The 55895-nt window shown below is 62.5% G+C and carries 54 protein-coding genes and 1 pseudogene (1 of these 55 running past the window's edge); 32 read left to right on the top strand and 23 right to left on the bottom strand.

Annotation, left to right across the window (positions count from 1 at the left end; all coding sequences use genetic code 11):
- A protein-coding gene (locus NKH03_RS19760) for an ABC transporter transmembrane domain-containing protein (RefSeq protein WP_352878836.1) crosses the window boundary here: on the bottom strand, positions 1 to 2583 show its 5' portion. It extends 132 nt beyond the left edge of the window; the window shows 2583 of its 2715 coding nt (coding positions 1-2583); the start codon lies at positions 2581 to 2583; its stop codon lies off the left edge, out of view.
- A 268-nt stretch (positions 2584 to 2851) separates the two neighbouring features.
- Between NKH03_RS19760 and NKH03_RS19755 the strand changes: the two genes are divergently transcribed.
- Positions 2852 to 3526, top strand: a complete 675-nt coding sequence (locus NKH03_RS19755) for a class I SAM-dependent methyltransferase (RefSeq protein WP_502913533.1) — start codon at positions 2852 to 2854, stop codon at positions 3524 to 3526.
- 1 nt (position 3527) lies between these two features.
- On the opposite strand, the gene NKH03_RS19750 is transcribed toward NKH03_RS19755, so the two are convergent.
- From NKH03_RS19750 to NKH03_RS19735, 4 genes are read right to left on the bottom strand one after another with little or no spacing between them, the layout of a single operon-like run.
- A complete protein-coding gene (locus NKH03_RS19750; protein ID WP_352969997.1) occupies positions 3528 to 4724 on the bottom strand; it encodes a glycosyltransferase family protein in 1197 nt (398 codons plus the stop codon).
- Positions 4721 to 5965: a glycosyltransferase gene (locus NKH03_RS19745; protein WP_352969954.1), complete on the bottom strand. Its 1245-nt coding sequence runs from the start codon at positions 5963 to 5965 to the stop codon at positions 4721 to 4723. The genes NKH03_RS19750 and NKH03_RS19745 overlap by 4 nt, the downstream gene beginning before the upstream one ends.
- 1 nt (position 5966) lies before the next feature.
- Positions 5967 to 7181 carry a glycosyltransferase family protein gene (locus NKH03_RS19740; protein ID WP_352969952.1) on the bottom strand — a complete coding sequence of 405 codons (1215 nt, stop codon included), beginning with the start codon at positions 7179 to 7181 and terminating at the stop codon, positions 5967 to 5969.
- Positions 7178 to 7687 (bottom strand): hypothetical protein, encoded by a 510-nt coding sequence (locus NKH03_RS19735; protein WP_352969949.1) that lies wholly within the window; start codon positions 7685 to 7687, stop codon positions 7178 to 7180. Before NKH03_RS19735 ends, NKH03_RS19740 begins: the two co-directional genes overlap by 4 nt.
- Before the next feature lie 213 nt (positions 7688 to 7900).
- Between NKH03_RS19735 and NKH03_RS19730 the strand changes: the two are divergent.
- Positions 7901 to 8071, top strand: a pseudogene (locus tag NKH03_RS19730) (helix-turn-helix domain-containing protein); the annotation flags it as partial.
- Positions 8072 to 8132: 61 nt separating this feature from the next.
- Positions 8133 to 9302 (top strand): RelA/SpoT domain-containing protein, encoded by a 1170-nt coding sequence (locus NKH03_RS19725; RefSeq protein WP_352969947.1) that lies wholly within the window; start codon positions 8133 to 8135, stop codon positions 9300 to 9302.
- A 226-nt stretch (positions 9303 to 9528) separates the two neighbouring features.
- Here the strand turns inward: NKH03_RS19725 and NKH03_RS19720 are convergent, their stop codons facing one another.
- The 5 genes from NKH03_RS19720 to NKH03_RS19700 form a co-directional block, all read right to left on the bottom strand.
- Positions 9529 to 9924: an MAPEG family protein gene (locus tag NKH03_RS19720; protein WP_352969945.1), complete on the bottom strand. Its 396-nt coding sequence runs from the start codon at positions 9922 to 9924 to the stop codon at positions 9529 to 9531.
- Positions 9921 to 10778, bottom strand: a complete 858-nt coding sequence (locus NKH03_RS19715) for a DUF4118 domain-containing protein (RefSeq protein WP_352969944.1) — start codon at positions 10776 to 10778, stop codon at positions 9921 to 9923. Before NKH03_RS19715 ends, NKH03_RS19720 begins: the two co-directional genes overlap by 4 nt.
- Before the next feature lie 4 nt (positions 10779 to 10782).
- A complete protein-coding gene (locus tag NKH03_RS19710; RefSeq protein WP_352863190.1) occupies positions 10783 to 11055 on the bottom strand; it encodes a hypothetical protein in 273 nt (90 codons plus the stop codon).
- Positions 11056 to 11207: 152 nt separating this feature from the next.
- Positions 11208 to 11594 carry an SET domain-containing protein gene (locus NKH03_RS19705; protein WP_352969942.1) on the bottom strand — a complete coding sequence of 129 codons (387 nt, stop codon included), beginning with the start codon at positions 11592 to 11594 and terminating at the stop codon, positions 11208 to 11210.
- 196 nt (positions 11595 to 11790) lie between these two features.
- Positions 11791 to 12159: a YrdB family protein gene (locus NKH03_RS19700; RefSeq protein WP_352863192.1), complete on the bottom strand. Its 369-nt coding sequence runs from the start codon at positions 12157 to 12159 to the stop codon at positions 11791 to 11793.
- 218 nt (positions 12160 to 12377) lie between these two features.
- On the opposite strand from NKH03_RS19700, the gene NKH03_RS19695 reads away from it, so the two are divergent.
- From NKH03_RS19695 to NKH03_RS19660, 8 genes are all read left to right on the top strand, one after another.
- On the top strand, positions 12378 to 13631 hold the full coding sequence (locus NKH03_RS19695; protein WP_352878861.1) for a sarcosine oxidase subunit beta: 1254 nt from the start codon (positions 12378 to 12380) through the stop codon (positions 13629 to 13631).
- The gene (locus NKH03_RS19690) at positions 13631 to 14053 is read left to right on the top strand and encodes a hypothetical protein (protein WP_352969940.1); all 423 of its coding nucleotides are present in this window, start codon (positions 13631 to 13633) and stop codon (positions 14051 to 14053) included. The genes NKH03_RS19695 and NKH03_RS19690 overlap by 1 nt, the downstream gene beginning before the upstream one ends.
- An 11-nt stretch (positions 14054 to 14064) precedes the next feature.
- Positions 14065 to 14376, top strand: a complete 312-nt coding sequence (locus tag NKH03_RS19685) for a sarcosine oxidase subunit delta (protein ID WP_352863197.1) — start codon at positions 14065 to 14067, stop codon at positions 14374 to 14376.
- Positions 14373 to 17366, top strand: coding sequence for a sarcosine oxidase subunit alpha (locus NKH03_RS19680; RefSeq protein ID WP_352969938.1), 2994 nt, complete (start codon positions 14373 to 14375; stop codon positions 17364 to 17366). Before NKH03_RS19685 ends, NKH03_RS19680 begins: the two co-directional genes overlap by 4 nt.
- Positions 17359 to 17943, top strand: a complete 585-nt coding sequence (locus tag NKH03_RS19675) for a sarcosine oxidase subunit gamma (protein WP_352969936.1) — start codon at positions 17359 to 17361, stop codon at positions 17941 to 17943. Before NKH03_RS19680 ends, NKH03_RS19675 begins: the two co-directional genes overlap by 8 nt.
- Positions 17944 to 18002: 59 nt before the next feature.
- Entirely contained in the window at positions 18003 to 18230 is a 228-nt protein-coding gene (locus tag NKH03_RS19670; RefSeq protein WP_352969934.1) for a hypothetical protein, read from the top strand.
- Between the two features lie 76 nt (positions 18231 to 18306).
- The gene (locus tag NKH03_RS19665) at positions 18307 to 19092 is read left to right on the top strand and encodes a ThuA domain-containing protein (protein WP_352863203.1); all 786 of its coding nucleotides are present in this window, start codon (positions 18307 to 18309) and stop codon (positions 19090 to 19092) included.
- A gap of 44 nt (positions 19093 to 19136) precedes the next feature.
- Entirely contained in the window at positions 19137 to 20186 is a 1050-nt protein-coding gene (locus NKH03_RS19660; RefSeq protein ID WP_352863204.1) for a Gfo/Idh/MocA family protein, read from the top strand.
- 43 nt (positions 20187 to 20229) lie between these two features.
- On the opposite strand, the gene NKH03_RS19655 is transcribed toward NKH03_RS19660, so the two are convergent.
- From NKH03_RS19655 to NKH03_RS19635, 5 genes are all read right to left on the bottom strand, one after another.
- Complete coding sequence (locus NKH03_RS19655) at positions 20230 to 20472, bottom strand: DUF680 domain-containing protein (protein WP_352969931.1); 243 nt, start codon at positions 20470 to 20472, stop codon at positions 20230 to 20232.
- Positions 20473 to 20677: 205 nt separating this feature from the next.
- Positions 20678 to 21322 carry a TetR/AcrR family transcriptional regulator gene (locus NKH03_RS19650; protein ID WP_352863207.1) on the bottom strand — a complete coding sequence of 215 codons (645 nt, stop codon included), beginning with the start codon at positions 21320 to 21322 and terminating at the stop codon, positions 20678 to 20680.
- 219 nt (positions 21323 to 21541) lie between these two features.
- Positions 21542 to 22576 carry a phosphotransferase family protein gene (locus tag NKH03_RS19645; protein ID WP_352969930.1) on the bottom strand — a complete coding sequence of 345 codons (1035 nt, stop codon included), beginning with the start codon at positions 22574 to 22576 and terminating at the stop codon, positions 21542 to 21544.
- Positions 22573 to 23058, bottom strand: a complete 486-nt coding sequence (locus tag NKH03_RS19640; RefSeq protein ID WP_352969927.1) for a MaoC family dehydratase — start codon at positions 23056 to 23058, stop codon at positions 22573 to 22575. The genes NKH03_RS19645 and NKH03_RS19640 overlap by 4 nt, the downstream gene beginning before the upstream one ends.
- Before the next feature lie 39 nt (positions 23059 to 23097).
- Positions 23098 to 23913, bottom strand: a complete 816-nt coding sequence (locus NKH03_RS19635; RefSeq protein WP_352969925.1) for an SDR family oxidoreductase — start codon at positions 23911 to 23913, stop codon at positions 23098 to 23100.
- A 114-nt stretch (positions 23914 to 24027) separates the two neighbouring features.
- Here NKH03_RS19635 and NKH03_RS19630 point away from each other — a divergent pair, with 114 nt between their 5' ends.
- The 6 genes from NKH03_RS19630 to NKH03_RS19605 all read left to right on the top strand — a co-directional run bounded on the left by NKH03_RS19630 (position 24028) and on the right by NKH03_RS19605 (position 29943).
- On the top strand, positions 24028 to 25269 hold the full coding sequence (locus NKH03_RS19630; RefSeq protein WP_352969923.1) for an acyl-CoA dehydrogenase family protein: 1242 nt from the start codon (positions 24028 to 24030) through the stop codon (positions 25267 to 25269).
- Between the two features lie 47 nt (positions 25270 to 25316).
- Complete coding sequence (locus NKH03_RS19625) at positions 25317 to 26354, top strand: zinc-binding dehydrogenase (RefSeq protein WP_352969921.1); 1038 nt, start codon at positions 25317 to 25319, stop codon at positions 26352 to 26354.
- 218 nt (positions 26355 to 26572) lie between these two features.
- A complete protein-coding gene (locus NKH03_RS19620; RefSeq protein ID WP_352969919.1) occupies positions 26573 to 27736 on the top strand; it encodes a glycosyltransferase family 87 protein in 1164 nt (387 codons plus the stop codon).
- Positions 27729 to 28718 carry a glycosyltransferase family 2 protein gene (locus NKH03_RS19615; protein ID WP_352969917.1) on the top strand — a complete coding sequence of 330 codons (990 nt, stop codon included), beginning with the start codon at positions 27729 to 27731 and terminating at the stop codon, positions 28716 to 28718. The genes NKH03_RS19620 and NKH03_RS19615 overlap by 8 nt, the downstream gene beginning before the upstream one ends.
- A complete protein-coding gene (locus tag NKH03_RS19610; protein ID WP_352969915.1) occupies positions 28715 to 29536 on the top strand; it encodes a ChbG/HpnK family deacetylase in 822 nt (273 codons plus the stop codon). The genes NKH03_RS19615 and NKH03_RS19610 overlap by 4 nt, the downstream gene beginning before the upstream one ends.
- Positions 29533 to 29943, top strand: a complete 411-nt coding sequence (locus NKH03_RS19605; RefSeq protein WP_352863220.1) for a GtrA family protein — start codon at positions 29533 to 29535, stop codon at positions 29941 to 29943. The genes NKH03_RS19610 and NKH03_RS19605 overlap by 4 nt, the downstream gene beginning before the upstream one ends.
- Positions 29944 to 29977: 34 nt before the next feature.
- Here NKH03_RS19605 and NKH03_RS19600 read toward each other — a convergent pair whose 3' ends face one another.
- From NKH03_RS19600 to NKH03_RS19590, 3 genes are all read right to left on the bottom strand, one after another.
- Entirely contained in the window at positions 29978 to 33109 is a 3132-nt protein-coding gene (locus tag NKH03_RS19600) for an efflux RND transporter permease subunit (protein WP_352969913.1), read from the bottom strand.
- A complete protein-coding gene (locus NKH03_RS19595) occupies positions 33106 to 34269 on the bottom strand; it encodes an efflux RND transporter periplasmic adaptor subunit (protein ID WP_352969911.1) in 1164 nt (387 codons plus the stop codon). The genes NKH03_RS19600 and NKH03_RS19595 overlap by 4 nt, the downstream gene beginning before the upstream one ends.
- A gap of 192 nt (positions 34270 to 34461) precedes the next feature.
- Positions 34462 to 35289 carry a MurR/RpiR family transcriptional regulator gene (locus NKH03_RS19590; RefSeq protein ID WP_352969909.1) on the bottom strand — a complete coding sequence of 276 codons (828 nt, stop codon included), beginning with the start codon at positions 35287 to 35289 and terminating at the stop codon, positions 34462 to 34464.
- Between the two features lie 234 nt (positions 35290 to 35523).
- On the opposite strand from NKH03_RS19590, the gene NKH03_RS19585 reads away from it, so the two are divergent.
- The 12 genes from NKH03_RS19585 to NKH03_RS19530 all read left to right on the top strand — a co-directional run bounded on the left by NKH03_RS19585 (position 35524) and on the right by NKH03_RS19530 (position 47621).
- Positions 35524 to 36342 (top strand): N-formylglutamate amidohydrolase, encoded by an 819-nt coding sequence (locus NKH03_RS19585; protein ID WP_352969907.1) that lies wholly within the window; start codon positions 35524 to 35526, stop codon positions 36340 to 36342.
- A 21-nt stretch (positions 36343 to 36363) separates the two neighbouring features.
- Positions 36364 to 37926 carry an amino acid permease gene (locus NKH03_RS19580; RefSeq protein WP_352969905.1) on the top strand — a complete coding sequence of 521 codons (1563 nt, stop codon included), beginning with the start codon at positions 36364 to 36366 and terminating at the stop codon, positions 37924 to 37926.
- Positions 37927 to 38012: 86 nt separating this feature from the next.
- Positions 38013 to 39383: a glutamine synthetase family protein gene (locus tag NKH03_RS19575; protein ID WP_352878880.1), complete on the top strand. Its 1371-nt coding sequence runs from the start codon at positions 38013 to 38015 to the stop codon at positions 39381 to 39383.
- Between the two features lie 60 nt (positions 39384 to 39443).
- Positions 39444 to 39881, top strand: coding sequence for a helix-turn-helix domain-containing protein (locus tag NKH03_RS19570; protein ID WP_352969903.1), 438 nt, complete (start codon positions 39444 to 39446; stop codon positions 39879 to 39881).
- Positions 39871 to 40290: a type II toxin-antitoxin system VapC family toxin gene (locus NKH03_RS19565; RefSeq protein WP_352969900.1), complete on the top strand. Its 420-nt coding sequence runs from the start codon at positions 39871 to 39873 to the stop codon at positions 40288 to 40290. The genes NKH03_RS19570 and NKH03_RS19565 overlap by 11 nt, the downstream gene beginning before the upstream one ends.
- Positions 40291 to 40305: 15 nt before the next feature.
- Positions 40306 to 41691 (top strand): aldehyde dehydrogenase family protein, encoded by a 1386-nt coding sequence (locus tag NKH03_RS19560; RefSeq protein ID WP_352969898.1) that lies wholly within the window; start codon positions 40306 to 40308, stop codon positions 41689 to 41691.
- A 41-nt stretch (positions 41692 to 41732) separates the two neighbouring features.
- Positions 41733 to 42221, top strand: a complete 489-nt coding sequence (locus NKH03_RS19555; protein WP_352969896.1) for a DUF2569 domain-containing protein — start codon at positions 41733 to 41735, stop codon at positions 42219 to 42221.
- 33 nt (positions 42222 to 42254) lie between these two features.
- Positions 42255 to 43427, top strand: coding sequence for an iron-containing alcohol dehydrogenase (locus NKH03_RS19550; protein ID WP_352863235.1), 1173 nt, complete (start codon positions 42255 to 42257; stop codon positions 43425 to 43427).
- 242 nt (positions 43428 to 43669) lie between these two features.
- Positions 43670 to 44776 (top strand): ABC transporter substrate-binding protein, encoded by a 1107-nt coding sequence (locus NKH03_RS19545; RefSeq protein WP_352969894.1) that lies wholly within the window; start codon positions 43670 to 43672, stop codon positions 44774 to 44776.
- A gap of 66 nt (positions 44777 to 44842) precedes the next feature.
- Positions 44843 to 45757 carry an ABC transporter permease gene (locus NKH03_RS19540; protein ID WP_352863237.1) on the top strand — a complete coding sequence of 305 codons (915 nt, stop codon included), beginning with the start codon at positions 44843 to 44845 and terminating at the stop codon, positions 45755 to 45757.
- Positions 45754 to 46545, top strand: a complete 792-nt coding sequence (locus tag NKH03_RS19535) for an ABC transporter permease (protein ID WP_352969892.1) — start codon at positions 45754 to 45756, stop codon at positions 46543 to 46545. The genes NKH03_RS19540 and NKH03_RS19535 overlap by 4 nt, the downstream gene beginning before the upstream one ends.
- An 11-nt stretch (positions 46546 to 46556) precedes the next feature.
- Positions 46557 to 47621: an ABC transporter ATP-binding protein gene (locus NKH03_RS19530; RefSeq protein WP_352878898.1), complete on the top strand. Its 1065-nt coding sequence runs from the start codon at positions 46557 to 46559 to the stop codon at positions 47619 to 47621.
- 16 nt (positions 47622 to 47637) lie between these two features.
- Here NKH03_RS19530 and NKH03_RS19525 read toward each other — a convergent pair whose 3' ends face one another.
- Positions 47638 to 47799, bottom strand: coding sequence for a hypothetical protein (locus tag NKH03_RS19525; protein WP_352863240.1), 162 nt, complete (start codon positions 47797 to 47799; stop codon positions 47638 to 47640).
- 87 nt (positions 47800 to 47886) lie between these two features.
- Between NKH03_RS19525 and NKH03_RS19520 the strand changes: the two genes are divergently transcribed.
- The 3 genes from NKH03_RS19520 (at position 47887) to NKH03_RS19510 (ending at position 51385) form a co-directional block, all read left to right on the top strand.
- Complete coding sequence (locus tag NKH03_RS19520) at positions 47887 to 49437, top strand: cation:proton antiporter (protein ID WP_352863241.1); 1551 nt, start codon at positions 47887 to 47889, stop codon at positions 49435 to 49437.
- 192 nt (positions 49438 to 49629) lie between these two features.
- The gene (locus NKH03_RS19515) at positions 49630 to 50532 is read left to right on the top strand and encodes an endonuclease/exonuclease/phosphatase family protein (protein WP_352969890.1); all 903 of its coding nucleotides are present in this window, start codon (positions 49630 to 49632) and stop codon (positions 50530 to 50532) included.
- 7 nt (positions 50533 to 50539) lie between these two features.
- Complete coding sequence (locus NKH03_RS19510; RefSeq protein WP_352969888.1) at positions 50540 to 51385, top strand: EamA family transporter; 846 nt, start codon at positions 50540 to 50542, stop codon at positions 51383 to 51385.
- A gap of 99 nt (positions 51386 to 51484) precedes the next feature.
- Here NKH03_RS19510 and NKH03_RS19505 read toward each other — a convergent pair whose 3' ends face one another.
- The 4 genes from NKH03_RS19505 to NKH03_RS19490 form a co-directional block, all read right to left on the bottom strand.
- Positions 51485 to 51793, bottom strand: coding sequence for a Dabb family protein (locus NKH03_RS19505; protein WP_352969886.1), 309 nt, complete (start codon positions 51791 to 51793; stop codon positions 51485 to 51487).
- Positions 51794 to 51802: 9 nt separating this feature from the next.
- Positions 51803 to 53431, bottom strand: a complete 1629-nt coding sequence (locus tag NKH03_RS19500) for a GMC family oxidoreductase (protein WP_352969884.1) — start codon at positions 53429 to 53431, stop codon at positions 51803 to 51805.
- 12 nt (positions 53432 to 53443) lie between these two features.
- Complete coding sequence (locus NKH03_RS19495; protein WP_352969882.1) at positions 53444 to 54202, bottom strand: 3-ketoacyl-ACP reductase; 759 nt, start codon at positions 54200 to 54202, stop codon at positions 53444 to 53446.
- A gap of 199 nt (positions 54203 to 54401) precedes the next feature.
- Entirely contained in the window at positions 54402 to 55880 is a 1479-nt protein-coding gene (locus tag NKH03_RS19490) for a GMC oxidoreductase (RefSeq protein WP_502913536.1), read from the bottom strand.
- Positions 55881 to 55895: the final 15 nt, after the last annotated feature.

The following is a 55895-nucleotide window of genomic DNA, read 5'->3' as shown; positions in this document are numbered from 1 at the left end:
CCACACAATTGCCGGCGAATGGCCGTCGCTCCTGGCTTCCTCGAGCACGTTTCGCAGCACCCTATCCTGCATGCGTTGGTCGAGCGCCGATAGCGGCCGGTTGAGAATGAGAAAATCGGGACGCTTGAGCAGGGCTCGGGCAACATCGAGCTTCTGTCGCTGTCCACCGGTCAGCCGCCTGCCGCCGGCGCCGACGTTGAAATCCAGGCCGACATCGAGAAGTTCGCCATAAAGCCCCAGCTCGTCAAGAATGTCATAGAGGATGGAGCGTATGCGGTCCGGCGCATCGGGATGGTTGTTGCCCACACGCCCGAACAGGACATTATCCATGACGGTAGCCGCGGCAATGTATTTGGCAGGATCATACCGTTCGATCGCGTTATGCAGCTCGGGCGGCAGGTTCTCATAGAACCGGTTGCGGGCAGCGACGATCTTGCTCATCAGCTCATCGCTCAGCAGGCCGAAGCGGTGCCGGGGCTCGATATAGGCAAAGCTCAAGCTAACGATCATGGCGCGGTCGTTCTCCGAAACCGCCTCGTAGGGACGGTTCTTGAGCCGTTGCAGCAAGGTTTCGTAGGCCGGTATCTCCTCGGCGCTCATGAAGGCGAGCTGCTGGAAGAACTGGTGATCGGGTGGCAAGTCGGCAAACAGCTCGATCGCCTGTTGGGCGATTTCCATGCCCATTTCGTAGAGCGTGCGGTCGAGGCCGGCTTGCTTCAGCACAGAAGCAAAATAGGGGTTGGCCGCCAGGGCCCTGTCGGCCAGTTCGGGGCCGGCGGCAGCGCCGAAGAGCAGGTTCTGGCCGATCGTCGCTTCCTTGTTGTAGGCGCCCGGTTCGAAAGGAACCACCAGTCCGCTCAGCCCTTCCTGTTCCAGCCGGGTTCGCAGCGCCGCACGCAGTTCGACGATCCGCCTGGCAAGTTCCGTGTGACGCTTGAGGTCGGCCGAAGAGCGCAAGCCAAGATCCAGAATGTCGCGCGACAGAACAACCGCGTCGAGCACCCGGCGCACGGCTTCAAAGAGGTCGTGCGGGCCGGTGGCGCCGGCGGAAGCATAGTTGATCCAGTCGCTGTGAATATCAAGATCCGGATTGCCCGACCGGCGCGCCTCGTCGATGTTCCAGCGGTGCTGGTCTGCCGCGGCACCGTCATAAGTCACCGGTGTCAGCGGCGCATGCTTCAACCCGTAGAGCAGGTTATCGCGGAGGCTTGCCTGGAACAGGAAAACATCCGACGAGGCATAGGACATGCGCCGTCCGGTCACTGCTTCGGGGAGTTCAAGCAGGTCGTCGGTGCCCGAAGCGATCCTTCCGCTGTCGGGCCAGCTCAGCCGCGCGAAGGCTTCTGCAAGCGCTTCGGCTCCACCTGTCGCGGTACTGACCAGCGCCACCGTCTCACCCGGCTTGACCTGGAGGGAGACACGGTTGAGAAGCATCGCACCGCCATCGTCTGCTATGGACAGACCGATCGCCGACAGGGGGTTGGTCATCGGATCGGGATCGTCGATCGCCAACGCCCCGATTCTAGGCGCAATGAGACCCTCCACGGTGAACTGTTCAACGACCTGCTGATATTTGACCTGGACATCCTGCCGATCCTGATCCCAGTCGATAAGTTCCTTCATCGGTCCGGGCAGGTCCTTGTAGGCGCCGATCACGGCCACGAGCTGGCCGACGTCCAGCCGGCCCTGAATGACCAGGTACCCGCCGATCATGTAGAACAGAAAGGGCGTGAGCTGCGCGAGAAAATTGTTGAGGAACTTTACCATGAATTTCCATTGGTAAAGATCGAAGCGGATCTTGAAGATGAGCCCGAGCCGGGCAGCTATGTCGGCGCGCTCATAGTTTGATGTATCGTGGACGTGAACCGCGCCGATGCCGTCGACGATTTCGCCAACCCGCCCCGAAAGTGCGCGCGCCGTCAATTGCCGTTGGCGCCCGAGCACGATCAGCCGCCGCCGCATTCGCGGGATGAGGACGATCTGGATCACCACGATCACGACCGCTATCATTCCGAGCCAGACGTTCTGGACCATGATGAAGAGCATGGCCGTCAGCGCCTGGCCGCCGAGCAGTACCGGCTGCAGGAACGCATCGCCGATAAAGCCGCCCAGCGGCTCCACCTCGTCCTTCACCATGGTCGCCACTTCGGCGGATTTCACCCGCTTGAAATAAACCGGCGGGAACCGCAGCACACGATCGACCAGATCGAAGCGGAGACGCCGCAGCATGCGTTCACCAAGACGGCCCTTGTAGGTGTTGATGTAGAGTTTAAACAGGCCGTTGATGACAACCAGCAAGAGAAACACAAGGCTCAGAGCAAACAGCGTCGCCTTGCGGCCTAGCTGAAAACCGGAGAAGAACAGGACCTCGCCAATGAACGGCAGGTTATAGTGTAGCCTCATGAATGGCAGGGTCGCGCCCGGTTGCTCGAAGCCCTTGCCTTGAATCGGGCCGTTGACGATCAGCTTCGGCAGGTCGAAGGACATGAAATACGGGATCATCGAAAGCACGACGATCATCAATATCCAAAGCTGCTGCTTCTTGGTGTGGGTCCAGATATAGCGGGCTAGGCTGGGTTCCATATGCGACTGTGGATCCTTCAGTTGGAAGGATGCGGGATAAAAAAGCGGCTGCTGGCGCATGGCGTATAGGCAATTTCTTCGTCGCCAATGACAAGCTCGAAGCTGCGGTGCACGAAGGACACCGATGGTCCCCATAGATGCAACCGGCTCTCTCCGGCACCGGGCAATGGCGAAGCGGCTAACAGCATAATCAAATCCGCGGATCAAACGGCCTTGCGGGGGGCAAGATTGCGTTGTGTCGCCCGACATCCCACCATACAAGACGAATATGATGGATGTCACGCAACCACGCAATGCCGGCATGGACTGGCACGATCAAGCCTTGGACCTCACGCGGGGAATTGCTGTCTATGTCGACCGCCCTCTCGTGGCGGGGCTGGCGCGCGTCATCGCCAAGCATCCGAACGCCGATATGGGCAACGCTTTCAACCACAAACAGGTCGCCTGCAAGGTGTGGGCGCTCGACAGGCTGTTCGAAAGCTGCGGCGGCCGGTTCGGGCGCATATGGGTTCTGGGTGGTTGGTACGGCGTATTGCCGGCAATGCTTTTCAACGACGCCCGCTTCGATATCGCGGCGGTGGATAGCATCGACATCGATCCCGAAGTCGCGCCGGTCGCCGTGACCCTCAACCGGGAAGCCGGCGACCGGTTCCGGGCGCTGACGGCGGATATGTACGCACTAGACTATGCGGCCGGGCGGCCCGACCTGACGGTCAATACGAGCTGCGAACACATAGCCGATCTGCGCGCCTGGCTTGCTCTGCTTCCGCGGGGCATGAATGTACTGCTGCAATCGAACGATTATTTCAGCGAGCCGACGCACATCAACTGCGTGGCTTCACTGGCAGCCTTCGAAGCAATGGCGGCGCTACGGGAGGTGCGGTTCTCCGGCGAACTGCCGACAAAAAATTATACGCGCTTCATGCTGATTGGAGCTGTTTAGACTAGGATTCGTCGTCTGTTTGATCAGGAGCTTTTCCGAAACCGGGCTCCATTTTTAGGGACCATGTTCGATACCGCTCGCGCAGGATTTGCGCCGACTGACGCGCGCCTTCCAGATCGAGACGATGCGCGGATGGTGTCGGTGCCACAAGCGCCTCTTCGATGGCTTGCGCCAACCCTTCAGGCGTTATGTCCTTTTCCATCAGCACCGTTGCAAGACCTAGTTCTTCGAGCATCAGGGCGCGAACCGTTTGTTCTGTTTCCCCGCCAGCTGCAAATGGGACGAGCAGGGAGCGACAACCCGCGCGCAGGACATCGCAGACGGTGTTGTAACCCGCCTGCGACACTGACAGGCGGGCGCCGGTCAGCAGGCTGGCGAAATCCTCGCGGAACCGGAAGATGGACAGGCCCGGCGTGGCATAGCCGGCGATCGCGTCAAACTCGTCCTTGGGCAGGTTTGGGCCGGTGATCAAACACCATTTCAAACCGTTGTCGGCATTGCGTGCCGCTGCGACGGTGGAACTGACAAGGCTCTTTCCGGCAGCTCCGCCGCCAACCGACACCAGAATGTCGAAGCGCTCGGACGCCGCGGGCGATGGCGGCGCGGCAACGAGCCCTGTGTAGACGACCTCGGCCCTGATCGCCCCGGCCAGTGGAAATGTCTTGTCGATGGTTGCGAAAGCCGGGTCGCCGTGGACCATAACAAGGTCGAAATGCCTGTTGATCAAATCGACCGTTTCCTGGTTTCGGCCCGGCTTGACGCGCTCCTGAAGGATATCACGGACGGACGTCGCCAGCAGCGGTCTGGGCGACGCCGCGTCGATGGCCTCGATGAGCGGCAAGAGTTCGAAACGCATCTGCCGGCGTCCAAATGGAAACGCCTCGACAATGACGATATCAGGCCTGCAGTCCCGGAATGCCTGCAGCAGCATCTCTGAACGCCGTTTCTTGAAATCATCGTCGATCGGTTTGCCCAGCAGGTCGACAAGTCCCGAAAATCCTTCATCACCGGAGGTGACAGGCGGCAGGGTTACAGATTTTACCCCCGGTCCCGGAAATCCCGCGACCGGCGCTCCGCCGGTCACGACGGTTACGTCAAACCCGTCATCGACCAGAGCCGCCGCGACCCGGCTGGAGCGCGCGAGATGGCCGATGCCGAGCAGGTGCTGGACATAGAGGAAGGCGCGCAGCCGCTTCAATCGGCGGCCCGCCACTCGCGCTCGAACAGTTCCTTGAGCTGTCCAATGCTCGCAATATGATCGAAATTGCCGCGCACGTGCCGCTCCGCGGCGTCGCCGAGGCGGGCGCGCAGCACGGGATCACGGATCAGGCGCTCCAGCGCCTGTGCCAGGGCAATTGGGCTATCCGTCGGAACCAGCAGCCCGGTTTCATCCGGCGATATAAGCTCCGGCACGCCAGAAATATCGGTCGACACGCAGGCAAGCCGCTGGCTAGCCGCCTCCACCAGAACATTTGGCAGACCGTCCCGATCGCCATTTGCCGTGATCCTGCAGGCCAGGGCGAAGATGTCGGCGCAGCGGTAGTGCTCAAGCACCTCCTCCTGCGCAAGCGCGCCTTTCCAAGAGACGCGACCATCCAGTCCGAGCTTTTGCGCCAGCGCCTTGAGCCGTTCCAGTTCCTCGCCGCCGCCGATATGCTCGAAACGCCAGGCCAAATCACCAGGCAAGAGGGCAAGGGCCTCCAGCAAGGTATCGTAACCTTTCTTTTCGATGGCGCGCCCGACACTCAGAACGATAACCGGTTCGTCCGGCGCCGAGCCGTCATGCTGTTTTCGCGCTTCGCCGGAAATGCCGAAGCGATGAAGGTCGAGCCCATGATAGCTCAGATACACGGACGAGTTGCCGTTAGCGAGTTTTTTCAGACGGTCGAAGCCGGTTTTCGTGCACGTGACCGTCCAGCGCGCCGAGGCAAGCTTGCCAGCCAAATCCCAGTCCGCCGAAGTCCAGATGTCCTTGGCATGGGCCGAGCAGCTCCAGGGCAGGCCACGAAGCTGGCTGGCATAGCGCGTCACCGATGCCGGCGTGTGCGCGAAATGTGCATGCAGCCAGCCCGCGTCTTCCGGCCATTCGGCCGCCAGCACGAGCGCTTGCCCGAAGCGGCGCACACGATTGCGCGTAAAGTCGCGGGGGAGATCGGTCGCCAGCGATCCGAGAGCGCGCCAGAAGCCCGGCCGCGGCAGATAAGCAAACAGCGAGCGAAGCACGCGCAGCGGCTCTTCATGCAGATATTCCGGCAGATAATGGACGGGCGCTTTGATCTCGTCATGCACGGGGTGGCGTTTTGCGTCGGTCGGCCGCCTGAGCGCGAAGAGTATCAGGTCGAACCCCGCACGCTCCAGACCGAGCAGTTCCTGTGCGATAAAGGTTTCCGACAGCCGCGGATAGCCCTTCAGAACCACGACGATCTTGCGATTTTGCAAGTCAGTTGATTCCTTCAATAACCGACAGGTGATGGCCGGCCCGCCGGTCGAGCAGTTCCGCGACGATTTCGGAAATATGAGGCAACCCTTCCAGCGTCAGATGCGGATTGCTCTGCGATGGGCGGGCGCGGTCCGGCAGCACCTTCAGTGCATCGGCAAACCGCTGGGAATTCTCGGCTTCTTCCGGCAAAAGCATCTCGATGAGGCCGAGTTCGGCTGCGCGCCGTGCTCGGATCAGTTGTTCCTCGCGGGGCTTGACGCGCGGCACGATCAGCGCCGGCTTGTCGAAAGACAGTATCTCGCAATAGGTGTTGTAACCGCCCATCGCCACCACCGCCTTGGCGCCGGCAATCAGGTCCTCCATGCGGTTGTCGAACTCGATGATCTTGATGTAGGGGATCTTGGACCCCTTTTTGAGCAGTTTGTTGCGCTTGCGCGCCGGCATGTAAGGTCCAAGCACGATCAGCGCCCTATGCTGCAATTGCGGGTCCTGCTGGTAGGCATCGATGACGTCGTGGATCAGTTCGGCGCCATCACCGCCGCCACCGGTGGTAACGAGGATATAGTCGCCCTCGGGCCGGTGGCCGGGCAACTCGTTCTTTTGCAGGCTCCGTTGCAGGAAGCCGACGAACTTCATCTTTGCCCTGACAGCCGGCGGCACATCCAAGCCGGTCAACGGATCATAGAAATCCGGCGGGCCATAGACCCAGACCTTGTCGTAGAACAGGCCTATCTTGCGCATCACATCCCTGCGTGCCCATTCTGCTTCGAGCAGGTGCGGCGCATCCATCACCTCGCGCAGGCCGAGCACCAGCGTTGTGCCCCGCGTCTTGAGGTAAGACAGCGTGTCCTCGATCTCACCGCGCAGGCCTAGCGGTTCCTTGTCGACGATGAAGATATCCGGCCGGAAGGTCTCGGCTGTGTGGCGGATGATCGACTGGCGCATCCTTAGCGTCTCATGCAGATCGATGTCCTTTTCCAGCGAGGTGTACTCGCCGTTGCGCAACTTGATGACGCTGGGGATCTTCACGAAGTCGACACGGGCGCGGTAGTCGAAGGCGCCAGCGATTGTCGCACCCGAAATGATAAGCACCTGAAGTCCGCGGAAATCCTCGACCAGCGAATGCGCGATAGTCCGGCAGCGCTGCAAGTGGCCGAGCCCGAACGTGTCGTGGCTGTACATGAGAATTCGAGCGTTTTCTGCGTGCTGGGTCATTGTTGAACGTCTCTTAGAATTCTCGCCTTGAGGACCGTGAGCGACGCTCCGGCTTCGAAACCATCCTGGTTTTGAAAAATGAGGCCGCGATTTTCAATCTGTATTACTTCTGTGGAATGCCTGTCGGATAGGCTTTCTGATTGCCTGAGTCCGAAACTTGATGGATTGGCGAATATCGCCTCGGCGGGAGCGGGCCGAGACTCGCTGTTCTTATTTTGGGATGGATCGAAGGGCAAAGTGGTATCCAAAAGATCGGCAGAAATCATCCCTCTTGATTCCAATAAGTTCCGGTGTCTCCGAACTCCATTGGTTTCGGAGCGGTGAAGGCGATTTCCGCTATCCCGGCCCATATAGCCAATTGATCGGTCGCCGGGCGTCGCATGGCCCATCTTGTTGTAGAACTCATTTCGCGCGCCATTGCTCTCGGTCTTGGGGGACCAAAGGTGCTGCCCATCAATCTCTTGACGGGCGGTCTGATTGTGATTCACCGACCAGAACTGAGCCATCTTTCCCCAAGCTAGCTGGAATTTCAGCAAGAATCGAGTGGATGCCAGCGCTTACAACGCACCGCCCGCGGGAGGGCGTATGCAAGACCAGTTGCTTGGCGATCGCTATGGCCTCTGGCTGTGCTCTAGATGTGAGCTTTCAGAGGGTTGTCCATTCGGATCGGACCGAGGAGACTGGAGTTACCAAGCTGCAGCACTCACCGGAGGATCCGAATGAACATCCACAAGAATGCCCGTCTCACGCCTTTGCGTCGAGAGGAGATGGCGCTTTCGGTGATAGAAGGCGCTTTTTGCCAAGCCCATGCGGCGCGCGTCTACGGCGTGTCGGCCAAGATCGTGGCGCGTTGGGTCGAGCGCTATAAGGCCGAAGGGCGCGCCGGCATGGTCGCCGCAACCCAGGAATATACCGTATGTTGTACTTCGCTTACCCAAAGGGATACGACCCATGAGATTTGATTCCCTTGCGGTAGTCCCGCCAGTACAGAATGAGGCGGATTACCTTGACTTCATGGGTCCAATGACTGAGTACCCGCGCCTTGCCTACAGCATGAGAGCCGTTCGCAAGGCAGGCGACCGGCTGGCAAAACCTATTCAGTTCGGACGAGACATCACCGCCGGCCAGTACGTGGACGCACTTGAAATCTTCTCGATCGCCAATAGCTGGCGCGACTCGCACTTTCTGCCCATGCGGAGCGTTCGGTTCTCTGTCGGTCACCACATGAGAGCCCTGCGACTGAAGGGCGACATGGCATCCCGTCCGAAGCGTATGGCATCCATTCGTCGGAAGCTTCGAGAGTCCACCACCAAATTGGACACCATGAACGACATCGGCGGTTGCCGAGCGATCATGGCCGACATCAAAGGTGTTCGCTCGCTTCTCGCATCGATGCGAGACAAGTTCCCTCATGAGATCTACTCGCGGGAATTCAACTATATCGATGAGCCGAAGCCGGACGGCTATCGAAGTCACCATATTGTTTTCCAGTACCGACCTAGGGATGCCGACACTGAGGCTTTCGAGGGACGACGCATCGAATTGCAAGTTCGGACCAAACTTCAGCACTCATGGGCGACCGCAGTTGAGGCTGTCGGGCTATTCCTGGGCCAGGATTTGAAGCACGGAAAGGGCGAGCAGGATTGGCTACGCCTTTTCCAGCTTATGTCCGCGGAATTCGCGCACGTTGAGCAGTGTCCCGATCATATCGGTGTTCCGGATCACAATGACAGGGTGCGAGAATTGCGGGATATCAACAAGCGTATAGGTGCGACCAGCATACTAGAAGACATTAAGAATCTTACCCGTTACTCAGAATATCCCGGACAGCCAGCGGAAAAATATCGATACTATTTGATCCAATATAACAAAGGTCACAGCGTGACCATACAACCATTTTTGACGCTTATGTTGGGTGCGCGGACATTGGAAGAGATAGAGCAGAAAATCGAGCTAAGGGGCATTGGTGCAAAGGCTGTCTTGGTCGAGGTTGATAAGGTCGAAAAGCTTGTTGAAATGTATCCGAATTACTTCGGAGATGTTTCCTTATTTGTTCGTGATCTGAAATCCATCTGCACGGGAAAGGTGCTATCGAATAAGTCTAGCCCCGCAACAGGGTAGCTCCGAAGCCCTACGAAAAGCCCGCTATGGTTGGCTTAAGCGTCGCTTCCCTCTGGCCCGCCCTTGTCGTGTTGGACGAGCCGAATTCCAGCCTCGATGCTGCCGGAGAGGAGACGCTGAACCGGGCGATCGTTGCGGTCAAAGGGGCCGGGTCGACGGTCGTGATCGTTGCACACAGGCCCCTTATGCCTCGGACCAGTAGGCATCGACAAATCGCCTGATTGGGTCAAGGCAACGCCGCCGCCCAGATCAGCAGCGCGATGCCTGCGACGGCGATGTTCCACACCAGCGAGCGCACCAGACAGATGCCTGCTGCATAGAGCGGCAGATAGACGATTCGGGCACCGAGATAGAGCGCGCTGCCCCAGATCGTTCGACCGTCGTGGGCATTCGCGAGGTGCGCCAGCACCACCGCCGCGATGAACAGGGGGAAGGTCTCGCCGAAATTGGCGGAAGCGCGAGAGAGACGACCGGCAACGCCCGTGAGCGGTGACTGCGGCGCGTCTCGCGCGCTAGCGGTCCAGCGGTAGCTGCGCTGGAGGCTAGCCGAATGCGATGCCAGGACAATGTGGAACAGCCCGAGAGCGCAACCCCCGGCCAGCATTGCGAGTTCGAACGTCATCGAATATCGCTGCTGGCCCGCAGCAGCTGACGGTCAAGGGCCAGGGCCAGAAAACGCCCTACGATGTCGACGACCGCGGCAGGTGCCGACGGACGTTCATCGGGGTCGAATGCGAGTCCAATGGCGGCACCCTGGCCTTCAGCTGTCACCACAGGCCAGAAGTCAAAGCGCGAGGCTAAGGCCGGGTAAACGCCAGCGGGCGAGAACAGCCCCGTGGCCAACGACGATCGCGCCGCCTCGATTTCCGCGTCCAGGGGCTCTAGGTTGCCGACTCTCTCGACGGAAATCACCTTGCTCTCCATCACGAGAACGACGACGACAGGGACTTGAAAAAGCGCTGCAAGAGCACGGGCGGTGATCGAGACGATCGCCTGCGCATTGTCAGCGGCCGCGACTTCGCGGCCGTAGCCCTGCAGCACCGTTGCCTGCCTTCTCAGGAGCGACGCATCGGCTGCACTGCGCTGGGAAGTGAATGCAACGGCACTCACGATTAGTCCGACTACAAAAAGCAGCCCGATCGCCCAGACGTTTGCCGGGTCGTCGACGATCAGTGTGTAGCGAGGCTCTGTGAGAAAGAAATTGTAGGCGAGAGCACCAAGTATTGCCGAAAAGAGGGAGGGGCCTAAGCCTAAGCTAATGGCCGCTACGATCACCGGCACCACAAACACGAGGGAGATGTTCGGGATCGCCACGCGACTGTCGACACCAACTGCCACGACCGTGGCGACGGCGGTCATTGCCAAGGAGGCAAGGTAACGCACCAGAGCCGCAGACTCTGGTGCCGAGGCCAAAAGCGAATCGGCATCCGGCAACGGCGGGATTTTCCCTCGCAGCTTCGATGTAGCACCGGCCATTGGCTCAACTCCTCCAGTTATCTGATCTGTAGATCAATCCTGGCTCGACAATCCATTCACCTGGCGAGAGCGCTTCGACATCGAACCGGCCATCTGCAAGCCGTGGCGCAAGTCCAACGTAGTGATAGTGGTCGCCGAAGGTATCTATGACCTCGGAAAAAATTGGCCGTTCAGCAAAGTGGCCGACGACCTTGCTTTCGCTGGGTCGGCCGGCGGCGGGTGCGGCGATCCTGAGAACATAGTACTCGATCGGAACGCTTCTTGCCCCGAGACGCATCGGCATATTCCTCATCAAAGGAACACAGGGAGCAGTATGCTCGCTCTGCCTCAATATTTCCACCCCATGAGCCAGGGCGGCAAGGCAGTCGCTTCAGACGATTGATGGCGGCCAAGCCGAGGCCGGCTTGCCTCGCACTCTCCAGCAGATCTCTATGCCGTCGCCAAATGCAGCCGCTCGAAATCCTCGAAGAACTCGCCGTAGTCGCAGGTGATCTCCTCGCCCTCGGCGATATCGCGGGTCGCGGTTGCCCCGCCATATTTCGAAAAATCCGTGTTTGGGTTGCCGGAATGGTTCATGAAGCGCCCATTGTCGACTTCATAGACCATGAAACCCGGCCGGTCCGGGCTCGGATAGGCATAGCGGTCCAGCAGTTCCCGGAGATGCGAGGGTGCCGCCTCGTATTTGTCCATTGGGATCAGCCGGTCGAAATCCGGATCGAGCCGCCAGATCGAAGCGCCTTTCCCGATCGGCTCGGCGGCGAACACACCGACACCCTCGATCGCGCTCGCAGCCACATAGGTTCTGATCAGCATCATGTTTGCAGGACCGATTTGGCAAGAAGACCCGTTTCGACAGGAAACGGCATCGCCAAATCGAGCGGAAAAAGCAAGACCGGCCGCCCGCCTTGCGGCTATGAACATGCGTCTTGGCCGCAAAAAGACTTCACGTGCGGTTGATCGATACGCCGTGCCTTCCTCGTCACTCGCCAAACAGGGAGGCCAGTGGGGCGAATTATCGCCGCAACAACCACGCCAGGCGATCGAGCGAGAATGCGTAGCTGATGACGATCAGCAGGGCCATGACGATGCCCGTGGTCGTTTGGCCGGCCAGGTAGAACCCAGCCGCGCCGCCGAACAGGATGACGAGTTCCAGCACCAGCCGCACCGCCCCCGGAACCGGCACAGGGGCGCGGCCCGACCGACTCGGATCATTGAGCACGGCGAAGGTTCCCCACAGCGCAGCAGCAACGAGCGGTATGGCCAACGCAGCGACCCAGCGCCACCAATCGTGTGAGAGGCGCCAGCTGGCGATACCGAGCCCGAGCAAGGCGGCAAGCTCCAGCAGGAAGCGCAACGTCAGATTCCACCAGGCATTGCCCATAATGATCCTCCAGAGCCTCGCGACAGGCAGTGTGACCGAACGGGGCCTTAGCTGCCAGAGTGCATGCGGCTTTTTCACCACGGCGCAAAACGGCAAGCGCCGTCGCAAACAGCGCAAGGGTGGAAGCGCCGTTTCGCTAGTGATACACCTCGCGCGCCGGGATCGAATGAACGCCCGGCCGTTATTCGCGAGGCCTTTTCTGGGGCGAGGTTGGGACGTTGAAGAAATATTCGGTATTCGCCATCGCCCGCGAGGCCATGCGCGGCCACAAGGGCTGGGAGGAGCAGTGGTCCTCGCCTGAACCCAAGAAGGAATACGACGTCATCATCGTCGGCGCCGGCGGTCATGGCCTGGCCACCGCCTACTATCTCGCCACGGTGCACGGCATCACCAATGTCGCGGTGCTGGAAAAGGGCTGGCTCGGCGGCGGCAACACCGGCCGCAACACCACCATCATCCGCTCCAACTATCTCTATGACGAGAGCGCCGGCATTTACGACCACGCGCTGAAGCTGTGGGATGGGCTGAGCCAGGAGCTCAACTACAACGTCATGTATTCGGCCCGCGGCGTCATGATGCTCGCCCACAACGTGCACGACGTCCAGGTGCTGAAGCGCCACGTCCACGCCAACCGGCTGAACGGCATCGACAATGAATGGATGACGCCGGAGCAGGCGAAGGAATTCTGTCCACCGCTCAACACCTCCAAGGATGCACGCTATCCGGTCGTCGGTGCGGCCTTGCAGCGGCGCGGCGGCACGGCGCGGCACGATGCGGTTGCCTGGGGCTATGCGCGCGGCGCCTCGGCGCGGGGCGTCCACATCATCCAGAATTGCGAAGTCACCGGCGTCAAGCGCGCCGCCAATGGCGCGGTCATGGGCGTCGACACGACGCGCGGCTTCATCGGCGCCAAGAAGGTCGGCGTCGTTGCCGCCGGCCATTCCTCGGTGATCATGAACATGGCCGGCGTGCGCATGCCGCTGGAGAGCTATCCGTTGCAAGCGCTGGTGTCGGAGCCGGTCAAGCCGGTGGTGCCTTGCGTCGTGATGTCGAACACGGTGCACGCCTATATCTCGCAGTCCGACAAGGGCGAGCTGGTGATCGGCGCCGGCACCGACCAGTATGTGTCCTATTCGCAGACCGGCGGCCTGCACATATTGCAGCATACGCTGGACGCCATCTGCGAGATGTTCCCGATCTTCACGCGCATGAAGATGCTGCGCTCCTGGGGCGGCATCGTCGATGTGACGCCGGACCGCTCGCCGATCCTGGCCAAGACGCCGGTGCCCGGCCTTTACGTCAATTGCGGCTGGGGCACGGGTGGCTTCAAGGCGACGCCGGGCTCGGGCCATGTCTTTGCCCACACAATCGCCAGGGACGATCCGCACCCGATCAACGCGCCCTTCACCATCGAACGCTTCCGCACCGGCCGCCTCATCGACGAGGCGGCGGCGGCGGCGGTGGCGCACTGATGATGGCGCAGATGGCTGTCGCGATGCCGCTGATGCTGGCGGGGGAACAGGGCATGTTCCATTTTCCTTCGGCGGACGAGGTGCGGCTGCAGCCGATCAGTCGCGCCGGCAACGAGGCCGGCTGGCCGTTTTCGGTCGACGACGGCACGCTGGCCTGCGTCTGGAGCGGCGGTCAGAAGGTGGTGATGTTCTTCGAGGGACGACCCGAAGGGCTCGAGGAGGACGAGACGTTCCAGCCGCGCCAAGTGATCGTCACAACCGATCCAATACAACTCACCCTCGGCAACATGGCGTCTCGCGATCTGTTTCGTCCCGCTGCAAGCGTGGAAGAGCGCATCCGGCTCGTCGCGCCGTTCGCGACGTTGGGACAGAAGCTTTGCGATCAACTGGCGGGCGCCCACGTCGGTCACGGCGAATTGTAGGAACCAGGACAATGCTTCTCATCCGCTGCCCCTATTGCGAGGAAGAGCGCCCAGAACTCGAGTTCCGCAACGCCGGCGAGGCGCACATAGCGCGCTCGGCCAACATGGCCGGCGAGAGTGACGATGATTTCGAAAAGTTCTTCTTCATCCGCTCGAACCCCAAGGGTATCATTTATGAGCGCTGGCGGCACATGCATGGCTGCGCCCGCTTCTTCAACGCCGTGCGCGACACCGTCACCGACAAGTTCGTCATGACCTACAAGGCCGGCGAGCCGAAACCGTCCAAGCTGCCCAAAAACTCCAACGAAGTGGGTGCCAAATGATCGGCGCGTTCCGCATTCCCGGCGCCGGTCGCTTCAAGCAGGCGAAGACCGCGCGGTTCAGCTTCGATGGCCAGTCCTATGCCGGCATCGAGGGCGACACGCTGGCTTCGGCGCTGCTCGCCAATGGCGTCCATCTTGTCGGCCGCTCGTTCAAGTACCATCGTCCGCGCGGCATCCTGTCGGCGGGCGCCGAGGAACCGAACGCGCTGGTCGAGATCAAGCGTGACGCGGCACGCAAGACGCCGAATGTGCGGGCTACGGTGCAGGAACTCTATGACGGGCTTGACGCGCAATCGCAGAACCGCTGGCCGTCGCTGTCCTTCGACGTCAGCGCGGTCAACGACTTTGCTTCGCCGCTGTTTTCGGCCGGGTTCTACTACAAGACCTTCATGTGGCCGAAGGCTGCATGGAAGAGCCTGTACGAACCCACGATCCGCGCCGCGGCCGGACTTGGCGTTTCGCCGGACCAGCCGGATCCGGACCATTATTCGTCGCGCTATGCGCATTGCGAGGTGCTAGTGCTGGGCGGCGGTGCCGCCGGCATCGCGGCAGCACTTGCCGCGGCCGAGACCGGCGTGCGCGTCATCCTCGCCGATGAGCAGGCCGAGTTCGGCGGCAGCCTGCGGTTCGAGAGCGGTGCGAAAATCGACGGCCAGGACGGTTTTGCCTGGGCTCAGGGTGCGGTGGCCGAGCTCGCCGCCATGGACAATGTCCGCGTGCTCTCGCGCACGACGGCGTTCGGCTATTACGCGCAGAATTTCGTCGGACTGGTCGAACGAGTCAGTGATCATCTGAAGGCTCCCGGCCACGATCTGGCGCGCGAGCGGCTGTGGCAGGTGAGGGCCAAGCGCGTGGTGCTGGCCTCCGGCGCCATCGAGCGCCACATGGTGTTCGCCGACAATGACCGGCCGGGCATCATGCTGGCGGGTGCTGCGCGCACCTATCTCAACCACTATGGCGTCGCGGTCGGCAAGAATGTCGGCGTCTACACCGCCAATGATTCCGCCTATTCAGCGGCAATCGACCTGAAGAAGGCCGGCGTCGACGTGGCGGCGATCGTCGATTTGCGCGACAATCCGACCGGACCGGTGATCGACGAGGCGAGGGCGCTCGGCATCGAGGTGAATTTCGGCCGCGCGGTGATCCGCGCGGGCGGCAAATTGCGGGTGTCGTCGATGACCGTGCAGCCGAAGAATGGCGGCGGCGAACGCACCATTCCGGTCGATGCGATCCTGATGTCGGCCGGCTGGACGCCGTCGGTGCATCTGTTCTCGCAGTCGCGCGGCAAGGTGGCTTTCAACGACGAGACCAAGCGCTTCGTGCCGGGCACCTATGCGCAGGACTGCGTCTCTGTCGGCGCCTGCAACGGCACCGACGGGCTGTCCGCGACGGTCGACGAGGCCTATGCGGCGGGCGCCAAGGCGGCCAAGGATGCGGGCGCGAAAACCGCCAAGGGTACGAAGCCGAAAGTCGATGCCTCGGAAAGCTGGTCGCGCGGCATGCTGGGTGCGGCGCCCGGAGCCGGGCCGGACACGACGGTGAAAGCCTTCGTCGACTTCCAGAACGACGTCACCGCCAAGGATATCCGCCAGGCGGTGCATGAAGGCATGCGCTCGATCGAGCACGTCAAGCGCTTCACCACCAACGGCATGGCGACCGACCAGGGCAAGACCTCCAATATGCACGGTCTAGCGATTGCCGCCGAGACACTGGGCAAGCCGATCCCCGAGGTCGGCCTGACCACGTTCCGGGCGCCCTATACGCCGGTGACCTTCGGCGCGATCGTCAGCCATGCGCGCGGTCCGCTGTTCGACCCGACGCGCAAGACTGCGATCCATCCCTGGGCAGAGGCGCAAGGCGCGGTGTTCGAGGATGTCGGCCAGTGGAAACGCGCCTGGTATTTCCCCAAGGCAGGCGAGGACATGCACGCCGCGGTCGACCGCGAATGCGTTGCGGTGCGCAAGACGGCCGGCCTGTTCGATGCCTCGACGCTGGGCAAGATCGAAGTGGTCGGTCCGGATGCGGCGAAGTTCATGGAGCTGCTCTACACCAACCCATGGGAGAAGCTGGAGCCCGGCCGCTGCCGCTACGGCATCATGCTGCGCGAGGACGGTTTCATCTATGATGACGGCGTCGTCGGCAGGCTGGCGCCGGACCGTTTCCACGTAACGACGACGACCGGCGGCGCGCCGCGCGTCATGAACCATATGGAGGACTATCTCCAGACCGAGTTCCCGCATCTCAATGTCTGGCTGACCTCGATCACCGAGCAATGGGCGGTCATCGCCGTGCAAGGGCCGAGCGCGCGGAAGATTATAGAGCCGCTGGTCGAAGGCATTGACATGTCCGATGAAGGGCTGCCGCATATGTCGGTGCGCGAAGGCAAGATCTGCGGCGTGCCGACCAGGCTGTTCCGCATGTCGTTCACCGGCGAGCGCGGCTTCGAGGTCAACGTGCCGGCCGATTACGGCCAGGCCGTCTGGGAAGCACTTTGGGCCGAAGGCCAGAAGCATGGCGCTGCCGCCTACGGCACCGAGGCCATGCACGTGCTGCGCGCCGAAAAGGGCTACATCATCGTCGGCCAGGACACCGACGGCACGGTGACGCCGAACGATGCCGGTCTCGACTGGGCGGTCGGCAAGAAGAAGACGGACTTCGTCGGCATCCGCGGCTTGACGCGGCCCGACCTTGTCGCCAAGGGCCGCAAGCAGTTGGTCGGGCTGAAAACGAAAGACCCGAAGGTGGTGCTGGAAGAAGGCGCGCAGATCGTCGAGGATCCGAAGCAGGCGATCCCGATGAAGATGATCGGCCATGTCACCTCGAGCTATTGGTCGGAAAATTGCGGCCGCTCGATCGCGCTGGCGCTGGTCGCCGGTGGCCGCGACCGCATGGGCGACACGCTCTATGTGCCGATGCCGCACGGGGTGATCGAGGTGGAGGTTGCCAGCATGGTGTTCTTCGACGAGACGGGAGGGCGCCTCAATGGCTAAGGCTGCTGCAAGAAAGACGGCATCGGCCGCATCGCCTTCGGTAGAACGCCGTCCGGCGCTGGCCGGACGCAGCACGACCTCTACCGGCGTCAAGGTCGAGGTGCTGCCGCCGGCCGAGCGCATTTCATTGCGTGCACCGGAGGCCTCGCTCGCAGCGCTTTCCAAGGCGCTCGGCGTGACCTTGCCGAAAAAGCCGAAGACGTCCGCTTCGAAGGGCGGGCGAACCGCCTTGTGGCTCGGCCCCGACGAATGGCTGGTCATCGATGAGGCGGGCAAGGATCCGCTGGCCGATTGTGCCGGGGTTTCCGCCTTGCACTCGGCGGTCGGCATCTCGCATCGCAACGTCGCTATCACCGTGACGGGGACCGGGGCGGCGGCGACGATCAATGCGGGCTGTCCGCAGGACCTGTCGCTTGATGCCTTCCCGGTTGGATCGGCGTCGCGAACCATCCTCGGCAAGACCGAGATCGTGCTGCTGCGCATGGCGCCGGACGCCTTCAGGGTTGAATGCTGGCGTTCCTTCTCGGACTATGTCTTTACTTTTCTGTCCGAGGGCTCGCGCGACGCAGCGGTCTAAACCCGGAACGTTTTGCAGGGCAGGCTCGTTCTGCATCCTCACGCCGAGGGAGAATGCCGATGCCGACGAATCCCGCGCCGAAGTCAGCCAGGAAAACCGCGGCCGTCCGCTCGCTCGAACATGAGCGGCAAGAAGCGCCGAGCGCCGAAGAGGAACTCGAGGAAGGCCTCGAGGACACGTTCCCGGCCAGCGATCCTATATCGATCACCAGCACGGCCATTCCAGGCTCTCCCGCAAGACCGGGCAAGCCCAAGACCGTTGCCGGGCGCAAGAGGCGCAAGACGTAATTTCCATCGGGCCAGATCGAACCGGACCTTCTCAATCCCATTGGACATGCTATTTAAAGCGCTTTGGGAGATGAAAATGCCGACAAAAGCAATCGTCTGGGGCGAGAACGTCCACGAGCAGACCAACGCCGCCGTGCGCGACCTCTATCCCTTGGGGATGCATGGCACCATCGCCGCTGCGCTGAACCGAGACAAGGGCATCGAGGCGACCACCGCCACCTTGCAGGAGCCCGAACATGGCTTGAGCGAGAAACGCCTGGCGGCCACCGATGTTCTGTTGTGGTGGGGCCATGCGGCGCATGGCGAGGTCAAGGACGAGATCGTCGAGCGGGTGCAGAAGCGTGTGTGGGAAGGCATGGGGCTGATCGTGCTCCATTCCGGCCACTACTCGAAGATCTTCAAGCGGCTGATGGGCACGCCCTGCTCGCTGAAATGGCGCGAGGCGGGCGAGCGCGAGCGCGTCTGGGCGATCAACCGCGGCCACCCGATCGCGCAAGGCATAGGCGAGTGCCTCGAGATCGGCGAGACGGAAATGTATGGCGAACCGTTCGCGGTGCCGGAGCCGCTCGAGACGGTGTTCGTCTCCTGGTACGAGGGCGGCGAGGTGTTCCGGTCCGGGCTGACCTATCAGCGCGGCGCCGGCAGGATCTTCTACTTCTCGCCCGGCCACGAGACCTATCCGATCTATCACAATGAGGGCGTGCAGCAGGTGCTGCGCAATGCGGTGCACTGGGCGCACAACCCTGCGCCGGCATGGTCCGGCATCACCAATGCGCCGAACGTGCCGACGGATGCGGCAAAGGAGAAGATCGTCCAGAAGGGCCTGCGTCTGCATGCCGATGGCGACAAGGGCCTTAGTTGAGGCCTGAGTTGATTGGGGCGTGAGGGGGTTGGGGGCCTGAACTGATGCATCGAATTCTCTTGCTCGGCACAGGCGGCATCGCCGGGCATCATGTCGAGGAGTTCGCCGGGATTCCGGGCTGCGGCATCGTCGCTTGCGTCGACCAGGTGCCCGGCCGCGCGGCCGCGTTTGCCGCCGCCAGCAAGATCGGCGATTTCTTCGAGAGTCTGGAAGCGGCGGTCGCCTGGGGCCAGTTCGATGCCGCCATCAACGCGACGCCGGATGGTGCGCATATGGCGACGACGCTTGCGCTGCTTGCCGAGGGCAAGCATGTGTTTTGCGAAAAGCCGCTGGCACCGAACCACGCCGATGCGCTGGCAATGACCGAAGCGGCCGAGGCAGCCGGGGTGGTCAACATGGTCAACCTGACCTATCGCAACTCACCGGCGATCCAGGAAGCACGGCGCATGGTGCAGGCCGGCGAGATCGGCGAGTTGCGCCATGTCGAGGCGAGCTACCGGCAGAGCTGGCTGGTCAGCAAATCATGGGGCGACTGGCGGGTCGAGGACAAATGGCTGTGGCGCCTGTCGAGCCGGCATGGCTCGACAGGCGTGCTCGGCGATGTCGGTATTCATATCCTGGATTTCGCCACCTATGGCGCCGACCAGGATATCGTCAGTCTGCATGCCGACCTGGTGACGTTTCCGAAGGCCGAGGGTGAGCGCATCGGCGACTATGTGCTGGATGCCAATGACAGCGTCGCGATGACGGCGCGGCTCAGCTCCGGTGCGCTCGCCACGATCGTGGCGAGCCGCTACACGACCGGTCATGCCAACGATCTGTCGCTGGCCCTGCACGGCATCAAGGGCGCTATCAAGGTCGAGACCGACGGCAAGGTATCGAACCTGTCCGCCTGCCTGGGTGGGGATGTCGATCTTCAGCGCTGGCAAACGCTGGCGCTGCCCGATGTCAAACGCAACGCCAGGCGCTTTGCCGATGCACTGGATGCTGGCCGGAATGGCGATCCATCGTTCCGGCGCGCCGCCGATATGCAGAAGCTGATCGACGCCGCCTTCGAGAGTTCAGCGGCAAGGTTGCCGGTATCGATCGCCTGAAGCTGGCCGGCTTGTGCCGGCCAGAAGTGATTTCCCGCAAATATCAGAACGAGCTCGGCACGATCCACGGATTGATGCTGATGCCGAGCCGCGGGCCTTCAGCGGTGTTTTCCGTGGTGCCCTTCTTCTCGACCGAGCCGGTCGAGGCGCAATCGAGCTTCACGTTGGTCTTCGTGTCTACGCAGGTCGCGGCGGACGCATGCTTGACCGGGTGGGTGGCGCTGGCGGCGAAGGCCGAGCCCGAAAGTGCCAGCACGGCGGCGAGGGTGAGGAGTGTCTTTTTCATAGTCAGTCTCCGTTTTCTGAGGTCGAATTCAATTCGTACCTTACGGTGAACTTCTTTCGTACATGTACGATGCACTGTACAGATACGCCCGTCGATCCCGAAGTTCAAGGCGAAACCGTACGCGTACGATAAATTTTTTGTTAACCAAGAAATTCACCCCGCTTTGGCTGGCGGAGAGAAATATGGAAACGAAAGGTACTGACGTTCAGCGGTTGACCGGTGTCCCGGTCAGCGGTGGCACATTTTGCGTGCTGAGCGTGGCAAGCGTGAAATCGCACATCCGCTTCACGAAAGCCTGCGGATCGCCGAAGGGGTAGAACGGAAAGGTGATGAGCAGCGAGATCGTGCCATGGCCGACCGCCCACAGCATGGTGGCGATGGCGCGTGGATCGCCCTGCAACTTGCCGGCGGCGACGCAGGCCTCGACCCTGCTGATCAGCGCGTTCATCGCCGGGTTGCTCTCTTCCATGTCCTCGTAGCTCCTGCCTTCCGGCAGCTTGGTCTTCTCGGTCATGAACACCGTGCGGTATTCGTTCGGATTGCCGAGCCCGAAGGCGGCATATTCCGTCATGACCGCCTGCAACGCCTCGATCGGATCGTCGGACGAATGCTCCTCGATGCGTCGGGCAAGCGTCTCGAACGCATCTTCCGCCAGCGCAAACAGGATGTCCTGTTTGTCGGCGAAGTAGGAATAGACCGACATCGGGGCATAGCCGACCCGCTTGGCCAATTTGCGGATGGTCAGGCCTTCATAGCCTTCTTCCTGGACGAGCTTGTGCGCGGCCTCGACCAGTTCGGAGCGCAGTTCGGCCTTTTGTTTCTCGCGGCGTGTCTGGACGCTCGGCGGCAAGATCTGGTGCCTTTGGTTGGGTTGGTGCCTGGCTAAATTATATACGCTGTACGGAAACGGACAAGGGCATGGGAAGTTCCCCAAACGACAAGCTCCAGATGGCGCCGGCGCTGGTCGATGTCCGACAGCACCTCAGTGGCAAAGCCTTTCGCGGCGCCCGGCCAAGCCCGCCGGCGGCATCCGCGATCAGCAATGGTGCTCCGTCGAAGCGGCCCATCATCACGCCTCCTTGTCGATCAGTTTGGCGGCGAGATGCGAAAGCAGTTTTACCGCCTCGCCATAGGTTCTAGCCTTTTCCGGATTGGAGGCGTTGCCGTCCAGCGCCCGCTTGAAGACGCCCTGGCAGATCGCAGCCAGCCGGAAGAAGGAGAAAGCGAGGAAGAAGGTCCAGTTGCCGATGCCGGCGAGCCCGCGCCGCCGGCAGTAGCTGGCGACGTAGTCCTGCTCGGAAGGCAGGCCGAGTGCGGGACGGTCGATGCCGCCCAGCCCGCGAAAGCCCGACGCATGCGGCAGACGCCATTGCATGCATTGGTAGGCGATGTCGGCAAAGGGATGGCCTGATGTCGACAGTTCCCAGTCGAGCACAGCCAGAACCTTTGGCCGGTCCGGCGCGAAGATCAGATTGTCCAGCCGGTAGTCGCCATGCACCAGCGAGACGCGGCCGTCATCCGCCGGCATATGGGTTTCCAGCCAGGCGATCAGCCGGTCCATGTCGGCGACGGTGCCGGTTTCCGAGGCGCGGTACTGGCTGGTCCAGCGCGCCAGCTGGCGCTCGAAATAATTGCCCGGCCGGCCGAAATCGCCGAGACCCACGGTGCCGACGTCGACATCATGTAGCGCGGCGAGGGTATCGTTCATGGCATCGTAGATGGCGGCGCGTTCATCGTTATCGCGAGCCTCCGGCAGCGCCGGATCCCAGAAAATGCGGCCGTCGACGAAATCCATCACGTAGAACATACGTCCGATCGGCGAGTCCTCCGACGAGAGATGCAGCATCTCCGGCACAGCCACGGCGGTGCCGGCAAGCGCCTTCATCACCCTGAATTCGCGGTCGACCTGATGCGCCGATTTCAGCAGCTGGCCCGGCGGCTTGGCACGCAGCACGTAACGGCCGCTTGCCGCCGTCAGCAGATAGGTCGGGTTCGATTGGCCGGATTTGAACTTTTCGATTGCGGCAAGCCCGGAAAAGCCCGGTATGTTGGCCTCGAGGTAAGGCGCGAGCGCCGCCTGGTCGAGGACGTTCGGATCGTTCATGCCGTCTCTGGCTGACGTTCGATCAAGGTCAGCGTCAGCCAACGCGCGGTCAGCGCCGGTTTCTTCGAGCCTTCGATCTCGATCGTCACGTCGTGCGACGTCTGCACCCAGCCCGACGGCCTGACCTTGACGTCGGCCAGCACGAAACGGGTGCGAATGCGCGCGCCGGTCTTCACCGGCGCCAGGAAACGTAGCGAATCGAAGCCGTGGTTGACGCCCATCTTGCTGTTTTCCAGCGGCGGCATTGTCTCGAAGGTCATTGCCGACAACAGCGACAGCGACAGGAAGCCGTGCGCGATGGTGCCGCCGAACGGAGTCTCGCGCATGGCCCGCTCCGGGTCGCAGTGGATGAACTGGTGGTCGTCGGTGGCGTCGGCGAACTGGTCGATCATGCGTTGCGTGACCACCCGCCACGGCGACACGCCAACCTCCTTGCCGATATTGGCCAGAAGCACATCGAGACTGATCGGTTCCAAACTCATGTCCTCCAGTTCACCTCCGGCTTCTGTGGCCGGAAAATGTCATTCCTTGAACAGTGTCAGCCCATGCTGCACCGACTGCCCGCCGTCGATCGGCAGGATGGCGCCGGTGACATAGCTGCCGGCACGGCTGCACAAATAGAGCGTTGCGCCGGCAATGTCATCCGGTGCGCCGATACGGCCGATCGGAACATGATTGCCGACATGTCTGGCCTGTTCGTCCGTGCCGGTGGCGAACGCCGTCATGCGGCTCTGGAACGGCCCGGGGGCGAAAGCGTTGACGGTGATGCGTCGGGCGGCGAACTCCAGCGCCAGGGTGCGTGTCAAATGGTGAACCGCGGCCTTCGAGGCCGTGTAGGAATAGGCGTCGTCGGCCAGCGGCTGCGTGCCCATCACCGAACCGAGGTTGATGACCCTGGCCGGGTCGGCGTCGCTGGCGGCGGCATCGAGCAGCGGCAGCAATTCACGCGTCAGATGGAAGACCGCGGTGACATTGACGCCGAGCACCTTGGCCCAAGCCGAATAGGGAAAGCTCTCCAGCGGCGCACCCCAGGAAACGCCGGCATTGTTGACCAGGATGTTCAGGCGATCGGTCCGCGCCTTGACCTCGGCGACGAGCGCGGCAATGCCGGCCTCGCTGGAGACATCGCCGGCGAAGCCTTCCGCCCGGCCCGAGGCGCCAAGACCGTTCAGTTCTTCGGCGACCTTGATGCAGTCCTCGCCCTTGCGCGAAGCGATCATCACGCTGGCGCCGGCCCGCACCAGCGCGGTCGCCGCCATGCGGCCGATGCCGGTCGCGGCACCCGTGACCAGCGCGATCTTGCCGGTCACCGAAAACAGCTCGTCCAGATAGCTCATCACAATCCTCCGCGCTCGGCATGCGGGCAAACAGTTCGCGTTGACAAGGCTATCCGAAGTACGGTCATCCTTGCCACTGACAAATGCCTGGCATGCATGAAGGGTTAGCGACCGATGACGGACATGAATCTCGGCATGACCGAGCGGCTGAAGCCGATCCACGCGCGCGTCGCGGCCATGGTGCGCGAGGAGATCATGCCGCTTGACAAGGAGTTTCTCGGCGAAGTGGGCAAGGAAGGCGACCGCTGGGTCTATACGGCGCGCCAGAGCGAGATCCTCGAAGGGCTGAAGAAGACCGCAAGAGAGCGCGGCCTGTGGAATTTCTGGCTGACCGGCTCGGAGCGCGGTTACGGCCTTTCCACGGTCGAATACGCCTATCTGGCGGAGGAGATGGGCAAGGCGCATCTCGGCGCGGAAACCTTCAACTGCTCGGCGCCCGACACCGGCAATATGGAGGTGCTGGAGCGTTACGGCGCGGCGGACCACAAGAAGGCGTGGCTTGAGCCGCTGCTCGACGGCGAGATCCGCTCGGCCTATCTGATGACCGAGCCGGATGTCGCCTCGTCCGACGCCACTAACATCGCCATGCGCTGCGAGCGGCACGGCGACGACTATGTGCTCAACGGCGAGAAATGGTGGGCGTCCGGCGCCGGCGATCCGCGCTGCGCGATCTACATCGTCATGGTCCGGACCGGCGATGACAGCGAGCCGCGGCATCGCCGCCATTCGATGATCCTGGTGCCATCGGGCACAAAGGGCGTGACCAAGGTCCGCGCCATGCAGGTCTATGGCGACGACGACGCGCCGCATGGCCATATGCATCTTCGCTTCGACAATGTGCGGGTGCCGGCATCGAACCTGATCCTTGGCGAGGGCAGGGGTTTCGAGATCGCGCAGGGGCGGCTCGGCCCTGGCCGCATCCATCACTGCATGCGCGCCATCGGCCAGGCCGAGATGGCGCTGGAAATGCTGTGCCAGCGTTCGGTGCGCCGCGAGGCCTTCGGCCAGCCCCTGGCAAGGCTCGGTGCCAATTTCGACATCATCGCGGAATGCCGCATGGAGATCGAGATGGCCCGCCTGCTCTGCCTCAAGGCGGCCTGGATGATCGACCAGGGCGATGCGCGGGCCGCGGCTCCCTGGATCAGCCAGATCAAGGTGGTGGCGCCTCGCGTCGCTCTCAAGGTCACCGACGAGGCGGTGCAGATGTGCGGCGCGCAAGGCATCAGCCAGGACACGCCGCTGGCGCGGTCGTGGACGCATCTGCGGACATTGCGCCTTGCCGACGGGCCTGATGCCGTGCATCGCCGGCAGGTGGCGCGGACGGAGCTGAAGAAATACACGCAGGAAAAGGTCTGAACGCCGGCATCGTCATCCGGCAAGCCGACAGGTCAAGGAGTGTTGCGATGACCGTCCCCTCCGAAATGAAGGCGCTGCTGCTGGTCGGCGATGGCTACACCAGGACGCCCAGCGGCAGTATGCTGGAGGCGATGGAGCCCTATCTCGAGCCGGGCAGCATCGCGGTGCCGACACCCGGACCGACGCAGGTGCTGATCAAGGTCAGCCTCGCCTCGATCAATCCGTCCGATGTCGCCTTCATCAAGGGCCAGTATGGCCAGCCGCGCGCCAAGGGCCAGCCGGCCGGCTTCGAGGGTGTCGGCACCGTCGTCGCCAGCTGTGACGAGCCCTATCCCAAAAGCCTGATCGGCAAGCGCGTCGCCTTTACCACCGGTGTCACCACCTGGGGCTCATGGGCCGACTATGCCGTCGCCGAGGCGGCGGTCTGCATCCCGCTGCTCGACACCGTCCGCGACGAGGACGGCGCGGCGATGATCGTCAACCCGCTCACCGCGCTCGCTATGTTCGACATCGTCAAACAGGAAGGCGAAAAGGCCTTCGTCATGACCGCCGGCGCCAGCCAGCTCTGCAAGCTGATCATCGGGCTGGCCAGGGAAGAGGGTTTCCGACCGATCGTCACCGTGCGCCGCGACGACCAGATCGCTTCGCTGAAAGAACTTGGCGCGGCGCATGTCCTCAACGAAAAGGCGCCGGATTTTAAGACGTCGTTGCGCGAGGTGATGAAGGCCGAACAGCCGCGCATCTTCCTCGACGCGGTGACCGGGCCGCTGGCCTCCGCCATCTTCGACGCCATGCCGAAGCGTTCGCGCTGGATCATCTATGGGCGGCTCGATCCCGAAGCCACTGTTATCCGCGAACCTGGCCAGCTGATCTTCCAGCATAAGCATATCGAAGGTTTTTGGCTGAGCGAGTGGATGCGCCAGTTCCGCGATCGCCGCGGCTCGGCGATCCTGGAAGCGCAGAAGCGTTTTTCCGACGGGCGCTGGTCGACCGACGTGACGGCGGTGGTGCCGCTCGCCGAGGCGATGTCGCGGCTGCCGGAGGAACTGGCCAGGCCCAATGGCAAGGTGTTCATTCGGCCTTAGCTCCATTCGAAAGACGCGAGAAGCTTGGACATGAAGCCTTCAGAGGGCTTTCGACGGCCGCAAGGATGTCGGTATCTGGCCGCCGCCCGGATCGTCAGGCGGCTATCCGTGTCTTTCAGCCCCCTATGCCACGCCGCTTTGTCCGTGATATGCCGCCGCCATCGAATGCCGGGACAGTGCTGGACTGGGCCTGATCCGGGATAGTGTGGGGTGATTTGATGACGATATCCAAGCCGGTCTTCGACCGTTTGGGGTTCAGCCTCTGGGTCGGAACATTTCTGGTCGTTCTCGCCATGGTCCTGTGGTCACCCCACACGCGGACGGTATGGCAGGCCTATCTGGACGGCAGCGAGGCCCTTCTGGCCGGTCTGCCGCTCTACGACACCCAGTCCGAGATGGGGTATCTCTACGCGCCGGCCTTTGCCGCGCTCTATATTCCGATAGTCAAACTCGGTTCGCATTTGGGCGGCGTGGTGTGGCACACGCTTGGCTTTGCCGTGCTGACTTACGCCGCGATGCGGCAGGTGCGCAAGCTCGGCGGCGGCGAACTGACGTGGCTGCTTTCTTTCGGTCTTTTCCTCGCTTTGCCGATGGCGGCGGGGGCGATCCGTAATGGCCAGGCGACAATCCTGCTCACCGGGGCCTGCTGGCTTCTCACCCTGTCGGCGCTTGACGGGCGGCGCGCGGAGACCTTCTTCTGGGCTTCGCTTGCCGTCATCGCCAAGCCGACCGCGATCATCATGCTGTTGTTGGTGGGAGCCCTTCGGCTCCGTTTGATACCGGTGCTGGCGCTGGCGGTGCTGTTCGTGCTCGCGCTGCCCTACGCTTTCGCTCCCGCCGGCTACCTCAACGATCAGTATCGTGTCTTCGCCCAGATGCTGACTTCGATGGCCATCGACAACACCAGCCATTTCATACCCTCCGATTTCACGGCGCCGTTCACCAGGATAGGGCTGCCGATTCCGGAATTCGGTGCAACGGTCATACGCATGGTCATGGCCCTGTTTACGCTTTCGGCTGTCATCTGGTTCGACCGCAAGCTTGAACGCGGACCGGCGGGGTTGGCGATCTTCCTGACGGCCACCTTCTACATGTGCGTCTTCAACCCGCGCGTCGAGCCCAACACCTATGCGATGATCGCGGTGCCCGCCGGTCTCGCTATCGCCCTGTTGTGGCGCGAAGAACGCGGTGGCATTCTGGCCTCGGTGTTGTCGACGGTGCTGTTCGCGGCCGGACTGACCGGCGTCGATCGCCATGTGCACGATTTCCTCTACCCCTGGTTTCGGCCGATCGCGGTTACGTTCATCGCGGGTTCGCTGATCTGGTGGTTCTGGGCCAGTGCGCGGGTAAAGGTGGTGAATGCAGGGGTCGCAAATGGCTGAGTTGCGGTCGACACTCGACATCGTGGCGCCGTTCTTCAACGAGGCGCCATCGGCATCGGCCTTCGCACGCCTGCTCGGCGAGCTCGAAGCGGCCGTGGCACAGCGCTTCGGCATGACCGTGCACAAGATCCTGGTTGATGACGGCAGCCGTGACGATGGCGCTGGGCGGTTTTCGCACGCGCTGACGGGGTCGTGGGAGCTCGTTCGCCTCAGCCGCAATTTCGGCAAGGAGGTCGCTGTGCTCGCCGGCCTCGATCGGTCGCGCGGCGACATGGTGCTGATCATGGACGCCGACCTCCAGCATTCCCTGGACATCAGCCTGAAGCTGATCAGCGAGCTGGTGGAACATCCTGATGTCGATGTCGTCTATGCGCAGAACGACCGCCGCGAGGCGAGCTGGCGGCGCAGCCAGCTGGCCCGGCTTTTCTACAGCCTGATCAACAGCAGCCAGCGTTTCGACATTCCTGAAAATGCCGGCGACTTCCGCGTCATGCGCGCTGCCGTGGCGCGCGCGCTGACCAGCTTGCGCGACAAGCGACGCTTCAACAAGGGCCTGTTTGCCTGGGCGGGCTTCCGCCAAAAGGCGTTGCCCTATTCGCCGGAGGGCCGCGCCGGCGGCACGTCGAAATGGAGCCGGCTCAACCTGATCGCCTTCTCGCTCGAAGGTTTCACCTCGTTCTCCGTCATACCGCTGCGCCTGATCAGCCTCAGCGGGCTGCTCGCGGCGTTGGGCGGCGCGGTCTATGGCGCCAAAGTGTTCTTCGAGGTGATTTTCTACGGCATTGCCGTTCCCGGCTACCCCAGCCTTCTGGTCGCTGTCGTGCTGCTCGGCGGCCTCAACCTGACCTTGCTTGGCCTGATCGGCGAATATGTCTGGGTCACGCTCAGCGAGAGCAAGGACCGGCCGGTCTATCTCGTGCGCGATGTCGTGCGCAGCGAGATCTCCGCCGATAGGCCGGAGCAGGGCGTTCGCGACAGATGACGCGCCGCATCCGCCTGATCGCCGACGACTACGGCCTGGCGCCCGGCGTCTCCGCCGGGATTCTCGACCTTCTCGATCGCGGGCGGCTGACCGGAACCAGCTGCATGACTGGGTTTCCGGAATGGGAAGCGGAGGCGGCGCGCATAAAACCTCTGCGTGGCCATGTCGCGGTCGGGCTGCATCTCACCTTGACCGACCAGCCTGCGATCACCGGCCGGTCGAGCCTGGCGCCGGAAGGCCGGCTGCCGCCACTTCGCTCGTTGGCATTGCCTGTCCTGCGCGGCCACATTGCCGAGCGCGATGTCCATGCCGAGCTCGACGCCCAATACAGCCGCTTCATCGAGGCGCTGGGGCGCCGCCCCGATTTCGTCGACGGGCATCAGCATGTGCATTTCCTTCCCGTCGTGCGCACATGGCTGCGCGCGCGCCTTGGCGAAGGCAGCGACAGGCCGGCGCTGCGCGGCGCTCCGGCACTGACCGGCCAATTCGCCTCGGCGCCGAAAGTCGCGGCGATCGCGGCGCTCGCTGCCGGCTTCAATCGGTCGATGCAGCGCGCCGGCTTCACCCTTTTTAAGCCGCTCACCGGCATCTATGACTGGCGGCAACCCGAAAAATTCGCTTCCGTTCTGCAAGCCGCCGTCGAGGCATTGCCGGAACGAGGGCTGTTCATGTGCCATCCCGGCCATGTCGACGCGACGCTGTGCGCGCGCGACACGATGCAAGGCGTGCGCGAGGTCGAATTCGCGGCCCTGGCGTCGGATGCGTTCGGCGCCAGCCTGGCCCGCGCCGGTGTCGCAATCATGGATGGCAAGGGATGAGCGACGCCGAGCGGCCCCAGCGTTCGACCGGCAACAAGATCGTCCGCTTTGCCATTGTCGGACTTGCGAACACGGCCATCGACCTTGCCAGCTTCTTCCTGCTGCTCAAGCTCGGAGTTTCGCCGCTGCCGGCCAACATCGCCGCGTGGTTCATCGCCGTCACCTTCTCTTTCGCGGCGAACGGTTTCTGGTCGTTCGAGCGCAATCGAGCCATCCGGCTGCATGACGCATTCCTTCGCTTCGCCTCGCTGGGGGGACTGATCTCGCTCGGCGTCTCAAGCCTTTCGATCGCGCTGTTCGCAACGACTGTCGGAGTTTGGCCGGCCAAGATCGGCGGTGTCGTCGTGGCGGCGGTGCTGAATTTCCTTGCCGCGCGCTGGTCGATCGAAGGCCGGTTGCTGAAATAGCGGCGGAACCGCCCTCACTTTTCCTGGAATGTCTCTACTCGGCCGGCTCCACTTTGGTGTAGGCGGCTTCCTCGAGTTCGCGCTTCAGCCGGGCTTCCTCATGGGTCTTCGGGGTGACGAAGCGGCCAAGCAGGAGATAGGCGACCGGCGTCAGGAACAGCGTCGAGACGGTTGCCAGCCCCAGTCCGCCGACGATTACCCAGCCGAGTGCGACGCGCGCCTCGGCACCGGCGCCGCTCGCCAGCACCAGGGGCAAGCCGCCGAGCACGGTGCAGATCATCGTCATCATCACCGGCCGCACGCGGATGATCGAGGCCTGCTCGATCGCTTCGCGCACGCCAAGCCCACGATCACGCAGCTGGTTGGCGAATTCGACGATCAGGATGCCGTTCTTGGCCATGACTCCGACCAGCAGCACCAGGCCGATCTGGCTGTAGGCGTTGAGGCTGGTGCCCGAGAGCAGCAGCGCGAAGATGGCGCAGGCGAGACCGAGCGGCACCGTCGCCATGATGATGACGGCGCTGACGAAGCTTTCGAACTGGGCGGCCAGCACCAAAAGGATGATGACCAGCGCGAAGCCGAAGATGGTGACCGTGGCGCTGTTGGTCTCGCCCAGCGTCGCCGCCTCGGCCAGCGGCAGTATGCGGCTGCCCGCAGGCAGCAGCGGCGTGGCGATTTCCTCGGCGCGGGTGAGCGCATCGCCGAGCGCGAAGTCGCCACTAAGGTTGGATGTGATGGCCACCGAAGGCTGCTGCTGCTCACGCGACAGCGATGGCGGCACGGCACGCTCGGTCAGCGTGGCGATGGTCGACATCGGCACGAAGCGTCCGTCGGCCGTTTTCAGGAAGATGTTTTCCAAATCGGTCGGATCGTTGATCGGATTTGTGGTCGAGACCAGCTTCACACCATAGCTGCGGTCGGCGATGTAGACGTCGACGACGTCGTTGCCGTCGAGCATGGCCTGCAAGGTGTTGGCCAGCCCAGTGATGTCGATGCCGAGGTCGGAGGCGCGCTCGCGGTCGATCGCGACGGCGAGCTGCGGCTGCGTCGGGTCGATCGACAGGCGCGGGGTCTGGAAGCGCGGATCCTTCTGCATCTCGGCGATGATCTTAACCGCTGCGTCGCCGAGTGCCTTGCGGTCGTTGCCGACCAGCGCGAACTGCAGGCCGTTGCCGGCGCCGCGGATGCCGAGGCTGTTGGGCTGCACCGGGAAGATGCGCACACTCGGCACCTGTCTGGTCAACCGGCTGATCTCGGCCATGATCTCCTGCTGGCTGCGGCTGCGCTCGTTCCACGGCGCCAGCGTCATCACCATGAAGCCTGAGTTATAGGAGCCGTTCTGGCCGGCATTCTCGAAAGTGCTGCGGATCTCGCCGGAATCGCGCATCGGCTGGATCAGTTTCTCGATCTTCTGCATCTGCTGTGTCGTGTAGTCGAGGCTGACGCCCTGCGGGGCGCTGATGCGCAGCAGCACGGCGGCGCGATCCTCGGTCGGCGTCAGTTCCTGGCGTATGGTGCCGAACAGCGTGAATGCGGTGCCGGCAAACAGCACCGCGACCAGAAGCACGATCCATGGCGCATCGAGGCAGGCGTGCAGGCCGCGCTTGTAGGCAGTATTGAGCACGCCGCCGATGCGGGCGCCGACGCCGTGACCGCCTTCGTGGTGGAGCGATGCGCTGGTCAGCATGCGCGAAGCGAGCATCGGGCACAGCGTCAGCGCCACCACGCAGGACAGAAGCACCGACATGGCAAGCACGAAGCCGAATTCGCGAAACAGACCGCCGGTCTGGCCGGGCAGGAACGAGATCGGCACGAAGACGGCGACGAGCGTCAAGGTGGTGGCAATGACGGCGAAAAACACCTCCTGCGCGCCGAGCACGGCGGCTGCGCGGGGCCCCATGCCTTCATTGCGCCGTCGCACGATGTTTTCGAGCACGACGATGGCGTCGTCGACGACCAGTCCGGTCGCCAGCACCAGGGCGAGCAGGGTCAGGATGTTGACCGAGAAGCCAGCCAGATAGATGGCGGCGATGGTGCCGATCATGGCAACTGGCATCGATAGTCCAGGGATCAGCGTCGCGCGCCAGTCGAGCAGAAACACATAGATGACGATCAGCACCATGGTCACCGACAGGCCGAGCGCGATCTCGACCTCGTGCACCGCGCCCTTGACGAAGACCGCGTCGTCGCTGGTGATCTTGATCGACATGCCCTTGGGCAGGTTTTCCTGCAAGTTGGCGACGGCGGCCTGGACACCGGTCGAGATGTCCAAGGTGTTCGATTCCGCTTGGCGGATGATGCCGATGCCAATGCCGGTCTTGCCATCCGAACGCAGCGCGGTCTGGCCGACATCGGGGCCGAGCGTGACGGTGGCAACGTCACGGATGCGCGTCGTGCCGCCGATGATGATGTTTTCGAACTCTTCCGGCGTGGTCACGTCGGCGGTCGTGCGGACGATCAGGTCCTGGTTGGTCGTGGTGATCGAACCGGCGGGTGAATCGAAGGCGACAGAGGCAAGCGCCGCCCTGAGGTCGGCCACCGTGAAGCCGAGGCTGGCAAGCTTGTTCTGATCGACATCGATGCGGAAGATCTTGTCGCGGTCGCCATAGACCTGGACGTCGGCAACGCCGGGCACGGCGGCCAGCTCGTCCTCGATCTGGTCCTGGACCACCACTGTCATGTCCTGGATCGACATGTTGTCCGAGGTCACCGCCAATCGCATCACCGGTTCGGAATTGGCATCGGCCTTGACGATGCGCGGCGGATCGGCGGTGTCCGGCATCTGGTTGGCGACGCGGCCGACGGCATCACGCACGTCCGAGGCGGCGACGTCGAGATCGACACCGTCGTTGAATTCGATGGTGACGCGGCTCGAACCGAATGAGGAAGAAGACGAGATCGACTTGACGCCGGAGACGCGGGCGACGGCGCCCTCGATCGTGTCGGTCAATTCGCGGTCGACGGTTTCTGCCGCCGCCCCTTCGAAGGCGGTGGAAACAGTAACGACCGCGCGATCGACGTCAGGCAGTTCGCGGATCTCGACGCCGTAGAAAGCGGCGAGGCCGGCAACGGCGATGAGGGTGTTCAGCACGAAGGCCATGACCGGCCTGCGGATGAACAGCGCGGTGAAGCCGGTATCGCTGGCGGTGTTGATGGTTCCGGTCATGAGCCTTCGGCCGCCTCCACGGCACTCTGCTCTTCGCCGGCAACGCGGACCGCGCCGCCCTCGCTGACGCTCTGGGTGCCTTCGGTGACCACCATGTCGCCGCTGTCGATCTCGGCGTCGATCAGCACGGTCTCGGTGTTGCGCTGGACGATGCGCACCGGGACCCGCCTGGCCTTGCCGTCCGCGATCTGCCAGACATAGGCGCCGTCCGAACCCCACAGGATCGCCAGCGGGCTGACGGCCGGATAGGTCTGTCCCGGGAATTTCATGGTGATGCCGAACGACATGCCGGCGCGCAGCGAATCGGCCGGATTGGCGATCTTGGCCTTGACCAGAAGGGTGCGGCTCTTCTCATCGATGTGATTGTCTATGGCCGAAACCGTTCCGGTATAGGCATTACTGGGATTGGCGATCGGCGTCGCCGCCAATTGCGCGCCGACCTTGACGGCGGCGGCGAAACGCTCCGGCACCAGGAAATCGACAAGAATGCTGGAGCGGTCGTCGAGCGTGGCGATCGCCGACTGGTTGGTCACATAATTGCCGGCGGAGATCGGCAGGATGCCGACGGTGCCAGCAATCGGTGCCGGAATCGACCGCCGCTGCAGAGCAAGTTCCGCGTCCTGAAGCGCCAGCTTGGCGCCTGCCAACACCACCTCGGCGTCGGCCACGGCGACGGGTGTGGCCGCATTGGAGGCGCGCAGCGACTTGACGCGGTCAAGCTTGGCCCGAGCATCCTGCAAGGCGAGCTTGGCGCGGTCCTGGGCGATCATTTCGGTCTCGGAATCGAGGGTGGCGATGATTTGTCCCTTGTCGACATGGCTGCCGGATTCGACCAGCAACTCGGCGAGGCGGCCGGAACTGTAGGGATTGACGGTCACCGAGGCATTGGCACGGCCGGTACCGATCGCCTGCAGGCGGTCGTTGATAACAGCCGAAGTGGCCGCCAGGGCAACCACGTTCACCCGCTGGTTGCCACCACCGCGGCCGATTGCCTGCTTCGCGTTGGCGGCGCCGCTTTCAGCCGGGGACGTTGCCGCATAAGCCCAGTCAATGCCCCAGCCTGCCAGCACGTCGTGAGCGCCCGGATAAAAGCGCAGCCAGGCGGATGCCGCCACCACCAGCACCACAAGCGCAAAAACTATCTGTTTCCAGGCGGCCATCGGCACTCCGGTTGGTAAAACAGTCCTTTCGTCTACCAGTTTCCCGAAATGAAGCAGACGCGGCGAGGCTATTGTAAGGCAGGAAGCCCCCCGATATCGCGTCTTTATGACAACTCTCCAAGGGCCGCGCACATTAAATATATGTAACATTTGAGAAAACATGCGTAACGTTTCGGGTCGTCGTTACATGCATTAACGCAGACTTTCCATCTCTCGAATGCGCTTGGCGCCCTCTGCTTCCAGTTGCCTTGTGACAGCGCCGATCAGCATTTCCGCAACGACGAAGAGGGCGGCGGAGGAATCCCACGCCGACGGCACGGCCGTTCGTCCAGCGATGACATGGCGGGCGAAACGCGCGATCGGCGATAGCCATTGGTCGGTGAACAGCACGATCTGCACGCCGCGCTGATGCGCTTTTTCGGCGAAGCGAGCGAGGCTGTCCTGGTAGCGCCTGATGTCGAAGATCACCAGCACATCGCGTTTGCCCATGTCGATCAGCCTGTCGCGCCACATGCTTTCCTGACCGGCAAGGTGAAAGACATCGGGCTGAACGACGGCGAGGTGGGCGGCCATGTAACGCGCCAGCGGATCGGTGAAGCGGCCGCCGATCAGGAATGTCTTGCCGCGCCGGTCGACGAGCCGGGCGGCGATGTCGGCAAGCTGCCTGTCGGACAGGTGTCTGAACGTTTCGCGCATGTTGTCGAGCGTCGCTTCCAGCATTGGTGACACCGTGCCGCCGCCGGGCGAGGGCGGGTTGAGCGTCCTTGTCGCCGGCGATTGCAATTGCGCCGCCAGTTCGTCCTGCAGGCTCGACTGGAATTCCGGATAGTTCTGGAAGCCCAGCCGGGCAACGAAGCGCAGGATCGTCGGCGAGGAGACGCCGGCCGCGGCCGAGAACTCGGCGACCGTCTTCAGGCCGATCATCGGGTAGCTGGCGATCAGCGTCTGGGCCGCGCGCCGTTCGCCGGCCGGCATCGTGCCGATGCGGTCGGCAATCAGTTCGGCAATACTGGAAATCATCTTTTCCCCACCCCTGGAGCGGGATGGCAAACCATTCCGCTCCGTCTGTTTGTCTTGGCCCATTTCTGCGACGCCAAGCGATTCTACCTGGCTGCAAAACGCTTCGGCCCGGTCGAAGGTCTTTTCCGAAATCGCATTTGACAAAACCGGCCAAACTGTATGAAATCATCCACAGGGACGCAATGAGACAAAATACGTAACATACGATACAGCGCTCCCCGGGGACGGCAGACTATGGAGAAAGCACGGCCCGCCAGCCTTGCAGCGTCTGATACCGTGAGGGTGACGAACCCCGGCGGATCGAGCCCTTTCGCGCTGACCTGCGATCACGCCTCGAACTTCGTTCCCGCCGAATTCGGCACGCTTGGCCTTGCCGCCGAGGACCTGTCGCGCCACATCGCGTGGGATCCCGGCGCGCTGCCGGTTGCCCGCCGCATGGCGCAGGCGCTCGATGCTACGTTGGTCGAAACCCGAATTTCGCGTCTCATCATCGACTGCAACCGGCCGCTCGATGCGCCCGATTTGATACCGCCTGTCAGTGAGACAACAGCCATACCAGGCAATGCCGGCCTGTCGGAAGGTGAGCGCGCGGCGCGCATCGCCTTGTCGTGGCAGCCGTTTCACGCCGCCATCGATCAGATTGTCTGCGACCGGCTGGCGCGCGGGCAGGCGACCCGCCTGGTTTCGGTCCACTCCTTCACGCCGGTCTACAAATCCAAAAACCGGCCCTGGCATATAGGCATCATCCACGACAAGGATCGCCGGCTGGCATCACCGCTGATATCGGCGCTGAAGCGGCTTGCTGGCGTCACCGTCGGCGTCAACGAGCCCTATTCCCCGGCCGACCGCGTCTATTTCACGCTGGAACGCCATGCGCGCTCGCGCGGCTTGCCTTGCGCGATGATCGAAATCCGCAACGATGAAGTCGCCGGCGAGACCGGGCAGCGGAAATGGGCGGATATGCTCACGGGCATTTTTTCGGATCTGGAGCCAGAGGAGGCCGGACACACCAGATCGCATTCAGTCGGAAAGTCAGTTCAATCGGCCAGCTAAGAACCAACAGGGGACACCAAAATGGCAGCACCGGGTTATACTGAAGTTGACAAGAAGGAGGACCTCAAGGTTCTCCATGGAATGGGCTATGCTCAGGAACTGTCGCGAAGCATGAGCCGCTTCTCGAATTTCGCGATCTCGTTCTCGATCATCTGCATCCTTTCAGGTGGCATCAATTCCTTCGCGCAGGCGACATCGTCGATCGGTGGCGCGGGCGCGGGCATCGGCTGGATCGTCGGCTGCTGCGTATCGGGCTTCTTCGCCCTTGCCATGGCGCAGATCGCCTCGGCATTTCCGACTGCCGGCGGCCTCTATCATTGGTCGTCGATCCTCGGCAACCGCTTCACTGGCTGGCTGACGGCCTGGCTCAATCTGTTTGGCCTGATCACCGTGCTCGGCGCCATCAACATCGGCACCGCCTTCTTCTTTGTCGGAACGTTCGGAAGCTGGTTCGGCATCACCGGCACGCCGGGCGAAATCGTCGGGTTCGTAGCCTTCATCACCGTGCTGCAGGCGCTGTTCAACCATTTCGGTATCAAGCTGACGGCTATGCTGACGGATGCTTCCGGCTTCCTGATTCTCGGAGCAACGGCGGTCCTAATCGTGGCTTGCCTGGTGTTTGCGCCGGCGATCGACATCACGCGGCTTTGGACCTTCACCAACTATTCGGGCGATGCCGGTGGCGGTGTTTTCCCGCAGTCCGACTCCATGAGCTACCTGTTCCTGCTCTGCCTGCTTCTGCCGGTCTATACCATCACCGGCTACGACGCGTCGGCGCACACCTCCGAAGAAACAGAGAAGGCAGCACACTCGGTGCCGCAGGCGATCGTTTCGTCCGTGCTCTGGTCTTCGCTACTCGGTTGGGTGATGCTGTGCGCAATCGTCCTGGCTATCCCCGACCTGGCCGCCGGCGCCAAGCAGGGCTGGAACGTGTTCTTCGCCACCATGGACGCGATAATGCCCGTCTGGCTGAAGACGTTGCTGTATCTCGCAATCCTGATCTCGCAGTTCCTGTGCGGTCTCGCCACGGTGACCTCGGCCTCGCGCATGTTGTTTGCCTTCTCGCGTGACGGTGGCATGCCGTTCGGTTCCGCGTCGCTCGCCAAAGTCAACCCGACCTGGCGCACGCCAGTCAACGCGATCTGGACCGCTGCGGTGCTCGAGATCATCTATGTCTTTCTTGCACAGTTCATTTCGATTGGCGGCACCAACATCTACACCATCGTCGTCAATTCGACGCTGGTGTTCCTGTTTCTGTCGTTCATCATTCCGATCGTACTCGGCATGATGACCTTCGGAACGGCGAAATGGCCGACTCCAGGCCCGTGGAACCTCGGCGCCGGGCTGTTCAAGCTGTTTTGCGCCCTGTCGATTGTCGGCATGGCGATCATCTTCTACATCGCCATCCAGCCGCCGAACGACAAGGTGCTTTACATCACCATTGGCTTCATTGTGCTGACCGCCGTCCTTTGGTTCGGTTTCGAAAACCGCCGCTTCCAGGGTCCACCGATCGGCGACCAGATTGCCAAGCGCAGGGCTGCCATCGCGGCCGCCGAAATGGCCGTCGGCGAAACCGGCCACTGACATCAACCATCATGGCCATGGCCGGCGTTTTGCCGGCCATGGTTTCGTTTGCCCTCTCAATCGTCAAGCGCTGGAGTGCCAAAGGAATGGCCGGAAATTTCTCGTTCGATCAGTTGAAGAAAGCGGTCTCCAGCGGCGAGATCGACACGGTGCTCGCCTGCATCGTCGACATGCAGGGCCGGCTGGCGGGAAAACGGTTCCTGGCGCAGTACTTCGTCGATTCCGCGCATGACGAAACGCATGGCTGCAACTATCTGCTGGCTGCCGACATCGATATGGAGCCCGTGCCCGGCTACAAGGCGGCGAGCTGGTCGAAGGGCTATGGCGACTTCGTCATGAAGCCGGATCTGGCCACGCTGCGGCGCATTCCCTGGCTGGAAAAGACCGCACTTGTGATCTGCGACGTGCTTGACCACCACACCCACGATGACCTGCCGCATTCGCCGCGCGCTATCCTCAAGAAGCAGGTCAAGCGGCTGACGGAGCGCGGCTATATCGGCTATTTCGCTTCCGAGCTGGAATTCTATCTGTTCAACGAGACCTACGATTCCGCCCGCAAGAAACACTGGCAGGGCCTCGACACCGCCTCGCCCTATATCGGCGACTACCAGATCGGCATCACCACCAAGGAAGAAGGCGTCATGCGCCGGCTTCGCAACGAGATGGAAGCTGCCGGCATTCCGATCGAGAATTCCAAGGGTGAATGGGGTCCGGGCCAGGAAGAGATCAATGTGCGCTATGCCGAGGCGCTCGATATGGCCGACCGCCACGTCATCCTGAAGAACGGCGCCAAGGAAATCGCCGAGTCCGAAGGCAAGGCGATTTCCTTCATGTCCAAGTACAATTACGGGCTCGCCGGCAATTCCAGCCACATCCACAATTCGCTGTGGAGCGCCGACGGCAAGACGCCGTTGTTCTTCGACAACAAAGCGGACTGGACGCTCTCGACGCTGGGCCAGCAATGGGCCGCCGGTCAGCTCAAATACGCCAAGGAATTCACCTGGTTCCTGGCGCCCTACATCAACTCCTACAAGCGCTTCCAGGCCGGCACCTTTGCGCCGACCAAGATCATGTGGAGCGAGGACAACCGCACCGCCGGCTTCCGCCTGTGCGGCGAGGGCACCAAGGGCATCCGCATGGAATGCCGCATCGGCGGCGCCGACCTCAACCCGTATCTTGCTTTCGCGGCGCTGATCGCAGCCGGCCTCGCCGGCATCGACGAGAAGCTGGAATTGCAGAAGCCGTTTGTCGGCGATGCTTACCAGGCGTCGCGTTTGCCGGAGATCCCGAAGACACTGCGCGATGCGACCGAGACGCTGGCGAAGTCGAAGATGCTGAGGCAGGCGCTCGGCGAGGACGTGCTCGAACACTATGTCCACACCGCAAAATGGGAGCAGTTCGAATATGACCGCCGCATCACGGATTGGGAACTGCACAGGGGGTTCGAGCGATATTGACGTTGTTGCGTTTTTTGCGATATGTTGCGATATAAGCACCGCAACATATCGGAGGCAGTGTTGCTCAAAGGCAAAGCCAATGTCGACAAAACATGGTTCGCGGATCAGATGAAGGAGCACAACATATCGTTGCGCCGTATGGCCAGCCGCATGAACATGCATCCCAGCGCCTTGTCGCGGACACTGAACGGCGAGCGGCGTATGCAGGTCGATGAAATACGCAGGATCGCTGAAATTTTCGATCAGCCGGAAAGCGAGGTCTTGGTCCACCTGGGCTCTTCGGATGCGAAGGCGGCGGAGCGTCGTCCCGGCTTCATGGAGGGGCAGGTGGATTTCGAGAATGCGTTAGACGTAAACGACACCGCTGGAGAATACATCGTGCCGCCGCGAGGCGCCGATCCGTTGTTTGGATGCATGGCTGGGACACTCACGCTTCTCCCGGACGTCGATTACACCGCACCCGCGGATCCGGACTGGGGCAAGGTGTATGACGACTGATGGGGTGCTTCTGGACACATGCTTCATGCTGTGGCTGTCGACGGAACAACCGGTCGCGAGAGCGGCGGTTGAGAGGGTGACCAGCGCGCGCAAAAATGGCGACGTGATCGCCGTTTCCGTCATGTCCGCCTGGGAAATCGGAATGCTGGTTTCTAAAGGCCGGCTTCCGTTCATCAAGTCACCGCTCGCATGGTTTGAACGGTTCGTGCAGGCTGGTGCAACGAGTGTTGAAGGCATCGACAGTGAGCTCTTGGTCGAGTCTTCGTTCCTGCCCGGCGTCGTTCACAACGATCCAACAGACCGGATCATCATAGCTACGGCGCGCTCGAAGAATTTGGAAATTATCACCCGCGATCGCGCGATCCTTGCCTATGGCTCGGCTGGCTTCGTCAGAACAGTTCCTTGTTGATTTGGAGACGTTTAATTGGAAACCGTGAAACTCATATCCCCCGTCGATGGCTCGATCTATGCCGAGAGGCCCGTGGCAACGGACCAGGCGATCAATGCCGCGGTAGAACGTGCCAAGGCGGCGCAGGAGAAGTGGGCTGAGACACCGATCGTCGAGCGCGGCAAGTACATGCTGGCGATGCTGGAAGCGCTGGTCGCGATGACCGACGAGATCGTGCCGGAAATCGCCTGGCAGATGGGGCGGCCTGTTCGTTATGGCGGTGAGTTCGGCGGTGTCAAGGAACGCACCAACTACATGGTCGAGATCGCCGAGGCGGCGCTCAAGTCTGTGCCGGCCTCCAATCCGAAGGATGGCTTCCGCCGCTATGTGAAGAAGGATCCGCTCGGCGTGGTCATGGTGATCGCGCCGTGGAATTATCCTTACCTCACCGCCGCCAACACCATCGTGCCGGCGCTGATGGCCGGCAACACCGTGATCCTCAAGCATGCGGCGCAGACGCTGCTGGTTGGCGAGCGCTTTCAGCAGGCCTTCGACAAGGCCGGTCTGCCGAAGGGCGTGTTCCAGAATATCGTGCTGAACCACGCCCAGACCGAGAAACTGCTCGGCTCGGGCAAGATCGACCATGTCAATTTCACCGGTTCGGTCGCCGGCGGCCGCGCCATCGAAAGAGCGGCGGCGGGCACTTTCATGACGCTCGGCCTAGAGCTTGGCGGCAAGGATCCGGCCTATGTGCTGCCCGACGCCAAGATGGACCATGCGGTCGCCAATCTGGTCGACGGCGCCTTCTACAATTCCGGCCAGTGCTGCTGCGGCATCGAACGCGTCTACGTGCACGAAAAGGTCTATGACGAATTCGTCGAAGGCTTCATCGCCGAGACGAAGAACTATGTCGTCGGCAATCCGCTCGACCAAGCGACGACGATGGGGCCGATGGCGCAGGCGCGCTTCGCCGACCTGATCCGCGAGCAGAAGGCCGAGGCATTGCGCAAGGGCGCGGCGGCGCACGTCAACATGAAGGTGGCGAACGACAAGGCCGGCTCGCCCTATCTGGCGCCGGAAGTGCTGACCAATGTCGACCATCAGATGAGCGTCATGCGCGAGGAGAGTTTTGGGCCGATCGTCGGCATCATGAAGGTGCGCAACGACGAAGAGGCGATCGCGTTGATGAACGACAGTCCCTACGGGCTGACGGCCTCAATCTGGACGCGCGATACGGAGCATGCGGTGGCGATCGGCAACCGCGTCGAAACCGGCACGGTGTTCATGAACCGTTGCGACTACCTCGATCCGGCGCTGGTCTGGACCGGCGTCAAGGACACCGGCAAGGGTGCCGGCCTGTCCGCCATCGGCTATGACAATCTGACCAGGCCGAAGTCATTCCATCTGCGCGAAGCCATCTGAGCTGCCTGAGTACCGAGCATTGGGCCACTCAAGGAGGAGAAATGTCTGAGATACAGCCGTCCGCACCATTGGCCCGTGAGGGGCCAGAGGGTATTGGCGGCTATCTCGTCGTGCCGATGCTTGGCCTCATTTTCATGCCTCTGGCTGGCCTGGTTGTGTTCGAGCACCATATCGGCCTGTCCGAGTATTTTAGCCTACTAACCGGTGCGCAGCAGGTCTTCGTCGTGGCGGAGATTTTCGGATATCTGGCGATCGCGGTCGCCTGCCCGCTGGGCTTGCTTGTTTTGCTGATTGGCAAGCGGCGGGCTTTTCCACGCCTTTACATCGTCTGGGCCGCCGTCAGTCCCGTCTCTATCCTGACCGATCTTGCGGCCGCGAGCATCCTTCTTGGCGATATCTTTGAGGCGCAAGGCGTGGCTTTGTTCGATGGAGAGGCGGCAAAGAGTATTCAACACTCGATCGTCTATTCCGTAATCTGGATTCTATACATGCAGAAGTCCCGGCGGGTTCAGAACACCTTCACTCAATAGCCACCACCCACAATGTCCTGAAATCGAGAAAAAATGTCCAAGCTGATCTCCAAATGGAACTATCCCACCACCGTCCGCTTCGGCGCCGGGCGCATCAAGGAATTGCCTGAGGTTTTGGCGGCCACCGGCATCAAGCGGCCGCTGTTCGTCACCGATCCGGGCCTGGCGAAACTGCCGGTCGTCGCCTCGACGCTGAAAATCCTCGACGACGCCAAGGTTCCTTACGGCGTGTTCTCGGAGGTCAGGCCGAACCCGGTCGAATCCAACCTCACCGCCGGCATCGCCGTGTTCAAGAAGGGCAAGCATGACGGCGTCATCGCCTTCGGCGGTGGCTCGGCGCTCGATCTCGGCAAGCTGATTGCCTTCCAGGCCGGCCAGGTCAGGCCGGTGTGGGACTTCGAGGATGTCGATGACTGGTGGACGCGCGCCAATTCGGATGCCATCGCGCCGATCATCGCCGTGCCGACCACCGCCGGCACCGGATCGGAAGTCGGCCGCGCCGGTGTCATCACCAATGAGGCGACGCACACCAAGAAAGTCATCTTCCATCCCAAATTGTTGCCTTCTATCGTCATCGCCGATCCCGAACTGTCGGTCGGCATGCCCGGCTTCATCACCGCCGGTACCGGCATGGATGCGCTGGCCCACTGTCTCGAAGCCTATTGCGCGCCGGGTTATCATCCGATGGCCGACGGCATCGCCGTCGAAGGTGTGAGGCTGGCCTTCGAGAACCTGCCGAAGGCTTTTGCCAATGGCAAGGATCTCGTCGCGCGCGCCCATATGATGAGCGCCGCCGCGATGGGCGCCGCCGCCTTCCAGAAAGGGCTCGGCGCCATCCATTCGCTGTCGCATCCGGTCGGTGCGCTCTACGATACCCATCACGGCATGACCAATGCGGTGTTCATGCCTTATGTGCTCGCCTTCAACCGCGACGCCATCGAGGAGCGTATTGGCCGGCTCGCCGCCTATTGCGGCATCAAGGGCGGCTTCGACGGCTTCGCCAAGGCGATCATCAAGCTGCGTAAGGAATTGAAGGTGCCGCACGCGCTGCCGGGCCTGATCAAGGGGCTCGACATGGACAAGAAGCGCAAGGCGCTGATCGCCGACATGGCCGTGGTCGATCCGACCGCCGGCGGCAACCCGGTCAAGCTGACCAAGAAGGCGGCGCTGACCCTGCTCGAAAACGCCATCGCCGGCACGGTCTGAGGCGTTTTCCGCACCGCGAAGTGATCTGAAAAGGGGCTAGAAAAACAAGGGGGAGGATGACGGGCAAGGGACAAAATAGTTAGCCGGAAAAAGAATCGCGAAGCGATTGCTACAGCCGGTTAAAAAGAGTTTACTTTTTCGTACTGCGAGCAGCCGGTTTCATAAAGCTTTCATCTGGCTGTCACATGAAAACGATACCGCATCGCAGGCGTCCAACGGCGTCAGTTCAACGGAGAGAACACATGTTCAAATTCACGGGGAAAGTGCTTTCCCTTTCGGCCGCGGCGCTTTTCGCGTCGACGGTGATTTCGTCCGCGGATTCGATGGACGATCTCGTCAAGGCCGCCAAGGCAGAAGGCCAGCTAACCACCATCGCTTTGCCGCATGATTGGTGCGGCTACGGTGCCGTCATTGATGGCTTCAAGGCCAAGTATCCTGGGATTGCCATCAACGAACTCAACCCCGATGCCGGGTCCGGCGATGAGGTCGAGGCGATCAAGGCCAACAAGGACAACAAGGGCCCGCAGGCGCCCGACGTCATCGACGTCGGCTTGTCGTTCGGCCCGTCGGCCAAGAAGGATGGCCTGATCCAGGCTTACAAGGTGTCGACCTGGGACTCGATCCCGGACAGCGCCAAGGATGCGGAAGGCTTCTGGACCGGCGACTACTACGGCGTGCTGTCCTTCCAGGTGAACAAGGATCTGGTCAAGGAATCGCCGAAGGACTGGGCCGACCTGCTGAAGCCGGAATTCGCCAACTCGGTCGCTTTGGCCGGTGATCCGCGCGCGTCGAACCAGGCCATCCAGGCGGTATATGCCGCTGGCCTGTCGTCGGGTGCGGCTGCTGGCGAAGCCGCCGGCACCGCTGGCCTCGACTTCTTCAAGAAGCTCAACGCCGCCGGCAATTTCGTGCCGGTTATCGGCAAGGCCGCCACGCTCGCCCAGGGTCAGACCCCGATCCTCGTCACCTGGGACTACAACGCGCTCGCCGGCCGTGACACACTGAAGGGCAACCCGCCCGTCGACGTCGTCGTGCCGAAGACCGGTGTCGTCGCCGGCGTCTACGTGCAGGCGATCAGCGCTTTCGCGCCGCACCCGAACGCAGCCAAGCTCTGGCTGGAATACCTCTATTCCGACGAAGGCCAGGTCGCCTGGCTGAAGGGCTACTGCCACCCGATCCGCTTCAACGATCTTGCCAAGAACAACAAGATCCCGGCGGACGTGCTGGCCAAGCTGCCGCCGGCTGAGTCCTATGCGGCCGCGGCGTTCCCGACGCTCGACGAGCAGGGCAAGGCCAAGGAAGCCATCACCAAGAACTGGGATGCCGTTGTCGGCGCCAACGTCAAGTAAGACCTGAAATCCACCGGGCGGCTTCACGGCTGCCCGGTTCGTCCTCTCGAAGACGGTAGCAGGCGCATGACCGATCTCTCATTTTCCGATCACGCGGTTGCCGGCAAGACCGCGCCCCCCGCCGAGGCGCGCAGCCTGAGGCTGCCGACGCAGTGGCTCGGCGTCGCGCCATTCTTCATCTTCGCCGTCATGTTCCTGATCTTGCCCACGCTCTACTTGATGCTGGGCGCGTTCCAGAACGATGCCGGCGAGTTCACCCTCGAAAACATCATGGCGCTGGCGCAGCCGTCGATCGTTGCCGCCTACTGGATTTCGATCAAGGTCAGCCTCGCCTCATCGCTGATCGGCGCCTTCGCAGGTCTCGCCATCGCCATCGCCATTGTGCGCGGTGGCCTGCCGGACTGGATACGTTCGGCGACACTGACATTTTCCGGCGTAGCTTCCAATTTTGCCGGCGTGCCGCTGGCCTTCGCCTTCCTCGCCACGCTCGGCCGCCTCGGCCTTGCGACGGTGATCCTGAACACCCTGTTCGGCCTCAACATCTATGCTCACGGCTTCAACATCCTGTCGTTCTGGGGGCTGACGCTGACTTATGTCTATTTCCAGATTCCGCTGATGGTGGTGATCATCGTGCCGGCAATCGATGGTCTGAAGAAGGAATGGGGCGAGGCCGCCGCAACGCTTGGAGCGACCATGGCGCAATATTGGCGCATGGTTGTCATCCCGGTGATCTGGCCGAGTTTCCTCGGCACCGTCATCCTTTTGTTCGCCAACGCCTTCGGCGCCATCGCCACTGCCTATGCGTTGACTGGCTCGTCGCTCAATATCGTGCCGATCCTGCTCTATGCGCAGATCCGCGGCGACGTGCTGCACAATGCCCATCTTGGCTACGCGATCGCCTTCGGCATGATCTTCATTACCGGCCTAGCCAATGTCTTCTACATCTGGTTCCGCACCCGTTCCGAGAGGTGGCTCAAATGAAGGCTGGCAGGTTCTGGGCTTGGGTCGTCTTCGCCCTTGGCGCGGCCTATTTCTTCATTCCGCTGATCGCGACCGTGGAGTTCTCCATGCGCATGCGGCGTGGCGAGTACTCCTTCGACGCCTACAAGGTCGTGCTCGGCGATGCCCGCTTCCAGGCGACGTTCGGCTATTCGGTGCTGGCGGCCATCTTCACCATTATTGTCGGCGTGCTCATCGTGGTGCCGGCTGCCTACTGGATCCGGCTTCGCCTGCCGCAGTTGCGGCCGATCGTCGAGTTCATCACGCTGCTGCCGCTGGTCATCCCGGCCATCGTCATCGTCTTCGGCTACATCAGAATGTACGGGTCGAATTCGCCACTGCCGTTCCTGGCGACCGATACAGGCACCAATGCCTTGCTGGTCATCGGTTATGCGACACTGGCGCTGCCCTATATGTATCGCGCCGTCGACACCGGGCTTCGCACCATCGACGTGCGTACCTTGACGGAAGCGGCACAGATCCTTGGTGCTGGTTGGGGGACGATCATCACCCGTGTCATCCTGCCCAATGTGCTGATCGCGGTGTTGTCGGGCGCCTTCCTCACCTTCGCCATCGTCATCGGCGAGTTCACCATGGCGAGCCTGCTCAACCGGCCGGCCTTTGGCCCCTATTTGCAGAATATCGGCGCCAACCGTGCCTATGAGCCGGCGGCGCTTGCCATCATCGCCTTCGCCATCACCTGGGGCTGCATGTCGCTGATCCAGATCCTGTCCCGCTTCGCGCCGAGATCGGCGAACCGTCCGAACTGAGAGTCAAAGCCATGGCCGACCCGTTCCTTTCCATTCAGCACGTTCGAAAATCCTTCGGTGCCACCACGGTCGTGGAGGATTTCAATCTCGACGTCGAGCGCGGCGAATTCGTCTCCTTCCTCGGCCCGTCCGGTTGTGGCAAGACCACCGTGCTGCGCATGGTGGCGGGCTTCGAGGAGCCGAGCGCGGGCACGATCGTCGTCGGTGGCAAGGACATTACGAGGCTGAAGCCCAACCAGCGCAATGTCGGCATGGTGTTCCAGGCCTATGCGCTGTTTCCCAACCTGACCGTTGCGCAGAATATTGGCTTCGGCTTGAAGGTCGCCGGCATGCCGAGGGCGGACATCGATGCCCGTGTCGCCGAGATGCTTGGCATCATCAAGCTGCCGCAGATGGCGGATCGCTATCCCTATCAGCTCTCGGGCGGCCAGCAGCAGCGCATCGCGTTGGCCCGCGCCATCGCGCCGAAGCCGAAGCTGCTGCTGCTCGACGAGCCGCTGTCGGCGCTCGACGCCAAGGTGCGCGTGTCGCTGCGCGAGGAAATCCGCTCGATCCAGAAGAAGCTCGGCATCACCACCATCTTCGTCACCCATGACCAGGAAGAGGCGCTGTCGATCTCGGATCGCATCGCCGTCATGTATGGCGGCAAGGCCGAGCAGGTCGGCACGCCGTTCGAGATCTACAACCGCCCGGCAACCAAGTTCGTCGCCAATTTCGTCGGCACGCTGAACGTGCTCGAAGGCACCGTCACCGATGCCGCCGCGGGCACGGTGCGGGTCAATTCCGAGCAGGTTTCGCTGAAGGGCAAGCTCAACGGCTCCAAGTCTGGCGACACGCTGTCGCTGGCATTGCGTCCGGAAGCGATCTCGCTTGGCCGTCAGCCCGGCCGCGACTCCAGCCTTTCGGGCGAAATCTCCGAGGTGCATTTCCTCGGCTCGGTGATCCGGGTTCGCGTCGGCATCGGCGGCAACATGGTCTCGCTCGACACCTTCAACAGCCCGGCAACGCCGCCCCCGGCGGTCGGTGAAAAGGCCGAGATATCGTTCTCATCGAGCGATATGCTGGTGTTGCACTAGGCGTGACAGCGCTCCTTCAGGCTGGAACCATGAATGGCTGCATCACCGCCTGAAAAACCGGCAGTGCTTCCATTTGGGTGGCATAGGCTTCCGACGACGGCGCGGTGATTTCGACATTGGTGTGGTCGATGCGCTCGCCGAAACCTGCAGAGGGTGGAAGCAAAGCTGGTAGGGGCACATTGCCTGCCAGCCCGAGCTTGCTGGCCAGGCTTTTTCCAGCTGCTTTGCCACTGCCGACGATCCCGCTTCCCGGCTATAACAAGCCATGGCCCTCTTCGAACTGACACTCATTCTGCTGTTGATCGCCGTCGCGCTAACGGCGCTGTCGCGGCGTGCGCAGATTCCCTATCCCTCCTTGCTGGCGCTTGCAGGGGTGGGCATCGCCTTCGTACCTGGTGTGCCGACGATCGAGATCGACCCGGAACTGGCGCTTGCCCTGTTCATCGCGCCGGTGCTGCTCGATGCCGCCTATGATACGTCTTTGCGCGACCTCAATCGCTACAGGGTGCCGCTTGTGCTGCTGGCACTCGGCGCTGTCCTTTTCACGACGACGACCGTGGCTCTGGTCGGGTGGGCGATGGCAGGCCTGCCGATCGCCGCGGCCATAGCCCTCGGCGCCATTGTGGCACCGCCCGACGCGGTGGCGGCGTCGGCGGTGCTTGGCCAGTTCAAGGTGCCGCATCGAATCACAGCCATCCTGCAAGGCGAGAGCCTGCTCAACGATGCCACCGCGCTGCTGATCTACCGGATAGCGGTTTCGGCGGCAGCGGGCAGCATTCTGCTGAGCAGCGCCGTGCCGATGATCCTGCTGTCCACCTTGGGCAGCCTTGCGGCCGGATATCTGCTTGGCCGGCTGTCTCTGATGACGCTGGACCGTATCGAAGACCCGGCGAGCGGCACTGTGGTGCAATTTGCCGGCACATTCGGGGTCTGGATCCTGGCCGACAGGCTGGGCCTTTCCGCCATCATCACCATCGTGGTCTATGCCATGACCATCGCCCGCACCGCGCCGCGCCGCATGCCGGCCAGAAACCGCATCAGTTCCTATTCGGTTTGGGAAACGGCGGTCTTCGTGCTCAACGTGCTGGCTTTCGTGCTGATGGGCCTGCAGGCGCGTTCGATTGTCGGCAGGCTTGCCGGCGAGGGGCAGACCGATGCCTTCTTCCTGGCCGGGACCGTACTTGCCATCGTCATCGTTTCACGTTTGATCTGGGTGCTGGGCTGCGGCGCGATCATCAGGTGGTTGGCCCGTTTCGGCAATGCGGATCGTCGGCGAGACGCGCCATCGTTGCGCGGCGGCATGCTCATCGGCTGGTGCGGGATGCGCGGTCTGGTGACGCTTGCGGCGGCATTTGCCTTGCCGGCTGAATTTCCCGCCCGCGACCCGATCGTGCTCGCTGCCTTCACGGTCGTGCTAGGCACGCTGGTGCTCCAGGGCATGAGCCTGAAACCGCTGCTGCGCCTGCTCAACCTCGACCCGGATGAAATGGTCGACCGCGAGGTTGCGCAGGCACGCGTTGTGGTCATGCAGGCCGCCCTCGACATATTGAGCGGCAAGACATCGGACGCGGCGGCTGCGGTGCGCGAGCAATATGCCGCTCAACGCAAGATCGCCAAAAATCCTGACGACGCCCAGGCGGCCACCGAATATGACCGCTTGCGCCTCTATGCCATCAAGAGCCAGCGCGACGCGCTGGAGGAACTGCGCCGCAACGGCACGATCGGTGACGAAGCCTATCACCGCCTTGAGGAAGAGATCGACTGGACCGAACTGGCGGCGTCGCCACCCGGCCGGTTCCAACCGCTGACGACATAGAGCCTGCTCCATCCCGATGGACTCAAGATGAAGCAGGGGCTGGTTCTTGTTTGAGCATGCTCTATTCCGAAAACGTGATTCCACTTTTCGGGATGATACTCTGGCCGCTGGCCCAGCCCCATCGCTCGCGCGGCACATTGCAACCAATCTGCCGAACCGATACTGCCAATTCGAAAGTAAGCCGGATAAACAATGAAGCTGGTCAGCTACAATATCCAATACGGGTTCGGCGGCGACGGGAGCTACGATCTTTCGCGCGCCGCGCGCATCGTTGCCGGCGCCGACATCATTGCGCTGCAAGAGGTCGAGCGGCACTGGCAGCGCAGCAATTTCGACGACCAGCCGGAGCTGCTTTCGCGCTTGCTGCCGGACTATCACTGGGTCTACGGCCCAGCCTTCGACATGGATGCCAGCGAGCGGCGCGACGGCCATCTGGTCAACCGACGCCGGCAGTTCGGCACCATGGTGCTGTCCAAGTTGCCGATCGTCTGGTCGCGGCTGCATGCGCTGCCGATGCGCCGTACGCTGCGGCCGCTCAATACGCGCAATGCGGCACTCGAATGCATGATCCGCACGCCTGCCGGCCCGGTGCGGGTGTTGTCGCTGCATCTCGCCCATATCGCGGTCGAGGAGCGGCTGGAGCAGATAGACTATCTCATGGCCGAGCATCGCCGGGCACCATCCGATGGCGGGCCGTGGAGCGGCGTCGACGACGAGCCCACGCGCAACTGGACCAGCGGCGAAGCGGAACCGGAAAACCCACCGGCGGCGATCTGGATGGGTGATTTCAACATGGAGCCGGGCAGCGCCGAATACCGCCGCATCGTCGGCAGCACGCCTTACCATCGCGGCGCGGCCTATCTTGACGGCTTCGTCGATGCCGCCGCCATTGCCAGCGAGCCGGCCGCGGATTTCCACACCCATGTGAAGACCATCGACGGCAAGGTGGCAAAGCGGCGGCTCGACCATTGCTTCGTCGGCGGCATGTTAGCCGGGCGCGTGCGTTCAATCAGTGCCGATATCGGCGAAGTTGCGTCGGACCATTTCCCGCTGCGGGTCGACATCGATCTCGAAACGCCCGGCATTGCCCCATGAGCCGCGCATGACACTTTTCGTCTTCTTCGCGGTGCTTGCCGCCGCCGCCATGCACGCGATCTGGAACGCGCTGGTCAAGGTCCATCTCGACCGCTTCCTGTCGATCACGCTGATGACGCTCGGCATGGGCGCCGCGGCCCTGCTGGTACTGCCCTTCGTCGAAGTGCCGAAGGCGGAGGTGTGGCCCTACATCATCGCTTCCGTGTTTTTCCACATGGGCTACCGGACTTTCCTGATCGGAGCCTACAAGGCCGGCGATTTCGCCCAGACCTATCCACTGGCGCGCGGCACCGCACCGCTGCTCTCGGCCTTTGGCGGCATGTTCGTCGTTGCCGAGATTCCTGGCCCGTTCGCCATGCTCGGCATCTTTCTGTTGTCGGCCGGCACGCTGGTGATGTCGTTTCGCGGCGGCGCGCATCTGGAAAAGCTGAATTTACGCGCGGTCGGCTTTGCGCTGGGCACCTCGATCTTCATCGCCAGCTACACGCTCTCCGACGGCAGCGGCGCGCGGCTGGCCGCCACGGCGCAGAGCTATGCCGCCTGGCTGTTCATCTGCGATGCTTTTGGCGCCTTGGCGCTGTGCCTCATCTTCCGTGGGCCGACGGCGCTGCCGGTGCTGGCGCGCGACTGGAAGGCAGGGCTATTCACCGGCGTGCTCAGTGGCGCGGCCTACTGGATCGTCATGTGGGCGATGACCAAGGCGCCGATCGCCTCGGTGGCGTCGCTGCGCGAAACCTCGATCCTGTTCGCCATGATGATCTCGGTCTTCGCGCTCGGCGAGAAGATGACGGGCTGGCGTGGTGCCGCCGCGCTCGGCATCGTCGCCGGTGTCGTCGCGCTCAGGCTCGGTTAGTCCAGGTGTCGTCTCGCGATTGCCCATTTCACCACTAGGTATGGGACGACGAAACCAAGCATATCTACAAATGTGCGCCAATTTTTCGATTGCAGCGCGCTAGAGTCCCAAGTCGAAGACCATCAGTCCGTCCGTGCCGCCTTCAAGCGCGGCGACCAGCCGGGCGCCGGCGCGCTGATGCGCCTCATGCACCAGATAGGCGTCGCGCGCGGCGGCATCGCGGAAGTCGATTGTGAAGCCGTGGGTGAAGCCGCGCGCGAACGGCTCCGGGCTGACATTGGCGCTGAACTGGACCGCGTCCATGCCGTCGATAACCTGTCGCAGCGCCTCGAGGTCGGCATGGATCGCCATGCGCTCGGCAACGGGAACATCGGTGCGGAATCTAGCGAACACACAGTGCCTGATCATTTTTTGTCCCTAAGCCGCCCGGTTTCCAGAGAACACGGCCGGCGGCAGCGGCTCGCGGCCAAGAATAATATCCGAACCCTTTTCACCAACCATGATGGTCGGCGCATTGGTGTTGGAGGAGGGGATGCGCGGCATCACCGAGGCGTCGCAGACGCGCAGGCCCTCGATGCCGCGGAGCCTAAGGTCCGGCGTCACGACAGCCATGTCGTCATGGCCCATGCGGCAGGTGCCGACGGGATGGTGGTCGGTCTTGGAACTGCGGCAGGCATAATCGAACAACTCGTCGTCGCTGGCGAGCGATGGGCCGGGCAGCACCTCGCGCAGCACATAGGGGGCAAGCGCCTTCTGCCGCATGATCTCGCGCGCCAGTCTCAGCCCCTTGATCGACATGGCGCGATCATAGGGATCGGACCAGTAGTTCGGGTCAATCAACGGATGGTCGGCGGGATCGGCACTCTTCAGCCGCACCGTGCCGCGCGAGCGCGGCCGCAGGAAGGCTGAATTCAGGGTCACGCCCGGGTTGTTCAGCTTCTCGACGCCGGCCTCGATGCCGGAGCCGAGGCCGAGATGGAACTGGATGTCGGGCGAGGCGGCGGTCGGGTCGGCGTACCAGAAGCCGCCGGTCTCGAACAGGCTGGAGGCCACCGGCCCTTTCTTCAGCAGCAGGTATTGCAGGCCGGCCCAGGCCATGCGGTGCAGCTTTGCATAATTGTCATAGGTGTGGTCGCCGGTGCATTCGGCGATGACGAACAAATCAAGATGGTCCTGCATGTTGGAGCCGACGCCGGGCAGGTCATGAACCGGCGTGACGCCGACCGCCTTCAGATGGTCGGCAGGGCCGATGCCCGACTGCATCAACAGTTTCGGCGAGCCGATGGCGCCGGAGGAGACGATCACCTCGCGCTCGGCCCGCAGGATTTTCTTCTCGCCGCCCGGCCTGTCGACGATTTCGACGCCGACGGCACGGCCCTTCTCGACGACGATGCGGGTCACCAGCACATCGGTCCTGACGGTGAGGTTCTTGCGCGCGCGGATCGGTCTGAGATAGGCCACCGAAGCGGAGGAGCGGCGGGCATCCTTCTGGGTCAGCTGGTAATAGCCGACGCCTTCCTGGCTGGCGCCGTTGAAGTCCGGATTGAAGGGGATGCCCATCTCCTGGCCGGCGCGGAAATAGGCCTCGCAGATCGGCAGCGGCGAAATCGGGTTCGACACGCCGAGCAGGCCCTGGTCGCCGTGGAAATCGTTGGCGTAGCGCTGGTTGTTTTCGGCGCGCTTGAAATAGGGCAGCACGTCGCGATAGCCCCAGCCGGCAAGGCCCTCTTCCTTCTCCCAGGCGTCATAGTCGCGGGCGTTGCCGCGCGTGTAGATCTGGGCGTTGATGGACGAACCGCCGCCGATCACCTTGGCCTGCGTATACCAGAAGACGCGGTCCTTCATGTGCCTCTGCGGCACGGTCGACCAGCCCCAGGAAGCAATGCCCTTGGTCAACTTGGCGAAGCCGGCCGGCATGTGGATATAGGGATGCCAGTCCTTGCCGCCGGCTTCCAGCAGCAGGACCGAATTGCCCGGATCCTCGCTCAATCGGTTGGCCAGAACGCAGCCGGCCGGACCGGCGCCCACGATGATGTAGTCGGTCATGACACTGTCCATTTACAGTCGCGGCACGGAGAGCGCGCCGTCGACATTGATGATCGAGCCGGTCGAAAAGCCTAGTTTTCCGCTAGCGAGCGTCGCCACCACCGCACCGATATCGGCCGCTTCGCCCCAGCGTTTGGCCGGCACCAGCCCACCGTCGATCAGCGAATCGTATTTGGCGGCCACGCTGGATGTCATGTCGGTGCGGATGATGCCGGGACGCACCTCGAACACGCCGATGTTTTCGGGCGCCAGGCGCAGCGCCAGGTTCTTCACCCACATCGAAAGCCCGGCTTTCGAGACGCAGTAATCCGGCCGTTCGGGCGACGCCATTTCGGCGCTGACCGAGGTGATGGTTATGATTGATCTCCGGTCGCCCGATGTAGCCAGCATTGCCTTGGCCACGGCCTGGCTGAGGAAGACGGTGCCCCGCAGATTGATGCCCAGCGTGCGGTCGAAATTCTCCGGCTGGAGGTCCAGCAGGTCGCCGCGCACCACGGCGCCGACGCCGGCATTGTTGACCAGGCAGTCGATGCGGCCGAAGGCACGCAGTGCGGCATCGACAAGCGTGGTGTGGCTTGCGAGATCGGCGATGTCGCAAGGGACATAAGCGAATTTCGCACCGCGCCCTGCGATGTCGGTGGCAAGTCCGTCGGCGGCTGTTTCGGCAAGGTCGGCGACCAGAATATTGAAGCCGGCATCGGCGAGCGCCTCGGCGCAAGCAAGGCCGATGCCGCGTGCGCCGCCGGTGATGATGGCTGCGGGGCGGGTCATTGGAGGCTACCTCCGCAGGCGTGGTCGCCGCCCCTCATCGCCCTGCCGGGCACTTCTCCCCGTACAGAGACGGGGAGAAGGACACTGTCGCCACCGCTTTCGCCAATCGTCAAAGGAGCGCCGAGGTTGTGGCCAGCTTTCTTCTCCCCGTTTACGGGGAGAAGTGCCCGGCAGGACGATGAGGGGCAGCGCAAACTGATCATGCCAGTTCGCCCTTGCGGATATGGTCGGCGACACGCAGCGCCTGGGCGGCGATCGACAGGGCCGGGTTCACGGCGGCCGAGTTGGGCAGGAAACTGGCATCGACGACGAACAGGTTCCGATGGTCGAACGACCGGCAGAAGGGGTCGAGCGGCGCGGTCGCCGGATCGTCGCCCATCTTGACCGTGCCGCATTGGTGCGACGGCGTGCGCTTGTCGAATGGCCGCGACAACACCAGGGGATAACCGCAGGCGCGGAAGTTCTCGCGCATCACCTTGGTCAGTCCGTCGAGCGACTGCATGTTGGAGCGCCGCCATTGCATGACGATGTCCTTGCCGTCGACCATGATGCGGCTTTCGGGATCGGGCAGGTCCTCGCACATCAAATACCAGTCGACGGCGTGGCCGGCGATGAAATCGAGCGCGAATTTCGGCGTAAATTTCACGTTGGCCTTGAGCATGTTGCCGTCGATCTTGCCGAGCAGTTGGACATTGCCGAGCGGCTTGCCGCCCTTGCCGTCGGACAGGTAATAGTCGTTCAGCATCAGCGTTTTCTGGTAGACGGCATCGTTGCGGCGGCGCGGGTCGATCGCCAGCATGGCGCTCGAATTGTGGTTCATGAAATTGCGGCCGACCTGGTCGGAGCGGTTGGCAAGACCCTTGTCACCTTCCTTGCCGTTGTTGGGTGAGGGCGAGCGCAGCAGGATGACGGCGGAATTGACCGCGCCGGCCGAGAGGATGACGAGCTTCGGCGTGACTTTCTTCGCCTCGCCATTCTGCCGATCGTGGATGGCGGCGATGCTTTTGCCGTCGGGCGACGCTTCCAGGTACTCGACATAGCAGCTGGTCTCGAGCTGGATGTTGCTGTCCTTGAGTGCCGCCGTCAGTGGACCGGTCTGCGCGTCGACCTTGCCCTGGCCGGTGTTGGGAAACGCATCCCAGCCGGTCTTGCCCTCCTTCAGCCAGGTGTCGATGTCGACACCGAGCGGCAGCGAGGCTGGATGCAGACCGAGTCCCTTGAGCTCGGCGCGGGCGCGGGCGATGGGGGCTTCGTCGGGAACCGGCTTGAAGGCGTAGGGGATCGAATGGAACGGTTCGGTCGGGTCCTCGCCCAGCGCGCCGCGCACGCGAAACAGCTGTTCGGCTTTCGAATACCAGGGCTCGAACTCCTCATAGGAAAACGGCCAGGCCGGCGAAACACCGCCGAAATGCTCCATGGCGGCAAAGTCTTCCTTGCGGTAGCGGATCAGCACAGCGCCGTAGAATTTCGAATTGCCGCCGACATAGTAGTAGTTCCCGGGATTGAAGGCACTGCCACCAGCCTCGCGCCACATCTCCTTCGGCCGGTAGTGGCCGTCGACGAAGATCGAACGCGTGTCACGCGCATGCGGCGTTGCCGGCCCCCGGCGCGCGCCCCCCACCCAAAAAAAACAACCCGCGCCGCCCGCCCCCACCCCCGCCGGCCCGAGGGCGCCCACAACCGCCCGGCAATA

This window comes from Mesorhizobium sp. M1406, from assembly GCF_040317555.1.
Taxonomy (GTDB): Bacteria; Pseudomonadota; Alphaproteobacteria; order Rhizobiales; family Rhizobiaceae; genus Mesorhizobium.
This window is presented reverse-complemented; position numbering and strand designations above follow the sequence as displayed.

Excerpts from the sequence above, each read along its gene's own strand:
- NKH03_RS19755 (WP_502913533.1), top strand. The coding sequence starts at position 2,852 with ATGATGGATGTCACGCAACCACGCAATGCCGGCATGGACTGGCACGAT.
- NKH03_RS19740 (WP_352969952.1), bottom strand. The coding sequence starts at position 7,181 with ATGACCCAGCACGCAGAAAACGCTCGAATTCTCATGTACAGCCACGAC.
- NKH03_RS19735 (WP_352969949.1), bottom strand. The coding sequence starts at position 7,687 with ATGGCTCAGTTCTGGTCGGTGAATCACAATCAGACCGCCCGTCAAGAG.
- NKH03_RS19725 (WP_352969947.1), top strand. The coding sequence starts at position 8,133 with ATGAGATTTGATTCCCTTGCGGTAGTCCCGCCAGTACAGAATGAGGCG.
- NKH03_RS19720 (WP_352969945.1), bottom strand. The coding sequence starts at position 9,924 with ATGACGTTCGAACTCGCAATGCTGGCCGGGGGTTGCGCTCTCGGGCTG.
- NKH03_RS19715 (WP_352969944.1), bottom strand. The coding sequence starts at position 10,778 with ATGGCCGGTGCTACATCGAAGCTGCGAGGGAAAATCCCGCCGTTGCCG.
- NKH03_RS19710 (WP_352863190.1), bottom strand. The coding sequence starts at position 11,055 with ATGCGTCTCGGGGCAAGAAGCGTTCCGATCGAGTACTATGTTCTCAGG.
- NKH03_RS19705 (WP_352969942.1), bottom strand. The coding sequence starts at position 11,594 with ATGATGCTGATCAGAACCTATGTGGCTGCGAGCGCGATCGAGGGTGTC.
- NKH03_RS19700 (WP_352863192.1), bottom strand. The coding sequence starts at position 12,159 with ATGGGCAATGCCTGGTGGAATCTGACGTTGCGCTTCCTGCTGGAGCTT.
- NKH03_RS19690 (WP_352969940.1), top strand. The coding sequence starts at position 13,631 with ATGATGGCGCAGATGGCTGTCGCGATGCCGCTGATGCTGGCGGGGGAA.
- NKH03_RS19685 (WP_352863197.1), top strand. The coding sequence starts at position 14,065 with ATGCTTCTCATCCGCTGCCCCTATTGCGAGGAAGAGCGCCCAGAACTC.
- NKH03_RS19680 (WP_352969938.1), top strand. The coding sequence starts at position 14,373 with ATGATCGGCGCGTTCCGCATTCCCGGCGCCGGTCGCTTCAAGCAGGCG.
- NKH03_RS19675 (WP_352969936.1), top strand. The coding sequence starts at position 17,359 with ATGGCTAAGGCTGCTGCAAGAAAGACGGCATCGGCCGCATCGCCTTCG.
- NKH03_RS19670 (WP_352969934.1), top strand. The coding sequence starts at position 18,003 with ATGCCGACGAATCCCGCGCCGAAGTCAGCCAGGAAAACCGCGGCCGTC.
- NKH03_RS19665 (WP_352863203.1), top strand. The coding sequence starts at position 18,307 with ATGCCGACAAAAGCAATCGTCTGGGGCGAGAACGTCCACGAGCAGACC.
- NKH03_RS19660 (WP_352863204.1), top strand. The coding sequence starts at position 19,137 with ATGCATCGAATTCTCTTGCTCGGCACAGGCGGCATCGCCGGGCATCAT.
- NKH03_RS19655 (WP_352969931.1), bottom strand. The coding sequence starts at position 20,472 with ATGAAAAAGACACTCCTCACCCTCGCCGCCGTGCTGGCACTTTCGGGC.
- NKH03_RS19645 (WP_352969930.1), bottom strand. The coding sequence starts at position 22,576 with ATGAACGATCCGAACGTCCTCGACCAGGCGGCGCTCGCGCCTTACCTC.
- NKH03_RS19640 (WP_352969927.1), bottom strand. The coding sequence starts at position 23,058 with ATGAGTTTGGAACCGATCAGTCTCGATGTGCTTCTGGCCAATATCGGC.
- NKH03_RS19635 (WP_352969925.1), bottom strand. The coding sequence starts at position 23,913 with ATGAGCTATCTGGACGAGCTGTTTTCGGTGACCGGCAAGATCGCGCTG.
- NKH03_RS19630 (WP_352969923.1), top strand. The coding sequence starts at position 24,028 with ATGACGGACATGAATCTCGGCATGACCGAGCGGCTGAAGCCGATCCAC.
- NKH03_RS19625 (WP_352969921.1), top strand. The coding sequence starts at position 25,317 with ATGACCGTCCCCTCCGAAATGAAGGCGCTGCTGCTGGTCGGCGATGGC.
- NKH03_RS19620 (WP_352969919.1), top strand. The coding sequence starts at position 26,573 with ATGACGATATCCAAGCCGGTCTTCGACCGTTTGGGGTTCAGCCTCTGG.
- NKH03_RS19615 (WP_352969917.1), top strand. The coding sequence starts at position 27,729 with ATGGCTGAGTTGCGGTCGACACTCGACATCGTGGCGCCGTTCTTCAAC.
- NKH03_RS19610 (WP_352969915.1), top strand. The coding sequence starts at position 28,715 with ATGACGCGCCGCATCCGCCTGATCGCCGACGACTACGGCCTGGCGCCC.
- NKH03_RS19605 (WP_352863220.1), top strand. The coding sequence starts at position 29,533 with ATGAGCGACGCCGAGCGGCCCCAGCGTTCGACCGGCAACAAGATCGTC.
- NKH03_RS19600 (WP_352969913.1), bottom strand. The coding sequence starts at position 33,109 with ATGACCGGAACCATCAACACCGCCAGCGATACCGGCTTCACCGCGCTG.
- NKH03_RS19595 (WP_352969911.1), bottom strand. The coding sequence starts at position 34,269 with ATGGCCGCCTGGAAACAGATAGTTTTTGCGCTTGTGGTGCTGGTGGTG.
- NKH03_RS19590 (WP_352969909.1), bottom strand. The coding sequence starts at position 35,289 with ATGATTTCCAGTATTGCCGAACTGATTGCCGACCGCATCGGCACGATG.
- NKH03_RS19585 (WP_352969907.1), top strand. The coding sequence starts at position 35,524 with ATGGAGAAAGCACGGCCCGCCAGCCTTGCAGCGTCTGATACCGTGAGG.
- NKH03_RS19580 (WP_352969905.1), top strand. The coding sequence starts at position 36,364 with ATGGCAGCACCGGGTTATACTGAAGTTGACAAGAAGGAGGACCTCAAG.
- NKH03_RS19575 (WP_352878880.1), top strand. The coding sequence starts at position 38,013 with ATGGCCGGAAATTTCTCGTTCGATCAGTTGAAGAAAGCGGTCTCCAGC.
- NKH03_RS19565 (WP_352969900.1), top strand. The coding sequence starts at position 39,871 with ATGACGACTGATGGGGTGCTTCTGGACACATGCTTCATGCTGTGGCTG.
- NKH03_RS19555 (WP_352969896.1), top strand. The coding sequence starts at position 41,733 with ATGTCTGAGATACAGCCGTCCGCACCATTGGCCCGTGAGGGGCCAGAG.
- NKH03_RS19550 (WP_352863235.1), top strand. The coding sequence starts at position 42,255 with ATGTCCAAGCTGATCTCCAAATGGAACTATCCCACCACCGTCCGCTTC.
- NKH03_RS19545 (WP_352969894.1), top strand. The coding sequence starts at position 43,670 with ATGTTCAAATTCACGGGGAAAGTGCTTTCCCTTTCGGCCGCGGCGCTT.
- NKH03_RS19540 (WP_352863237.1), top strand. The coding sequence starts at position 44,843 with ATGACCGATCTCTCATTTTCCGATCACGCGGTTGCCGGCAAGACCGCG.
- NKH03_RS19535 (WP_352969892.1), top strand. The coding sequence starts at position 45,754 with ATGAAGGCTGGCAGGTTCTGGGCTTGGGTCGTCTTCGCCCTTGGCGCG.
- NKH03_RS19530 (WP_352878898.1), top strand. The coding sequence starts at position 46,557 with ATGGCCGACCCGTTCCTTTCCATTCAGCACGTTCGAAAATCCTTCGGT.
- NKH03_RS19520 (WP_352863241.1), top strand. The coding sequence starts at position 47,887 with ATGGCCCTCTTCGAACTGACACTCATTCTGCTGTTGATCGCCGTCGCG.
- NKH03_RS19515 (WP_352969890.1), top strand. The coding sequence starts at position 49,630 with ATGAAGCTGGTCAGCTACAATATCCAATACGGGTTCGGCGGCGACGGG.
- NKH03_RS19510 (WP_352969888.1), top strand. The coding sequence starts at position 50,540 with ATGACACTTTTCGTCTTCTTCGCGGTGCTTGCCGCCGCCGCCATGCAC.
- NKH03_RS19505 (WP_352969886.1), bottom strand. The coding sequence starts at position 51,793 with ATGATCAGGCACTGTGTGTTCGCTAGATTCCGCACCGATGTTCCCGTT.
- NKH03_RS19500 (WP_352969884.1), bottom strand. The coding sequence starts at position 53,431 with ATGACCGACTACATCATCGTGGGCGCCGGTCCGGCCGGCTGCGTTCTG.
- NKH03_RS19495 (WP_352969882.1), bottom strand. The coding sequence starts at position 54,202 with ATGACCCGCCCCGCAGCCATCATCACCGGCGGCGCACGCGGCATCGGC.